51 protein-coding genes, 9 pseudogenes and 1 riboswitch (1 of these 61 running past the window's edge) are annotated in these 57,671 nt (G+C 48.3%); of the genes and pseudogenes, 12 read left to right on the top strand and 48 right to left on the bottom strand.

Going from position 1 to position 57,671, the window contains the following annotated elements; all coding sequences use genetic code 11:
• From JCM10914_RS20690 to JCM10914_RS20675, 4 genes and pseudogenes are all read right to left on the bottom strand, one after another.
• Nucleotides 1-530 carry the 5' portion of a siderophore ABC transporter substrate-binding protein gene (locus tag JCM10914_RS20690; protein ID WP_023964273.1) on the bottom strand. 448 nt of this gene lie to the left of the window's left edge, so 530 of the gene's 978 nt are visible here — the first part of the coding sequence; it begins with the start codon at nt 528-530; its stop codon lies off the left edge, out of view.
• A 192-nt stretch (nt 531-722) separates the two neighbouring features.
• Nucleotides 723-1,481: an ABC transporter ATP-binding protein gene (locus tag JCM10914_RS20685; protein WP_023964271.1), complete on the bottom strand. Its 759-nt coding sequence runs from the start codon at nt 1,479-1,481 to the stop codon at nt 723-725.
• Nucleotides 1,478-2,424, bottom strand: a pseudogene (locus tag JCM10914_RS20680) (iron chelate uptake ABC transporter family permease subunit). Before JCM10914_RS20680 ends, JCM10914_RS20685 begins: the two are co-directional and overlap by 4 nt.
• On the bottom strand, nt 2,414-3,367 hold the full coding sequence (locus JCM10914_RS20675; protein ID WP_023964265.1) for an ABC transporter permease: 954 nt from the start codon (nt 3,365-3,367) through the stop codon (nt 2,414-2,416). Before JCM10914_RS20675 ends, JCM10914_RS20680 begins: the two are co-directional and overlap by 11 nt.
• A gap of 534 nt (nt 3,368-3,901) precedes the next feature.
• Between JCM10914_RS20675 and JCM10914_RS20670 the strand changes: the two genes are divergently transcribed.
• Complete coding sequence (locus JCM10914_RS20670) at nt 3,902-4,504, top strand: nitroreductase family protein (protein WP_023964263.1); 603 nt, start codon at nt 3,902-3,904, stop codon at nt 4,502-4,504.
• 151 nt (nt 4,505-4,655) lie between these two features.
• Nucleotides 4,656-4,758, top strand: a riboswitch (TPP riboswitch).
• Between the two features lie 83 nt (nt 4,759-4,841).
• Nucleotides 4,842-5,441 (top strand): YkoF family thiamine/hydroxymethylpyrimidine-binding protein, encoded by a 600-nt coding sequence (locus JCM10914_RS20665; protein ID WP_023964261.1) that lies wholly within the window; start codon nt 4,842-4,844, stop codon nt 5,439-5,441.
• Nucleotides 5,442-5,518: 77 nt separating this feature from the next.
• Here the strand turns inward: JCM10914_RS20665 and JCM10914_RS28570 are convergent, their stop codons facing one another.
• A complete protein-coding gene (locus tag JCM10914_RS28570) occupies nt 5,519-5,614 on the bottom strand; it encodes a YjcZ family sporulation protein (RefSeq protein WP_081739861.1) in 96 nt (31 codons plus the stop codon).
• A 113-nt stretch (nt 5,615-5,727) separates the two neighbouring features.
• Nucleotides 5,728-6,426 (bottom strand): nucleotidyltransferase domain-containing protein, encoded by a 699-nt coding sequence (locus tag JCM10914_RS20660; RefSeq protein WP_023964259.1) that lies wholly within the window; start codon nt 6,424-6,426, stop codon nt 5,728-5,730.
• A gap of 141 nt (nt 6,427-6,567) precedes the next feature.
• Between JCM10914_RS20660 and JCM10914_RS20655 the strand changes: the two are divergent.
• Both JCM10914_RS20655 and JCM10914_RS20650 read left to right on the top strand, forming a co-directional pair.
• Nucleotides 6,568-7,289: pseudogene (locus tag JCM10914_RS20655) on the top strand (class I SAM-dependent methyltransferase).
• A 198-nt stretch (nt 7,290-7,487) separates the two neighbouring features.
• Complete coding sequence (locus tag JCM10914_RS20650) at nt 7,488-8,738, top strand: methyl-accepting chemotaxis protein (RefSeq protein WP_023964253.1); 1,251 nt, start codon at nt 7,488-7,490, stop codon at nt 8,736-8,738.
• Nucleotides 8,739-8,820: 82 nt separating this feature from the next.
• Here the strand turns inward: JCM10914_RS20650 and JCM10914_RS20645 are convergent, their stop codons facing one another.
• From JCM10914_RS20645 to JCM10914_RS20555, 22 genes and pseudogenes are all read right to left on the bottom strand, one after another.
• Entirely contained in the window at nt 8,821-9,198 is a 378-nt protein-coding gene (locus JCM10914_RS20645) for a histidine phosphatase family protein (protein ID WP_023964251.1), read from the bottom strand.
• The gene (locus JCM10914_RS31985) at nt 9,177-9,380 is read right to left on the bottom strand and encodes a hypothetical protein (RefSeq protein WP_023964249.1); all 204 of its coding nucleotides are present in this window, start codon (nt 9,378-9,380) and stop codon (nt 9,177-9,179) included. Before JCM10914_RS31985 ends, JCM10914_RS20645 begins: the two co-directional genes overlap by 22 nt.
• Nucleotides 9,377-9,829, bottom strand: coding sequence for an NUDIX hydrolase (locus tag JCM10914_RS20640; RefSeq protein ID WP_036719371.1), 453 nt, complete (start codon nt 9,827-9,829; stop codon nt 9,377-9,379). The genes JCM10914_RS31985 and JCM10914_RS20640 overlap by 4 nt, the downstream gene beginning before the upstream one ends.
• A gap of 25 nt (nt 9,830-9,854) precedes the next feature.
• Nucleotides 9,855-10,283, bottom strand: coding sequence for a GNAT family N-acetyltransferase (locus JCM10914_RS20635; RefSeq protein ID WP_023964246.1), 429 nt, complete (start codon nt 10,281-10,283; stop codon nt 9,855-9,857).
• A gap of 36 nt (nt 10,284-10,319) precedes the next feature.
• Nucleotides 10,320-10,970: a nucleotidyltransferase family protein gene (locus JCM10914_RS20630; protein WP_023964244.1), complete on the bottom strand. Its 651-nt coding sequence runs from the start codon at nt 10,968-10,970 to the stop codon at nt 10,320-10,322.
• A gap of 465 nt (nt 10,971-11,435) precedes the next feature.
• Nucleotides 11,436-12,350 carry a ribokinase gene (gene rbsK / locus JCM10914_RS20625; RefSeq protein WP_023964242.1) on the bottom strand — a complete coding sequence of 305 codons (915 nt, stop codon included), beginning with the start codon at nt 12,348-12,350 and terminating at the stop codon, nt 11,436-11,438.
• A 29-nt stretch (nt 12,351-12,379) separates the two neighbouring features.
• Nucleotides 12,380-14,359, bottom strand: a complete 1,980-nt coding sequence (locus JCM10914_RS20620; protein WP_370570270.1) for an ADP-ribosylglycohydrolase family protein — start codon at nt 14,357-14,359, stop codon at nt 12,380-12,382.
• Nucleotides 14,251-14,487, bottom strand: coding sequence for a hypothetical protein (locus JCM10914_RS31980; RefSeq protein ID WP_023964238.1), 237 nt, complete (start codon nt 14,485-14,487; stop codon nt 14,251-14,253). Before JCM10914_RS31980 ends, JCM10914_RS20620 begins: the two co-directional genes overlap by 109 nt.
• A gap of 86 nt (nt 14,488-14,573) precedes the next feature.
• Nucleotides 14,574-15,725: an ADP-ribosylglycohydrolase family protein gene (locus JCM10914_RS20615; RefSeq protein WP_036719369.1), complete on the bottom strand. Its 1,152-nt coding sequence runs from the start codon at nt 15,723-15,725 to the stop codon at nt 14,574-14,576.
• A 14-nt stretch (nt 15,726-15,739) separates the two neighbouring features.
• Nucleotides 15,740-17,227 (bottom strand): extracellular solute-binding protein, encoded by a 1,488-nt coding sequence (locus tag JCM10914_RS20610; RefSeq protein WP_023964234.1) that lies wholly within the window; start codon nt 17,225-17,227, stop codon nt 15,740-15,742.
• Nucleotides 17,228-17,355: 128 nt separating this feature from the next.
• Nucleotides 17,356-18,228 carry a carbohydrate ABC transporter permease gene (locus tag JCM10914_RS20605; protein ID WP_023964232.1) on the bottom strand — a complete coding sequence of 291 codons (873 nt, stop codon included), beginning with the start codon at nt 18,226-18,228 and terminating at the stop codon, nt 17,356-17,358.
• 16 nt (nt 18,229-18,244) lie between these two features.
• Nucleotides 18,245-19,138: a sugar ABC transporter permease gene (locus JCM10914_RS20600; RefSeq protein WP_023964230.1), complete on the bottom strand. Its 894-nt coding sequence runs from the start codon at nt 19,136-19,138 to the stop codon at nt 18,245-18,247.
• Between the two features lie 3 nt (nt 19,139-19,141).
• On the bottom strand, nt 19,142-19,468 hold the full coding sequence (locus JCM10914_RS20595; protein WP_023964228.1) for a DUF4387 domain-containing protein: 327 nt from the start codon (nt 19,466-19,468) through the stop codon (nt 19,142-19,144).
• A gap of 12 nt (nt 19,469-19,480) precedes the next feature.
• Complete coding sequence (locus JCM10914_RS20590; protein WP_036719367.1) at nt 19,481-20,830, bottom strand: acyclic terpene utilization AtuA family protein; 1,350 nt, start codon at nt 20,828-20,830, stop codon at nt 19,481-19,483.
• A gap of 85 nt (nt 20,831-20,915) precedes the next feature.
• Nucleotides 20,916-21,610 (bottom strand): annotated as a pseudogene (locus JCM10914_RS20585) (FadR/GntR family transcriptional regulator).
• 273 nt (nt 21,611-21,883) lie between these two features.
• Nucleotides 21,884-22,189, bottom strand: a complete 306-nt coding sequence (locus JCM10914_RS20580) for a hypothetical protein (RefSeq protein WP_036719365.1) — start codon at nt 22,187-22,189, stop codon at nt 21,884-21,886.
• Nucleotides 22,190-22,253: 64 nt separating this feature from the next.
• The gene (locus JCM10914_RS20575) at nt 22,254-23,045 is read right to left on the bottom strand and encodes a lipid II flippase Amj family protein (RefSeq protein ID WP_036719383.1); all 792 of its coding nucleotides are present in this window, start codon (nt 23,043-23,045) and stop codon (nt 22,254-22,256) included.
• A gap of 127 nt (nt 23,046-23,172) precedes the next feature.
• A complete protein-coding gene (locus tag JCM10914_RS20570; RefSeq protein WP_023964216.1) occupies nt 23,173-23,754 on the bottom strand; it encodes a hypothetical protein in 582 nt (193 codons plus the stop codon).
• Between the two features lie 55 nt (nt 23,755-23,809).
• On the bottom strand, nt 23,810-24,484 hold the full coding sequence (locus JCM10914_RS20565) for a sugar phosphate isomerase/epimerase (protein WP_231638723.1): 675 nt from the start codon (nt 24,482-24,484) through the stop codon (nt 23,810-23,812).
• The gene (locus JCM10914_RS30780; protein ID WP_023964212.1) at nt 24,457-24,711 is read right to left on the bottom strand and encodes a hypothetical protein; all 255 of its coding nucleotides are present in this window, start codon (nt 24,709-24,711) and stop codon (nt 24,457-24,459) included. Before JCM10914_RS30780 ends, JCM10914_RS20565 begins: the two co-directional genes overlap by 28 nt.
• 164 nt (nt 24,712-24,875) lie before the next feature.
• On the bottom strand, nt 24,876-25,451 hold the full coding sequence (locus JCM10914_RS20560) for a histidine phosphatase family protein (RefSeq protein WP_036719363.1): 576 nt from the start codon (nt 25,449-25,451) through the stop codon (nt 24,876-24,878).
• A 215-nt stretch (nt 25,452-25,666) separates the two neighbouring features.
• On the bottom strand, nt 25,667-26,041 hold the full coding sequence (locus tag JCM10914_RS20555; RefSeq protein WP_023964208.1) for a sensory rhodopsin transducer: 375 nt from the start codon (nt 26,039-26,041) through the stop codon (nt 25,667-25,669).
• Nucleotides 26,042-26,209: 168 nt separating this feature from the next.
• Between JCM10914_RS20555 and JCM10914_RS20550 the strand changes: the two genes are divergently transcribed.
• From JCM10914_RS20550 to JCM10914_RS20525, 6 genes and pseudogenes are all read left to right on the top strand, one after another.
• Nucleotides 26,210-27,943, top strand: coding sequence for a sensor histidine kinase (locus JCM10914_RS20550; RefSeq protein ID WP_023964206.1), 1,734 nt, complete (start codon nt 26,210-26,212; stop codon nt 27,941-27,943).
• A 14-nt stretch (nt 27,944-27,957) separates the two neighbouring features.
• Nucleotides 27,958-29,499 carry a response regulator gene (locus tag JCM10914_RS20545; RefSeq protein WP_023964204.1) on the top strand — a complete coding sequence of 514 codons (1,542 nt, stop codon included), beginning with the start codon at nt 27,958-27,960 and terminating at the stop codon, nt 29,497-29,499.
• Nucleotides 29,500-29,641: 142 nt separating this feature from the next.
• Nucleotides 29,642-30,984 (top strand): annotated as a pseudogene (locus JCM10914_RS20540) (ABC transporter substrate-binding protein).
• 118 nt (nt 30,985-31,102) lie between these two features.
• Nucleotides 31,103-32,002 (top strand): carbohydrate ABC transporter permease, encoded by a 900-nt coding sequence (locus JCM10914_RS20535; RefSeq protein ID WP_023964198.1) that lies wholly within the window; start codon nt 31,103-31,105, stop codon nt 32,000-32,002.
• Nucleotides 32,003-32,007: 5 nt separating this feature from the next.
• The gene (locus tag JCM10914_RS20530; RefSeq protein ID WP_023964196.1) at nt 32,008-32,841 is read left to right on the top strand and encodes a carbohydrate ABC transporter permease; all 834 of its coding nucleotides are present in this window, start codon (nt 32,008-32,010) and stop codon (nt 32,839-32,841) included.
• A gap of 24 nt (nt 32,842-32,865) precedes the next feature.
• Nucleotides 32,866-33,897, top strand: a complete 1,032-nt coding sequence (locus JCM10914_RS20525) for a glycoside hydrolase family 88 protein (protein ID WP_023964194.1) — start codon at nt 32,866-32,868, stop codon at nt 33,895-33,897.
• Nucleotides 33,898-34,070: 173 nt separating this feature from the next.
• On the opposite strand, the pseudogene JCM10914_RS20520 reads toward JCM10914_RS20525, so the two are convergent.
• From JCM10914_RS20520 to JCM10914_RS20510, 3 genes and pseudogenes are all read right to left on the bottom strand, one after another.
• Nucleotides 34,071-34,247, bottom strand: a pseudogene (locus tag JCM10914_RS20520) (hydrolase); the annotation flags it as partial.
• 66 nt (nt 34,248-34,313) lie between these two features.
• Nucleotides 34,314-36,365: a penicillin-binding protein 2 gene (locus tag JCM10914_RS20515; RefSeq protein WP_023964190.1), complete on the bottom strand. Its 2,052-nt coding sequence runs from the start codon at nt 36,363-36,365 to the stop codon at nt 34,314-34,316.
• 17 nt (nt 36,366-36,382) lie between these two features.
• On the bottom strand, nt 36,383-37,006 hold the full coding sequence (locus JCM10914_RS20510) for an NUDIX hydrolase (protein ID WP_023964189.1): 624 nt from the start codon (nt 37,004-37,006) through the stop codon (nt 36,383-36,385).
• A 110-nt stretch (nt 37,007-37,116) separates the two neighbouring features.
• Between JCM10914_RS20510 and JCM10914_RS20505 the strand changes: the two genes are divergently transcribed.
• Together JCM10914_RS20505 and JCM10914_RS20500 are read left to right on the top strand one after the other, a co-directional pair.
• Entirely contained in the window at nt 37,117-37,602 is a 486-nt protein-coding gene (locus tag JCM10914_RS20505; protein ID WP_023964186.1) for a hypothetical protein, read from the top strand.
• A 265-nt stretch (nt 37,603-37,867) separates the two neighbouring features.
• On the top strand, nt 37,868-41,527 hold the full coding sequence (locus JCM10914_RS20500; protein ID WP_023964184.1) for a pectate lyase-like adhesive domain-containing protein: 3,660 nt from the start codon (nt 37,868-37,870) through the stop codon (nt 41,525-41,527).
• A gap of 272 nt (nt 41,528-41,799) precedes the next feature.
• On the opposite strand, the pseudogene JCM10914_RS20495 reads toward JCM10914_RS20500, so the two are convergent.
• The 17 genes and pseudogenes from JCM10914_RS20495 to JCM10914_RS20420 all read right to left on the bottom strand — a co-directional run.
• Nucleotides 41,800-42,152, bottom strand: a pseudogene (locus tag JCM10914_RS20495) (potassium channel family protein).
• 231 nt (nt 42,153-42,383) lie between these two features.
• Nucleotides 42,384-45,476: pseudogene (locus JCM10914_RS31975) on the bottom strand (SNF2 helicase associated domain-containing protein); the annotation flags it as partial.
• A gap of 281 nt (nt 45,477-45,757) precedes the next feature.
• On the bottom strand, nt 45,758-46,063 hold the full coding sequence (locus JCM10914_RS20485) for a hypothetical protein (RefSeq protein WP_023964174.1): 306 nt from the start codon (nt 46,061-46,063) through the stop codon (nt 45,758-45,760).
• A gap of 39 nt (nt 46,064-46,102) precedes the next feature.
• The gene (locus JCM10914_RS20480) at nt 46,103-46,549 is read right to left on the bottom strand and encodes a hypothetical protein (protein WP_148300240.1); all 447 of its coding nucleotides are present in this window, start codon (nt 46,547-46,549) and stop codon (nt 46,103-46,105) included.
• 26 nt (nt 46,550-46,575) lie between these two features.
• Nucleotides 46,576-47,471 (bottom strand): annotated as a pseudogene (locus tag JCM10914_RS20475) (TIGR01777 family oxidoreductase).
• A 180-nt stretch (nt 47,472-47,651) separates the two neighbouring features.
• Nucleotides 47,652-48,107, bottom strand: a complete 456-nt coding sequence (locus JCM10914_RS20470; protein WP_023964168.1) for a glycosyl transferase — start codon at nt 48,105-48,107, stop codon at nt 47,652-47,654.
• A 13-nt stretch (nt 48,108-48,120) separates the two neighbouring features.
• A complete protein-coding gene (locus tag JCM10914_RS30765; RefSeq protein WP_023964166.1) occupies nt 48,121-48,411 on the bottom strand; it encodes a hypothetical protein in 291 nt (96 codons plus the stop codon).
• Between the two features lie 38 nt (nt 48,412-48,449).
• Entirely contained in the window at nt 48,450-49,658 is a 1,209-nt protein-coding gene (locus JCM10914_RS20465; protein ID WP_036719354.1) for a glycosyltransferase family 4 protein, read from the bottom strand.
• A 7-nt stretch (nt 49,659-49,665) separates the two neighbouring features.
• Nucleotides 49,666-50,376, bottom strand: a complete 711-nt coding sequence (locus JCM10914_RS20460) for a hypothetical protein (RefSeq protein WP_036719352.1) — start codon at nt 50,374-50,376, stop codon at nt 49,666-49,668.
• A 53-nt stretch (nt 50,377-50,429) separates the two neighbouring features.
• On the bottom strand, nt 50,430-51,362 hold the full coding sequence (locus JCM10914_RS20455; protein WP_023964160.1) for an aminoglycoside phosphotransferase family protein: 933 nt from the start codon (nt 51,360-51,362) through the stop codon (nt 50,430-50,432).
• Nucleotides 51,359-51,910 (bottom strand): STM3941 family protein, encoded by a 552-nt coding sequence (locus JCM10914_RS20450; protein ID WP_023964158.1) that lies wholly within the window; start codon nt 51,908-51,910, stop codon nt 51,359-51,361. Before JCM10914_RS20450 ends, JCM10914_RS20455 begins: the two co-directional genes overlap by 4 nt.
• 34 nt (nt 51,911-51,944) lie before the next feature.
• The gene (locus JCM10914_RS20445; protein WP_023964156.1) at nt 51,945-52,832 is read right to left on the bottom strand and encodes a PhzF family phenazine biosynthesis protein; all 888 of its coding nucleotides are present in this window, start codon (nt 52,830-52,832) and stop codon (nt 51,945-51,947) included.
• A gap of 156 nt (nt 52,833-52,988) precedes the next feature.
• Nucleotides 52,989-53,909: a glycine betaine ABC transporter substrate-binding protein gene (locus JCM10914_RS20440; RefSeq protein WP_023964154.1), complete on the bottom strand. Its 921-nt coding sequence runs from the start codon at nt 53,907-53,909 to the stop codon at nt 52,989-52,991.
• 39 nt (nt 53,910-53,948) lie between these two features.
• Nucleotides 53,949-54,605, bottom strand: a complete 657-nt coding sequence (locus JCM10914_RS20435) for an ABC transporter permease (protein WP_023964152.1) — start codon at nt 54,603-54,605, stop codon at nt 53,949-53,951.
• The gene (locus JCM10914_RS20430; RefSeq protein WP_023964150.1) at nt 54,602-55,735 is read right to left on the bottom strand and encodes an ABC transporter ATP-binding protein; all 1,134 of its coding nucleotides are present in this window, start codon (nt 55,733-55,735) and stop codon (nt 54,602-54,604) included. The genes JCM10914_RS20435 and JCM10914_RS20430 overlap by 4 nt, the downstream gene beginning before the upstream one ends.
• Before the next feature lie 332 nt (nt 55,736-56,067).
• On the bottom strand, nt 56,068-56,730 hold the full coding sequence (locus JCM10914_RS20425; RefSeq protein WP_023964148.1) for a TrkA C-terminal domain-containing protein: 663 nt from the start codon (nt 56,728-56,730) through the stop codon (nt 56,068-56,070).
• A gap of 155 nt (nt 56,731-56,885) precedes the next feature.
• Nucleotides 56,886-57,671, bottom strand: a pseudogene (locus JCM10914_RS20420) (collagen-like protein); the annotation flags it as partial.

Below are 57,671 nucleotides of genomic sequence, written 5' to 3'. Positions count from 1 at the left end.
TGCTCAACTTCAGCATCTTTATCGAAGATTTGACCCAAGGTGTGCATGTTCTCTTCGAAAGATTCCATGTACCTGTTAGTGTCGACACCCAAGAAGATCGTCGGAGCAATCTTGGTCAATTCATCATAGGCATCTTGCTGTCTACCGGAAATGATGATCAGATCTGGTTTAATGCTGTTGATCTTCTCGAAATCAGGCTCCTTCAAGCTGCCTACGTTCTCATACTTCGCATCTTCAAACTTGGACAGGTACGCAGGGATATTCGCTTGCGGAACTCCTGTGACTTCAATGCCCAGCTTATCAACAGAATCAAGAATACCAAAATCAAAAACAACCACACTAGCAGGATTCTTAGGCACTACGGTTTCACCAAGCTGATGCTTGATCGTAAGCTCTTCTGTTGCTGCCGGTGGAGTGTCCCCAGCTCCTGTTGTATCTCCATCGGCACCTGCCGAATTATCGTCCTGACCACATGCTGCCAATACGATGGTGAACATTGCCACCATGAATAACGTTAACCACTTCTTCATTACCTACACCCCATCTTGTATATTTAGTTTAAACCTTCAATCATATATTTGAATTTATGGTTGAATTAGTAAGTTGTTGGAGACAGATAAAGCCGCGCCGTCCTTCATCGAGGCAGCCTGAGCCGTTTGCTGAGATAAGGTCTTATACCAGATAAGATATCCTTATCTCACCTTTCAAACGTTCTGTATGTGTTAAGCGTAATAGACACACACCCGGTTATCATTTATCTCTTCAATCTCAATGTTCATATCATAAATATCTCGCAGCACATTGCTCTGGATGATTTGCTCCGTCTTGCCTTCGCTCTCAATGGCGCCATCTTTCAACGCAACGATGTAATCCGAGTAGAAGGAGGCAAAGTTTATATCATGAATAACGATCACAATCGTTTTGTTCATATCTGCTACCAGCTTGCGAAGGATCTTCATAATCTGTACCGAATGTTTCATATCCAGATTATTAAGCGGTTCGTCAAGCAGAATATATTCCGTATTCTGGGCAATAACCATTGCGATATAGGCACGCTGCGTTTGACCGCCACTAAGCTGATGAAGGAATTTATGCTGCATATCCTCAAGCTCCATGTATGAAATTGCCTCATCGACGAACTTCTCGTCCTCTGCATTTAACCTGCCTTGTGAATAGGGAAAGCGTCCAAATGATACTAGCTCGCGTACCGTCAGCCTAAGACTGATATGGTTAGACTGCTTCAGGATCGACACCTTCTTGGCCAGATCGCCGCTCTTCCATTGGCTGACCTCTTTACCGTCTACCGTAATTTGACCGCTGTCCTTACCCGTTAAACGGCTGATCATGGACAGCAAGGTACTTTTCCCTGCACCGTTCGGCCCGATAAACGAAGTGATTTGCCCTTTCGGAATCGTAACCGATACGTTATCAACGACTTTTTTGCCGCCATATACTTTCGATACGTTCGTCACCTGAATCATGATTTACTCTCCTTTAGCAGCAGGTATATGAAATACACTCCGCCGATGAAGTTTATGATGACACTCAGTGTTGTGGAGAAGGTAAAGACCCGTTCCACAACCAATTGACCGCCAACCAAAGCGATAATGCTAATAAGTATGGAAGCTGTTATTAAGTAGGAGTGCCGGAACGTCTTCATAAATTCGTAAGCCACGTTCACCACCAGCAGACCAAGGAATGTAATCGGTCCTACCAAGCTGTAGCCACTGAGATTAACACGGCTACCACGATCAGCAGCCTTTTTACGACATGATCGTAATTAACGCCTAGATTGATCGCTTGTTCACGTCCGAGAGCCAGTACATTCAGATACTTGGCATACCTTGCAAAATACAACAGGGACAGTGCGATAAGGACAATCGATGTTACCAATAACTCGGTCTTCACATTATTGAAGCTGGCGAACATCTTATCCGCCACATATTGGAATTCATTGGGATCAATCAGTACCTCCATGAACGAAGACATACTGGAGAACAAGGTTCCGAAGATCATTCCGATCAGCAGGAGGAAATAGATATTGTTGCCTTCTCGCTTGAACAATATTTTGTACAGGACCCCGGCAAACAGGATCATGGCACCGACATTAATTAGAAAATTAAGGTTGCTCCCTAATTGATACAGCGTGAATGATCCGAAAACAAAGATGACCGTTGTCTGAATCAAAATATACAGGGAGTCCAAACCCATAACACTTGGCGTCAGAATCCGGTTATTCGTGACCGTTTGAAACACCGTGGTTGACAGAGCGATCGCCCCGCCGGTCAGAATAATAGCAAGCACTTTCTTGATTCGCCTTGGAAAGGCATAATCCCAACTGCCTCCGAGATCAATGAATAGAAAGACTGCTACCAGGATGATTGCCGCTGCGGCCAGTAGGCCGATCTTGGCTTTATAAGTCATAAGCCTTTCTCCTCATCAGTAAGAAAATGAATATACCGCTTCCGAGTACGCCCACGGTTAAGCTAATCGGAATCTCATAGGGATAAATAATAATCCGGCCAAGGATGTCACAGAATAATACGAACCCGGCCCCCAGCAATGCGGTATGCGAAAGGCTTTTTTTCAAGTGGTCTCCTAAGTACAAACTTACTATGTTAGGTATGATCAGACCCAGGAAAGGAATTACGCCAACAGTAAGTACGACCGATGCTGTCACCAGTGCTACGATGACCAATCCCAAATTCACAACACTTCGATATTTAAGCCCCAGATTCGTTGCGAATTCCTCACCCATACCGGCTACCGTAAACTTGTTAGCGAACAGATAAGCCAAAATGACAAGCGGTACGCTGATATACAGCATTTCGTATTGGCCCTTAATGATCATGGAGAAATCACCTTGGAGCCAAGCTGACATGTTCTGGATCAGATCATGCTTGTAAGCAAAAAAGGTTGCGATCGAACTGACGATGTTACCGAACATGAGCCCGACAAGCGGAATAAAGATCGCATCCTTGAACTTGATTCGATCGAGGATCTTCATGAAGATAAAAGTTCCTAGTAGAGCGAAAACAAAAGCGACCAACATCTTAACGAGCGGTCCGCTCGTCGTGAATACGAGCATAGCGACTAGAATACCAAGTCTTGCGGAATCCATGGTCCCCGCCGTCGTAGGTGATACGAACTTGTTCCGGCTTAGCTGCTGCATTATCAATCCGCAGATACTCATGCTGACACCTGCCAAGACGAGACTGACTAATCTTGGGATTCGACTAGCAAGCATAATATGCTGTTGTTCTTCTGTCATGGAGAACAGATCAAGTGGTGATATACCCTTTACCCCGATAAACAATGAGATTATGGAGAGCACCACTACGGCTGCAAATAAGTATCTTAATTTCATGGCTCTTCCTTCTATGCTTGTGTCTCAAACGATCCGTTCAGTCGCATGCTTAATCTCATTCTCAATGAGATTGATTATCATTTGCGTTCTGATATGCATTATATCATCCTCATTCTCAGTCGACAAGTATAATTGAGAATGAAAATCAATAAATGTTCATGAATATGTATGAGTTGTTCATCAGTTGTTCATAAGTATGAAGTTTACTTTATAAACCATAGTATAATGTTTTCATATGTTGTAAGCATGAGCGTTCGTTCTTTAGCAAATTAGTATGGGATCAATGAGAATCAGTATCTGTCCCGCTATCCGCGGGCGTTTGAATTCTCAATAAGAGGGTAAAGAAATGAAACACGTTCTCACAGTTGACATGAACTGAATAATGATTTAGTATACTAACATAATTATTATAAATAACTAAAAGTAAGTTAGTGATAAATAATAATTATAATCCATATGCATACTTTCGAGGGTATAGTGGAAATCTTGTATCCGAATTATGCACAACATGATAACCTAGGAGGCTTTACAACTATGTCCAAAGATTTCTCAACAGCTCTTAAGAATCGCCGTTCCTACTACGCCATCAGCAAGGAACCTGTCATATCGGACGAACGCATACAGGAACTTGTGAGTGAAGCTGTCAAGTACACACCTTCGTCCTTTAACTCTCAAAGTGCTCGCGTTGTCATCCTGCTCGGAGAACAACATGATAAACTGTGGAATATCACCGAGGGTATTCTGAAAGAAGTCGTAGGTGATGCAGATGCGTTCCAATCGACAGCGGACAAGATGTCCTCTTTCCGCGCTGGGTACGGTACGGTCTTGTTCTTCGAGGACAACGATATCGTAACCGGGTTACAGCAAAACTTCGCGCTCTATGCAGATAAATTCCCGGTGTGGTCTAATCAATCCAACGGCATGCTGCAGTTTGTTATATGGACTTCCCTAGAAGCTGAAGGCTTGGGAGCCTCCCTGCAGCATTACAACCCGTTGATCGACGAGAAAGTGAAATCCGAGTGGAACATCCCTGAGAGTTGGAACCTGATCGCTCAAATGCCTTTCGGTAAACCTGTAGCAGATCCTGGCGAGAAGGAATTTGCACCGCTTGAAGACCGCGTGAAAGTATATAACTAAGCCAAAAACAACTAAGACCGTTGACCAGGGTACGCTCCTGAGTCAACGGTCTTTCTTCATTATAATTGATAACAAGCCAGCTTCACGGTACAATGACTACAAGATAGAGATGTACACTAGTCTGTAATCTCTATAATGAAGCGAATCGAAATAGCTGTGCTAGGGGTGCCCTGTGCTGAGAGACGGCAAGCTGCTGTTAACCCTTATTACCCGATCTAGGTCATACTAGCGTGGGGAAGTGTAGCATTTATGCTGTATTTCTTGGCGTAGCATAACTGCACCTTCTTCGCGGGTGCAGTTTATTTTGTATGCGCTAAGAATAGGAGGATCATTATTAATGAAAGAACTAGTATGTGGAACGAGTCGAATCGTAGGCTGTCGGTTCTCCATATTGCCGATGTCGGACCGCTTTGTAGAGATCATTATGGGAGCCCTAGACTCTGTCCATAAAGACAAAGTATGGATGAGTACCGACGATGTAAGTACATGCATCCGTGGTCGTGCCGAGCATGTCTTTGATGTCACGCGAGCGATGTATGCCTTTGCCGCCTCCAGCGGCGTTCATACCGTGTTCAATGGCACGTATTCCATCGGTTGCCCGGGAGACACGGAGGCGGATGTTTACATGTCCGAGGATGCCAACCGCCTAAACAGCAGTATCGGAGAGCAAGCCCACATCCAAACCGCATGTCAATTCTCGCTCTACCCCCTCGGAACGGAGAACTATATGGACGTCATTTACCGGGAAGTTGATCGAGCCAAAGAGAGCGGCACATTCGCTGGCAGTGTCCATTATGCGAGCCGATTAGACGGTTCCCTCGTAGACGTCTTTGCTTCACTCGAAGCTGCATTTCTACACGCCATCCAGTCTGATCACAGTCATCTGGTCATGACCGCAACGGTGTCCGCACACAGCCCTTCGGTCAAACAGCGTTAAGTCTCGCGTATATATAGAACAAAAACCCGACATCTGCCGGGTTTTTGTTGCTTTTGATCAAGATCTGACCTCACCGTTTATACCCAAGCACTCGAGATGATTACGAGCAGGATAAAGAGAACCAAAATCATTCCTACTGAACTACCCCATTCGCCACCGTATACTCCGCTCATGAAGATCCCTCCTGGATAAAAGAATGACGTGATATCATCACACTATTAATGTATTGCTCCTCCGAGCCTGGGGTCACGGCTATTGTACCTTTCCAAAATGACGATAGCCTCGGTTATTCCTCGTAGCCGATCAGCAATCGTCCTCCGAATGGAGCAAGAGAACGTTCGACAAGCTCAAACAGCAGTGAAGCATCGTCAAGGCGATATAGCTTTGATAATGCTCGCTCCAACTGCGCCCCGCTCTCAGGGTTGAAACGGCTGAACAAACGGAATAACATCTTACCTTCGGCCACCCACATCGAATTGACCCTCAGTACGAATTCGCACAACAGCGTCATAATCTTCTGGACGGTAAACCACTTCTCACCTTCGTTTAGAACCGCTGTTAAATCCATCATATATTCCGTCAGCATATAACGGTATTCATCTATATCGGTTAACGTGAGCGGCATTGGGCCATAATCCAGATCATGCTTAGCTTCGAGCAGGATCTCTTCGCCCTCCGGCTGGGACAATAATACTTTACCTTCTGCCGTCATTCGCTGTAATGTCGGATTGGCCGCCATAACTCCCGAATCGAAATAGGCTCGATAGGAGGACAGTGATAACACGAATAGCTCAGTCGTCCATCCGTTCACTTCCACCGTATATCGACGCATGTCATCTCCATCGCGTTCATAAATGACGATGTCCAAGTCAGAATGATCATTATGTTCACCGCGACTTGCACTGCCGCCAAGAACAGCGAGCAGACACGCTGGATATTCGCTATGAATTAATTGTTGTGCAGTTTGAATTGGATCTGCTTTCATCCCGGTCTCCCCCAGCTACTCTTCTCATCCCCAAAAAAAGGGCTCTAAATATTTAATTCAGCGAAAACCCCAAACGTACCTTAATCATATGGTAAATAAACGATTATCCTGATGATCTGAAGGAAAGAAGGGATATATTCAATGAATTACATTAATATGCTCTCCAAACTTGGCATGGGAAGTGCGCATCCAGGTGGTTTTGAAGCAACGTTAAGAATGTTGAAGAATTACCCGATCCAATCAAACAGCCGCATCCTTGAGGTAGGCTGCGGTACGGGCAGAACATCATGTCACCTTGCCGGGCTGGGCTATGAGGTAACGGCTGTCGACCTGAATGAGAACATGATTAAGAAGGCACGCAAGCGGCTGAAGCTATGGGGATGAACGTAACTTTTGAACAGGCCGACGTATGCAGCCTGCCGTTTGATGATGGGCAATTTGATCTGATCCTTGCAGAATCGGTTACCGTATTTACGGACACCGCCAAGTCGCTCCCAGAATATTACCGTGTTCTGGATGATGGAGGCACACTGCTGGACAGAGAGCTTCTGCTCGACAAACCTATGCCGGAGCCACAGCTTCAAGAATTGCTTGCCTTCTTCGGCATACCGAATCTGATGCTGCGTGAGCAATGGAGCCATTCTCTGCTCTCATCCGGGTTCCAATCGGTCGATGCGCTGGAATACAATCACTTCACGGAACAATTGAAGGAAGAACAGACTCGTCACTTGGATACCTTCGAACAGCGGGACAAAGGCATTCTGTTCGACCAATCGCTCTGGGAAACGTTGTTTAAGCACGACCGGATGATACTCGATAACACGGATTACTTGGCATCCGCTCTATTCAAAGCTGTAAAATAAACGGGAAACTTCCGTACCGCAACTTTCAGGAGTTAGAGGGGCTATGCCGATCTTGTTGCTGCCCTGCCGGTCCCTCTCCCTCCTCCAGTTCTAACGACCTATTTCAGCAAAATTCATCAAAAGATCCTATCTACTTTTGTCGCCCAATGTTATAATCATGGTAAATATATCCTATAAAATTGAGGAGGACTCATTCTTATGGCATGGTTCAACAGACTCCCGCTCTCACGAAAAATCACAGCAGCCTGTTATCTTATCGCTGCCCTGTTCGCGGTTCCGATGTTGCTAGCTTTTATCCTCATGGGCAAATCGATTATAGGTATCATCCTGGTCCTGATCTTATCCGGGCTCACTTTCCCACTCTCCAAAGTCATTGAGAACACCTTGACCCACTCCTTTACCGAAATCTCCAGCGTCTCTGCCAAAATCGCCAAGGGCGACTTCACCTTCCAGGTCCAGGAGATCGGCGGCATGAACGATCTAAGCCGTACATTTAATAGTATGGTGGACAAGCTCCGACGTATATTGCAGGAAACTTCGGATATTTCTCGCAAAGTCATGAATTCAAGCCGCAACATCTCGAACAAGAATCAGGAACTCATACAAGTCATGAATCAAGTCTCCCTCTCTTCGAATGAGCTTGCCGTCGGAGCGAATGAAATTTCCGAGGATGTGTCCGAGATGACGCATTCCATCCGTGAGATTGAAGAGAAGGTAAGTAATTACACCCATTCAACCCAAGAGATGAACTCCCGTTCCGTGGAAACACTCGATCTCGTTGAACAAGGTCGCGAATCTGTAACGAGGCAATCCGCAGGCATGCAGCGCAATATTGAGGCAACTGCCAAAGTATCCGAATCCATAGATGCTTTAGCCAAGAGCGCCAAGGGCATCACCAAGATTACCGAAACGATATCTGAGCTCGCGGATCAGACGAACTTGCTCTCACTGAATGCATCGATTGAAGCAGCCAGAGCCGGAGAGCACGGTGCCGGATTTGCCGTCGTTGCGCAAGAAGTGCGTAAGCTGGCAGAAGAATCAACCTTATCTACACGCGAAGTTTTTAATCTCGTCCGCAGCATTGAATCTGATGTCAAACATGCTACGCAGAACATTAAGATTAACGAAGATGTAGTACAGCAGCAGACCGAAATGATTCGCGAAGCTGAGCAGATCTTTATGGAGATCGTGAACAGTGTACGATACATATCAGAGCAGATTGCAGCCTTTACGGAAGAAAGCCAGTCCATGCTCGACAGCGCACAAAACATATCTTCGGCCATTCAGAACATATCGGCGATCACGCAGCAGTCCGCGGCTGGAACTGAACAAGTATCTGCCTCGATGAATGAAGGGATATCCTCCATTCAGAAGATGGCAGACGAAGCAGAAGCGATGAACAATGCCGTATTCCAGCTCCAGAAGACGATAAACATATTCAAATTCTAGTAAGCTATATATACATAAAACCAAGTGCCATGAATCCAAAAATCGATTCATGCACTTGGTTTCTGCTGAGTTTCTTCATACTTTACTCTTCATTCCATAATCGCGCGATGTTAACCAGAGTTCCTTGTTCAAAGTCTGCTCGATAAATATCCGGCATACTGGTTCCCTGCCAAAACTCATAAGCAAAGCGGGCGTCGAAATGATTTAACATTAACGTCATAATATCACCATGTGTTCCAATGACCACCCGTTTGCCCGCATATTGATCCAATATATTGTTGATGACCTTGATTGCCCGACTCTGAGCATCCCTGCTGGACTCCCCGCCGGGCAAGGAGAAATTCCGGTCTGCGTACAACTTCCGCTTGGCATCGGCAAAAGATATTTCATGTAAATCACCGAGCTTGCGTTCCCTTAAGTCTTCCTCTTCCATGATCTCTAACCCGATCGCATCGGCCAAAGACTGGATGGTGTCCTTTGCGCGTTGATAAGGCTGGAGATCATCATATCTATTCCTTCACCTGCCAGCCAAACCCTTACTTTTTCCGTAGCAACGATTCCCCGTTCTGACAAGCCACGTTCCCGCTCCAACCCTTCAACATAAGGAGAATCGGCATGCCTTACAAAATATAACGTTGTCATTCTTCTTGCTTCACCTCACTGTTCATCACCGGTTCCATCATCATCTCTACAAAAGGAGTGAGCGGCAACGACATCAACTCCTCTAACTTGATCCACTTCGCTCCCATGGAATCATGGCCATCGCCTTCCTCCCGAATCGACTGGCGTTCTCCTATACCCTCAACATCATAAATAATCCCGATGTGATGCAGTTCCTCCATCTTGTGCTCGTTATATTGATAGACAAGCGTATAAGAGATCGCCGTGCGGATGTTGCCTTTGATGGAGGCAAGCCCCGTCTCCTCCACAAATTCACGCTGCAAGGTATGCTCCGGCTCTTCACCGAATTCCACTGAACCTCCAGGCAAGTCCCATTTGCCTTTATGAGGACCTCTGGCTTTTTGAATCAACAGGATATGGTCGTGTTGAATCAGCACACCGTACACGCCTAAATGCGTGTATTTTTCCACCACTAACCCACTCCCTTTAGTTATATTACAGTTTCTTCACGTAGCGGAGTCCGGATCGCACAAATCCGAGCCGTTCATAGAACTCGGAAATATGCTGCCATTCGGTCTTATCGCCACTCGTCAACACCAAGGCATTCGCTCCTCGCTCGATAGCCCACTTCTCCGTAAATTCGACAAGCGTCCGGCCAATCCCTTGGCCTTGCAATTCTTTCTTTGTTATCAATGCATGGATCTGCGTTGTATACCCATCCCGTTCATAACTCAGAATATCGCGGCACCCCACCATTCCGACTACACTTCCTTCCCGCTCTGCAACAAAAGTATGATAGAAGGGCGCAGCCTCCATATTATCCATCCGTATGTTCATCTGATCTTTCATTACCGGATAACCCAGGTCGCTGATCAACGCCGTCAGGGCCTCCAGATCTTCCCGCTGATATGGGCGAATTTGCATCGTATCTCCTCCTTCTTACGCTTTAAACCCCTTCAACTAATCTTCATAAATCGTAAGCTGTGGCCATTGGTTCTGCCAATTCTTCTTTCGGATCCGCTCCAGATAGTAATCTCGATCGTGAAATTTGGGAGATCTTCGGACGCGTAGTGCGAATAAATCCTCCAGTCCATGGGGACAACACAATTCAATCTGATCATCCAGCGTTAATCTGGCACCGATAGCTGTCGTAACCTCCGGCCAGTAAGATAAAGCGTCCCACGTTGAGTGATACGGCCCGTTTCCGTTATGAGTGTGCATTCTGGCTTGATTCTTCACCGACCATTTATCATTCCCGGTAGATGACCTCAGTTCGCTGTCTAAACGACGGTCTCGCGCCTCGGTCACGTCTTCCAGATCATAGTACACGACATCGATATCCGTGTGTCGATCGGTTCGCGTGTAACCGTGCAGCAGATCCCATACGTAATTCCGTATGTAACCCGCAGCGATATAACACTCCGGCAGATTCAATGCCCTGACGGTTATTAAATCTCGCATTAACCCCTCGTGCTGCCTTATGACATTCATTAACCGTTCTGCGAGTAAACCATTCAGCTTGTCCTCATTGCTATTTTTGCCATTGTAGTTGGTTCGCATAATTCCCAGTCCCTCCACTTCCATCAGATGAACATCGATTCCCCCGTGCAAAAAGCATAGACCGTCTCCTTCCGGATACGGTCTATGCTCGGTTCTTGTAGTCTATTATATTCAAGTCTTAAACAGCTCGCAAGAAAACATGTTACCTATACTGCTGCATCCACTCGCTCCTGGGAAGCGCCATCACAGCGTTTGCATACCTTTAGCTGTTTGCCGTCTGATCTCGTACGAGGGTACAGCAACTTAATTCGGGTGCTTTGACACACTGGACAGGTCCCACGAGCGCGCGTAGGTAAATGCCACAAAGATTTACCTCTTTTCTGTTTTGCCATTCATCCAAACCCCATTCCATAGATTCATTAGGATCATAATCATTGTATGAACGGGTCTGGCATTACATGTCGGGGAGATTAAAGATCCTCTTGGGGGACTTGCGCGCTCTTGCGCTGACCACGACCCAAAATATAAAAAAACGCGAATGAACCCCCCTCAGTCTCATTCGCGCTCATTCTGCTATCACTGCTGATCCATATAAGCCTCGATCTCATCCCGGGATGGAATCGAGGACTGCGCACCCGGACGTGTCACGGTTAGCGCCGCTGCGGCTGTAGCGAACTTCAAAGCCGCTTCCGTCTCCATCCCGTTCGTGCACGCTGCGGCATAAGCACCGATAAACGTGTCGCCTGCCGCTGTGGTATCGACCGGTTTTACACGGAATGCCGGGACGATAATCCGCTCCCCAGTGGCACTCGCATAGAAGCAGCCCTGCTCGCCTAGCGTGACGATCACACTCGCGGTTCCTGAAGCGATGATCAATTCCGCCGCCTCGGCGGCCGAGACGGCGTCATTCACCTTGATCCCGCTGACCACGGCTGCTTCGGTCTCATTCACAATGAGTGTATCCAACAGCGGCAAAATGTTGCTTGGCACCGAGCGGGCAGGCGCAGGATTTAACCAGACCCGTACGCCAGCAGCATTTGCTGATGAAATAACATGCTCCGTCGTTGACCACGGAATCTCGTTCTGCAGCAGAACCGCGTATACGCCATCCCAGTTCACCTCAGAGTCAACATCTGCTTCGGTCAACCTACCGTTGGCACCTTCCGAGAGAACAATATAATTCTCTCCTTCAACGTTAACGGTGATCAGCGCGATTCCTGACGTCCCCTCCTTGGTGAGCACTGACTTCACGTCAACCCCGCGATCCTCCAGCGAGGCAACCAGCGTATCACCGAAAGGATCTACTCCCACCGCACCAACCATAGCACAGTCCGCACCAGCCGAAGCCGCCGCCACCGCTTGATTAGCCCCTTTTCCACCAGGAAAGAAGGAGGTAGACTTGCTGTGAATCGTTGCCCCCGGCTCCGGAAATTGTTCGACTGAACTTACCACATCCATATTGATGCTTCCTATGACTAACAGCTTCTGCAATGATACCGCTCCTTTTTCAAGAAAGTCCCTTATACCGTGGTTCGAACGTGAATATCCTTAATTCGGTTCTCGCCGTCTTCCAGACTTCCAAAACCGAACATTCCGTAAGCAAACGTACTGTCTTTGCACTCCAGTACATCCTCTCCATTAATATACAACGTGAATCGATCCTGCTCGGCTACCAGTTTGAACTGATACGTCTTGCCAAGCTCCCAATCGTAACGGGCGGTAATCAGGCGCTTCACTCCGAATTCTTGCTTGATGAAAGAGACGGAGTTCGGTCCATCGAATCCAGCTAGGTAATAGCGCATTACGCCTTGCCCCCTAGTGATCATACCGTGGCTGTTGCCTGTGACTGGTGTAATCGTCGCCTCCACCACAGCATCGGTTGCGTAATAATTACCAGAGAAGGAAGCCGTATCGCCTTCCGTTGTGCAGTGCAAGCTGTCACCATCTAGCTCCCACTTGCCGCGGTGGTGCGCAAACGGCGTCACGGATGCAAATTCCTTGGCTTGCTTGGCAAAGTCAATCGTATAATCCGCCGTTCCATGAATATGGAAGCGCCCAATGAACAAACGGCCAATCGCGCGGTTCAGCAGCGGTGACGGGCTCTCCAGAATCCACCCGATCTCATCGATCATGGCGCCTTGCGTATCCGGGATGACGAATTGGATCTCATTCCATTGACCCGCAACAGGCGTAACCGGACTCAGAAGCACATCCTCACCAGTGTACGTGTTGCGCACATACGGAGTCAGGGTGATTGGTTCCCCTTCCCACTGGTCCACTTGGATTTGAGCGGTTACCGTCTGACCGCTGTATGCTAGCGGAGCAAAGGTCGGCTTATACTTCTCGTCATCAAACTCGGCTCTCCGGTAAAACGGTTTGTAGTAGATCTTGCTGCTGTCCCCTTGCACCAAGCGGTCAAACACAATCTCCAGCGAGCCGTTGCCCTCGTATGCTACCTTGGTTGAATGGCGTACAACAGGCGTCTTGAACGTATTACTAGTCCGAAATCCATGGGTAGAACCAGACAGTTCGAAGTCAAGTAACACCTCGCCCTGTCTTACGGATTCAACAAGCGCCTGGGGTGCTTCTTGGCCGTTCAATCGATATCCCAGCAATGACAGCTCCTTGGAGAAGGTCGGAAAATCAACCAGGTTCAAGTAGCCAGACACACTGGAGGCCACGATGAAATCGTTGATCGGCTGCCGGTAATGATCCGGAATGCCCGCCAAGCCACCGAATACGCCAAGAATACTGCCTACATTGCCTGCGTTGCAATCGGTGTCCCAGCCGCACATCGAAGCGATCTCCACCGTCCGGGCAAAATCCCCTTCGCCATACAGCAGCGCCAGTACGCATACGCCCGCGTTCGGGATAATATGGCACACCCCGGTATATTTATCGTATCCCCAATGATCCTCTAAATATTGACGGCACGCCTGCCAATCCGACGGATGCTCACGCTGGAAATCCATGACGGCATGCACGACTCGCGCATACGTAGAATCCTCGGGAATCATGCGCAGGCCTTCGGCGATGATCTCGTCTATCGAGGATGCATCAAAAGCCTTGGCGATACATGCCGCCATAAAGCGGGCGCCGTACAAGCCGTTGCCATCATGGGATACGCTGGCTGCTTTTTCCGCATAATCGGCTGCCTGCTCTACTTCTCCCGGGAACAGCAACCCCCATGAATCGATGAAGATCTGGCCACCGATCTGTTCAGCCATCTCGGTGCCGTTCACTTCGATCGAGCCGGAGCGCGGTGCGGAAATACCCTTGCGCAGATTGACGTATGCCCGATGCTCGGTACTGATATCCTCACCGCCCCACCAGAACATGCCAATGCCTTCACGGGCGTAATTCAGCCACGCTCTACCGACATCCTCCGGCGTCAGGTCCCGATCCACGGCATCGTCATAGAGCGCGCGGATGAAAAAAACGGGTCCATTGGCATCATCGTCTGCCGCAAACGTCCGGTATGGCTTAACATAGTCTCTGATATCTCCGTACACATCACGATTCGCTCATACGTCCAGGCGACCGGCTCGATTGGCGCACCGAGTCGAATCCCGATATTCATTCCGATAAACCCTGCGTATACAGTCTCTACATAGTTGTTAGGTATCATAGCTCTCCCTCCTAGCCAGTTACGCTAGTTAAATGAATTAGATCATCCCCGGATCGCTATGAAATCGTAGTTATCCGGGGATGTGGTTAGTTAAGGACGCTCTGTCTGGCAGCGTGCGACTGAAGGTCTTCCTTGATGATGCTGGCGGCAACCTCGCTGAACCGATCTGCGATATCAAGCAAGTCCAGACGATTGACCTTGTTCAACTGCTCGATGTCTTCTTGATGAACGATCTCCGCACCATACATGGCGCCCAAGATGACGCCGGCCATGACGCCGATGGAATCGGTATCCCGTCCGGAATTAACGCCGTCTTGAATGGTGCGGTAATACTCCCCATCATTTAGCACCATGAACGCCAGTGCCATAGGCAATTCCTCGATCGACCAGAGTCGGCTAGGCGTATAGTGGTTGCTCGGTACCCCGACTTTGTCGATATGGCGGCTTACGTCGTCGCCCATCGGCGAATACTTGAGCATGATCCGCTGGAATACCGCGATGACTTGATCCATATCGTCGCGCCGATCGCGCAGTTCGCGTGCGGCTTCAGTCATTTCCTCAATGGCCGCTTTTGTACCGTCCTTGGCAAGATGAATGGCTGTCTTGATGATATCATCAACTGTCACGCCCGGCTCGAACGCCTTGGCGACACAGGCGGCGAGTACTCCTGCCGCTTCGAGACCATAACTGTTTTGATGGCCCATCGCGAACAGAATCGCTTCATCGTAGGCCGCTTTCGGATGCCCTGCATTCACAATCCCGATCGGGGCGATATACATCGCCGCTCCGCAGTTCACCATATTACCGATCCCGCCTTCCCTTGGATCGCAGTTGGCGAGCACATGGCGCATGAAGATGTATTTTTCCGGATAGAACAACCGATCGATAATGTGCGTCTCTTGATCCAATTCAGGCACGAATGTCTTACGAAAAGCGATTTCCTTCACGAATTCATTGCCCAAATCATAAGCGTCCAGGTGTCGGCCTTCGATGTGATACACATTCATGAGCGCAATCGTCATCAGCGTATCGTCTGTAACAATCCCATCACCTCTTACCCGGCCAAGCCGGACATCATGAGGCAGGTCCATCTTATGCCATCTGGTCATAATGGATTCTACGCGTCCGTATTTCGATTTAATCTGATCGTAGGTCAGTTTCTCGATTGGAGCTCCCATGGCGTCTCCGAGCGCGGTAGAGATTACCACGCCCCTCACTCGGTCACGAAACGAAGTCATAATTTATAAGCTCCTTACTTGATGTTGTCGTTAGCGTATTGCGTAATCTCAGCTCCACCTGCGTTGTTCCAGGCTTCCACGAACTGATCGAACTGTGCCAGATCCTTCTTACCAGTGATGAAATCGGTTGAATATTCTTTATACAGGTTGTTCATCGCATCCCAGTTCGCGATAAACTGCTCTGGAATGATGAAATTATTATCCTCGGTGTAGTACTCGGAAGCCATCTGCAATGCTTCTGTTCCTGGTTCGCCAAGCAAAGGCGTCTTCAACGGCGTCTCCGACTCAATCTCCACGGGCTCCCAGAAACGTGCATACCATTCGGAATAATACTTCTCGTTCAGTTCAATTTCTCCATCGGCGACTTCATAGTGTTCACCTTCAAAGCCGAGACGATCCAGCATTTGGCCCTTCGGACTTGCAAGATAATCGAACACCTTGAATGCGACGTCTTTATGAGCGGACTGCGAGGAAATTGCAAGGCCTCTGGATTCTTTCGTTACGTCGGTTGCCCCAAATCCTTGGCCGCCTTCGCCCTTAGCCGGTGGCAGCACGACCAAGTTCGCCTCTTCTCCACCAAGTTCCTGCATTCTGCCATCATACAAATCGATGATTTTGCCCGCAGTACCCGTAATTACAGCTGCATCGCCTTTATAGAATGCATCTTCCTTGGTATCCCATTGCTTGGTGATGAACTGCGGATCTAGCAGACCTTCTTGATACAGCTGGTTGTAGAATGTCAGTTTCTCCTTCTCATTCTGAGATACTTTGGAGTATTCATACGTGCCGTCGTCTTTCTTCAACCAGGTTGCATCCAGACCGAAAGCGGTATCAAATATGAAATCGATCTCTGCAATATCGCCTGCAGCCGTAAGCGCGTAGCTCGGCTTGCCATCACCTGGCTTCTTCTCTACCAATTCTTTAAAGAACGCATGATAGTTATCAATCGTAGGATCTTCCATAAGTGCAGTCGAGCTGTCCATCGCATTAAACCAATCGGCACGTACAACCGGAGTCTTCGGTGCGAGCGGCTTCACCCATAACAAGTACGGATAGCTATTCATCCGGGTCTGGTTATGCGGTTCCATGATATTCTTCAGATGCGTTGAATTCTCGATATATGGAGTCAAGTCCTCCAAAAGGCCTTGATCCGAAATTTGCTGGTCTCCGCCCTGGAAATAGATGATATCCGGAATCGTACCGCCGAGCAGCAGCAGATTCAAGTTTTCTGCGTAGCTGCCTTGAGCCAGATCAACAAGCTCGAATTTTACATTAATCCCTTCATCTTCTGCTAGTGACTGCTCCAAGGTCTCGAAAAATTTCACGGACACCGGATTTGAGGTTCCCTCGTCCTTGTACACAATCTTCAAAGTAGCCGGATCCCCGCTTCCATCAGGCGTCGTCCCAGGATCAGGGTCGGCTCCGCCCGGCGAGTTCGATGTGCAAGCGGCCATGACCATAGCCATCATTGCGACGATTAACAACATGCTTAACTTTTTCATGTTCATTGTCTCCCCTTTTATAAATTTGAACATCTACATAGCTTGAACTAAAGAGATTTACCGGAAATGCTCGACAATGAGAACTTTAGTTCATTCTATCTAGCCGTTAATAAGCTGCCCTTCCCGGCCTAATCTTTGACTCCCCCTTCGAGCTCACCTTTGGCGTAATATTTCAGGATGAAAGGATATAGGAACAGCAGTGGCACAATCGCAATGATGATCGTACCTGCCTGTAGAGAAGCAAAGTCAAAATTAATCGAGCTGTCAAACATGTTCTGATTGCCGACCAGCGACGTGTTGTCCTTGCGGACAACGAACTGTCTCAGCACGACCTGTAGCGGCCATTTGCTTGGCTCGGAAATATACAGCGTTGCCCGGAAGTATTCATTCCAGTGATAAACCCCGTAGAACAGACCGAGCGTAGCCAACCCTGGCTTGGAGAGCGGCAGGATGATACGGCTATACAGCCTGAAGTGTCCAGCCCCGTCCATTCGGGAAGCCTCCAGAATTTCCTCCGGAATGTCCTGAATGAACCGCATCAGAATAAATAAGTAGTAAACATTAATCGCCTTGTACAAAATAAGCGAGGTAAGTGTGTTCATCAGACCGAGATCTTTGATCAGCAGGTACTCAGGAATCATGCCCGGTTCGAATACCATGATCACAATTAGGAAGAACAGCACGAACTTTTTCCCGATAAACTCGGTTCGGGCCAGTACGTAAGCCGCCATCGACGTTAACAGCAGATTGAGAAACGTACCAGCGATCGTAATCCACACCGAATTCAGAATACTGCCCGTTATGAGCGGATTTGATAATAGCAATTGGTAATTGATTGTCGAGAATCCCTTGGGGAAAATGTCCAGTCCGCCCATCAGATGGGCATTGCCCGGGTCCGTCAAGGACAGCGCCAGCAGATTCAGGAGAGGAACCAATACCATGAGCGTCAACAGAAACAACACTGCGTAAATGACGATTTTCGAAAACTCCAGCCGTCTCATCGTAAATCCCTCCTTTTTACCAAACGCCCTTGCCCGAGATACGTTTCGAAATAAAATGTGTACCCAGAATCAGCACGATTCCGATAACTCCCTTGAACAAGCTTGCCGCCGTAGCGTAAGCGAATTGGCCGTTCCCGATACCGATACGGTATACATAAGTATCCAGAATATCGACAACACTGATAACGGAGTCGTTCATGAAGTTAAATACCTGGTCGAAACCGGCGTTCATGAAAAATCCAAGGTTCAGGATGAAGACGGTTACAACTGTGCTGTATAAGTGGGGCAGCGTAATAAACCGCATCTGCTGCAGACGGGTTGCACCGTCGATCTTGGCAGCTTCATATAATCCCGGACTGATCTTCATAATAGCCGCCAGATAGATAATGGAGTCCCAGCCGGCACTTCTCCAGATTTCGGAGAATACCAATACCCAGCGAATGTGTTCCTTGCTCGTCATGTAATCAACCGATGGAATCTGAAAGAAATTAGCAATTAGGTTTACCCCGCCATCGGCCGGATTCAGCAAGCTAATCCAAATCCCTGCAATAACGACCCACGACAGGAAGTGAGGCAGATATACGACCGATTGCACATACTTCCGGTACTTGGAGCTGCGCACCTCATTAATGAGCAGCGAGAGCATGATCGGTATCGGGAATACAAAGATGATCTTCATCACGCTGATGATAATCGTATTTTGAAGCACGCTGGCAAAGGCTGGCGAACTAAAGAGGGTGTTAAAGTGCTTCATGCCCACCCAGATATGATCGCCTAAGATGCGGTAATCCTGAAACGCCAGCTTCATCCCGTACAACGGTATAATGTGAAAAATGAAAAAGTAGAGCAGAGGCAGTGACAGCATCGCGTACAATACCCAATCCTGTCGTAGACGCCGCAGAACTTTCATCGCTTACCCCTCCTCCGGTTGTTCAATGGAAAGCTTCATGAGGGGAGCATGCTGCTGGGCTCCGTACACATCCCGATCTCCGACATTGCCGGACGATATATCGCGTGAGATGGTAATCTTGAAGCCGAGCCCCTGGTCGAAAAAGACCAGGTGGTGAATCTGCTCCTCCTGTACTTGATACAAATCGCATATGGTCTGCTTGGTTATAATACCGGACCGTTTCACTCGGTCGTACTGCTCTTTGGAATCAAACAACACATCGAGTGTGATCTCGAAAGGCCCGGAGTTCTTGCTTCGCAGCACTTTCGCCAAGTCGCCCAGTTGAGTCATGTCGAATCCTCCTTATCGTTGCTCTATCCGAAAAGCATTATGCTTAATTTCCATGAGGTGGTACACAGAGAATTCGTAGACAGGGCCGAACTCGATATCGCTTGGGGCGAACGGAAAGGCCAGGTTGCCTGCCGTCGATTTGCGGCCATCGTAGCCGTAATGTAGAAATGTGGAACGAACCGTAGCACAGATGCTGTTCGCCAGTTCCTGTGTCTTGGCCACAACCTCAAACATTACGCCAATCTCATGTCCCTGGAACGTTTCGGGCTCCTTGCTGCCAAGCACGCCGTTCTTGCCGTAATTGTAGAATTGAATCTGATAATCCTCTTGCGGAATCTCGCGATAATACTCTCGCGCTTGATTCTGTACGTAGTCTTCTACTTCCTCCAGCTTGCTGATCAGGATCGGATCGCGGATGCCTGCAATGACAAATGTACGGTAGGCAACGCGTCTGGCACCTTCCAGCTTGATGAAATACTGTTCTGCCGGTATAAACTTGCTGCCGAATACACGTACGACGCCGGGCTCGGTCTCATGGAAGCGGCAATCCTCCAGATCAAGCGTGAACCCTGGTCCATGGAGAATATACGGATGCTCTTTCTCGTAAAACGTGTGGGCAGCAACGCTGGTCGGACTGCATCTGCGCACCGGATTCAGCGACTGTACGGTGAAGTAGTCCTCACCGATCGTGCCAAGAATGCTGTCTTTCGTCGTCCCCGGCTCTGCACAGAGCGCGCCGCACTCCAGGATCTTGCCCAGATGATAGGAAAGCCCAGGGTCCTTGCCGTGATAGATACCGATCGCAGCGAACGGCGATGGATCGTAGGCTCGTCCACAGACGATAATGTCGCCGCCTTGCTTAAGCGCTTCCACAATTGGCTCATGGCCCATCTGTGCCACGATGCTCTTCGTTTCATGAATCGCTTCCGCGGTTAATGCCGGAATATTCGGGCTTAGCGCCTGAATCCGTCCTTCTTCCCTAGCACGATGAATTTCTTCCTGGTTAAAATCCGCCCAGATGACGGTGATCTTCGCCTGCAAGTCATGATCTCGTAAAATTTCATCGATAATGTCCAGTGTCCAGTTCACGTGCGTGTCAGCGCCGGAGCCGCCAGCCGATCCGATAATGATTGGAACCTTGCGGGCGAGTCCGTTCGTGATCATGATCTCCAGGTCCTTCTTCACCGCCCGTTTGCTGACAATCGATACGCCGGCGCCCAGCTTGTGAGGTCCTCCGTCCGTCGATCCGGCATCGACCACGATGCCGTGCAACTCCTGCTCCATTCCATTCATGAAGGATTGCTCCGGGAATCCATAGCCCAACATTCCGCAGGGTGATAAAATTCGAATGTCTGTATTCATCTGCAGTCCCTCTTTACCAAAATATTCACTCATGCCCATTGGGTAATTGGATTATCCAATTTGTGCTAAAAAGGGTCACCCCTTTTTAGACATGAATGTAGTTTCTCTGTATATTCTCCCGAACCTTGCTCAAGTGGTTCAGCAGTGCCAGCTTCGCTTTAACCGGATCGCGCTCTTTAATCGCTTGGACGATCAGCAAATGCTCCTCGTAAACCTCGCTCTTGCGTCCGGGAATTTGAGCTGTCTTGCTTAACGTGCGCTGCAGCAAATCCATGTGCAGCTCAATCATGTTCACGAGCACCACATTATGCGTTGCCTTCGCGATCGAAAGATGGAACGCCTGATCCGGCTTCGAGCGATCTCCATCGAGATCAATCTCTCCCCATTTCTCGAAGGCAGCTTCGATCTCTGCGATATCCTCTTCGGTCGCTCGCTTCGCGGCCAGCTCCACAATGCCTGTCTCGAACAACTCACGTGCCTCGAGCAGTTCGATGATTGTGGCGCGTTCGATATTGTCCATAATCCGGGTGCGATCCTCCGCGACATCCAGCACCTTGCTCAAAAATCGGCCTCCGCCGGGTCTGGCCTCGATCAAGCCTTCTCTTTCCAGTATCCGGAACGCTTCACGCAGCGTGCCCCGCTGATGCCGAAGGACTGTGCGAGCTCGCGCTCTGTAGGCAATACATCGCCTGGTGCCAGGTTTCCTTCCAGTATGAGATTCTTGATCTGTTCAATGACATCTTCGTATACCCTATGATATTTAATCTTCTTAATGGTCATATGACTTTCCTTTCTATCCATCTTGCGCAAACGGTAATTGGATCATCCAATCGACCGCATGTTTAGAATAAACGCTTATGTAAGTGCTGTCAAGTGTAGAAATAGCGCTTTCAATCCGTATTTTGAGGTAATTATTGCCTTAATGCATTTAATTATCGGGTAATTGGGTGATCCAATTATTTGGCTATAAGATCATGAACGATGACCTTATAGCGGACGTGACATTGTACAAAGTCCTGCGTTTCCCACAATCAGCCGGCCTCTCTGCACAAATTATGTACGATTCATCCATTTTATAAGAAGCATTCTCGTGCCCGTATATAAAAAACACAATACAAAAAATCCTACAATAAATTTAATGTTGCTCCAATCACTGTTCCATTCAACATGAGCAATATGAGAGGATGAAGACTGGAGAGGAATCTCGATCACTTCACCAACATTTGAATTGGTATCTGATTCTTCGATATAGGCTTCTGGAAATCTATACCCGTGCCATATCATAAAGAGATAATATCCCCCATAAATCACCACAGCAAACAAAACTGATTCTAAAACAATGCGTCGTCGAGACAACATGATATTTATCCCTTCTTTATTCATGACATCCAGAGAAGCTATACACGCTTTAAGCATCTTACCATCAGATCCATCCTACGATCACACTGATCGCATAAGCAGCCGGGACAAGCAATACCTGAGCCAGCATCGTGCCGAAGAAACGTGACACCATGAGCATCGTATATATTTTGCCTAGTTGCTCTTTGGCTTCTTCATCTCGCGTTGCCTTATCCATAATCAAACCTAGCTGCGGGTCAATGAAAATCGTCAAGATAATCGTGGCAATTCCATTGATCAGGCCCGTAGCCTGAGATGCCATCGTGCTGTACTGGGGTACGAGATGGGCAGCGTACAATGCCGCCAAGACACCTACGGTATAAATAGCCGTGACCACCACGTTAAGCAGAATAAATCGTTTGGGTACGCCCAGGTAACGAAACTGGCTCCATCTCAGATTTGGCTTGCTAAGATAATGCCTCGTATTCTTGAGCTGGCCAACGGTTACGCTCGTGACAAGCTTCGGGATTGATCCAGCTACCTCCAGCTTGCGAATTAAGCGGCCGGCGAGGTTAACGAAGGTGGGGAACAACGCGATCGCCACAATCGTACCAACCGATGCGGCTAACAGAATAACGCGAAAATGCGAGAGTACATCAAAGGTAGCATCCTCTTTGGCATAGTCGACGAACTTGCCGGTAAGCGGTGCTTGTATTAAATTGGAGGTTCGCGATACCAGCACCACAATCCCTGTTAAGGATAAAGCCACAGCCAGCTTATTCAGTTTCACACCGGCATAGCGGATCGAATAAGACAAGGTCTCCGACGTATGAATGATCATCGTCATGACAAACACAACGATCAGGTTCTGGATCATCATCAACCTGTCACCACCGTCATATTGAAATCAACACCATACTGGCGAAGTCCTAATTTGGCAGCAACACGCTGCGAGTTTACATTATTCCAAGCTGTGCTATAGAGCGGGCGTTTCCCTCCTTGCTTCACCGCATAAGCCAGCTCCTTACCGTCTTGGCAGCTAAATCCCTGCCGCGATAATCACTTGTTGTAGCCAAGCTCGCTTCCACTGCTTTAGCAGAAGTGCGGGCCGAGCAGCAGACCGAGACGACAGCTCCATCCGATACGTAACCCACCACCGGCATCCGCAGCTGCAACTGCTCAATCAAGTCGGGAAAGTAACGTTCCAATAGCGTGTCTTGAGCCTTATCGATCAGGATAACGTCAGGTTCAGGCGGCGGAAGATGCTCAAGCTGTTCCGACGAAAAGGCATAAGCCGGTCCGGCCCAAATATCCTTCACAGCATAGTAGCGACCCAACAGGGTATATAAGTGAGAAATTTGGATACCTTCTCGTAAATGCAGATGCAGCTCCCGTTCGAACGATTCCGGCATCCACTCTGCCACGTAGACCTGCATTCCTTGGGTCGTTGAACCAATAAAAAATGCCGTGTCTGCTGCTGCATTGGCTTCATTAATACGAATAATCTGCAACTGTTCATTCAACACATATAGCGTCTCCGCTTGAATCTGCATTAACTGCTCATCGTTATAATCTACTGGGATCATACGATATCACTCCATTCGTTGGATGACCGTCTTCTTCATCATTGTATCGCTACAATCAACGGTTTAGCACAGGCCCTCCCCGCTCCTCAAGCAATGTGGCAGTCTGTTGGTACACTTGATACAATTCCTGCCTTGAGATTCGGTCGGCTTGATGTTCGAAGGTGAGATGAAACGCTTGGTTGCTAGTCGCGAGATAGCGTAAATAGGCTAGGGAATCTCCGAAGTTGTCGTCGTGTTCATGCAACGCAAGCACCGGAAGGTGATGAGTGAACGCATGCTCTTCATAGAACACATTACTGTAATGAACCAGATATACATGAGGCGCTATTTGATCCAGGAACGCATAGGGGTCAAACCCTGGGAACGCTCTTCGTGTTATATCTAATCTGGCAGTATCCAAGACAAACTGGATATCGGGAAATGCGTGGAACTGATCGATCAGAATATCCTCATATTCACCAAAGAAATCGTGCTCCAGCACGATTCGCTGACCGTAATGAAGCTGCAGCGTGCTTAGATGCTCAAATAGCTCTTGCGACCTCTCCTTGAAAAGCCCCCTGCTCAATTGGCTATTACTATAGCGCCGCTCGACATCAGGTAGGCGAGGATAGGGGCGAAATGGTGCTTGAAACGTCGGATAGAACGGATAGTGAAACAAAATATAATCTGCACCGTACAGCGACGCAAGCTGAACCTCACTGGTTATTTGCTGAAGCGCCTCGTGGAACACCTCGGCTCAGGCGCATTCAGCAATGGTAAGCTATAACCTGAATTGCCCAGCACAGGCCCATGAATCCCGTATTCAACCTGATGAAGTCGACAGAAGTCGCTTACCCGCTGCACGGCGGCCCTATTCGCGTAACAAGAAATCTCCATTCCGCTAATATGATCATCTGCAAGCTGCTCCCATCTCGCCTCCGAGAATTCATGCCACATGCCAATCTGTAAACGCCGCATCGTATTTCACGCTCCCTATCATGTAAAATCGACTTGTTTCCACTTTCTACTGACAGAAGATTGCTGAATCGCATCTAATTCAGCTTGGGCCCGATGACCATCCCGGAAGCTCGGCACGTGCGAGTCGATCTAGCAACAAGTAAGTAAAATATTACTGCGATTGCCTAGCTTTGAATTTGCATTAAATAAGTGCCCGTCTCTCCCAAGAAATCTTGACGTGTCACGTTGCGCTCGCCTAGATATTGACGATATGCGGTAATCGTCCCATCATGGGTCAGAATGTAGATGCGCGGTCTATCAAGCCCCTTACACCACGATAAGAACTCGGACGCCGTCTGTTCGAATAGTGATTCAGATATTGCATTTATGCCTTCTTCCCATGCACTATAACGGCTTGTTATAACGTCTAACCGATGCGCTTCTTTCACCACGTTCAACGAGAGCGGCGAGTCGCATCCATAGGACATAGAGGCGGCCAGCAGCGGGAACATCCGCGGTCCTACGGCCTGATGCACGATTTGCTTACAGGCAGCGCCCTCAGACCACAACTGTGCCGTCTCTATCGTTCTTCTTGTTGGACTTATGACGATTAGATCGTCTGAGGATAATGGCAACTTGTCCTGCAACTTCTTACTCTGCCGCTGGCCGAGCGGCGTCAGGCCGGGGTCTCTTAACTGCAAGCTACGCGGGGGATTCATCGTATGTTCTCCCTGTGCGTGGCGGACAAATAGAAGTTCCATTGGGATCATCTCCCCCTTGCGCAACATTCATTATCTATTCATCTCGTACAAATTCAAGTATATCTCTCCTATGACCCTAATTCCAGAAGCTTCCTCCGTTCTTGTAATAAGCTTTCAATTATAATGGGTGACGTTACGTTCTGCGCAAGTTTGCATGATTCATCAATATAAAAAGGAACCTCGCTGAGGCTCCTTATACCGTCGGCATCTCTTTACTAAACCTTCCCCGATACCGGATAAGCCATCACACTCATAAGTGCGTTCTCGGCTTGCGTGGAATCGAGCCGGCTATACTGCACAAAGACAGGTGCGCTGCTGATGACCTCCATCGCATAGGGAATGCCCGCAGGAATACCTTCGCCATTAACCTGGAGCGAGCTGGTCCGAATATGCTTCGTTCTCTGAGCAGGGACGATCGTCTCCATGCCTAACAACGGTTCACGGTCCTCAAAATAAGCATGGACGGTAACCACAGCTTCCTGATCGCTTACATTCAAGACGCAGACCGATTCATGGCTGGTCAGCTCACCACGGCTGGTGAGCGGAATATATCCATCCGGAATGATCCATTGCATTTCACCTTTTGACATGTTGCTGTATCTCCCCTTCCAATTATCCGTGGATCTTGTTCAATTAACCGACTCCTTCTCCCGAATGCACGCCTGAAGGCTCTCTTATAAGATACCATATTCTTATTGACAGCGTTTACAACCCAGTCCATAATGTGAGCACCATATGATCAGCAAGGAGCTGTTGCCGTGCAAAGATGGATTACCGTCTATCGAAATATGAAGATTCGGAACAAACTATCACTGCTTATCGCCTTAATCGTTGCCATGACCTTTACTTTCGCCGTCATCGTTCAGCAGTACGCCTTCTCCATCTACGATGAGCAGCTCTACCTCAAATCGTCTCAAGTGCTTCATCTGTCGTCTTCAGCCATTGAGTCAGAACTCGAACGGATCGAACAACTATCCTTTAATATCATAACCGATACGCAGATTCAAAATATACTCCGTTCCATCTCCAGCAGCGATTCCGATTATGATCGGCTTATCCTGCGCCAGCAGCTGGTGGACCGTCTCTTAAATTATGTCGGATCTGAGCCCATGCTCCATTCCATGCACTTGATAGATGCCTACGATAAGCAGCACGATGTCGGCAGCGTCATTCCGATTCAATCGGCGAGACGGGAACATATTCTTCAGCTTGCAGGAGAAGCCGATGGGGAAGCACGCTGGTTGTATCCGGACCAACAGGATTCTGCCCTCGTGCTGACCCGGGAAATTCGCTCCTATACCGGAACATTATTTGACCTGCAATATTTAGGGACAATCATCATTCGCATCAACATGGACAAAATCGTGCGCAAATCGGCGGCCGTGGAGGGAGATCTCATCGTAACCGCGGGATCTGACGTCATCTATCCAGAAACGCCGCATTTTGAGCCTGCTCTCATCCAGTCCTCCCTGTCATCAGGCAACGGCTATCTGACAAGAGAATTGAACGGCCAGACCTATTTCATAGCGCATAACCGCTCCATCGACACCGGCTGGACCTACATGAACGTCACTCCCTTCAATCAAACGTTCAAGCAGATCATTTTTATCAAGGAACTCGTCATTATCGTATTTACGGTCATTTTTGCCGTTGCGATTCTGCTCGGCATCCGTTTCAGTCGCGGACTTACGCGTCCGATCGACAGCCTGATTGCCAGGATGAAGCTGGCTGAGAAAGGAAACTTCGCCGAGGCCAACGTTCTGACCCAGGATACGGCAACCGTAGCCATGGATGAGCTGGGCCTGCTGCACCGTACGTTCCGCTTAATGGTAGAGCGGATAAACGCACTGATCACGGAGAATTATGCGAACCGGCTATTGGTGAAAGAGACGGAATTCAAAGCGCTGCAAGCGCAGATCAACCCTCATTTTCTGTACAACACCCTGGAATCCGTCAACTGGCTGGCCAAGATGAACAAGCAGAGGCAAATATCTGACATGGTGCAAGCACTAGCCTATCTGCTCCGTCATTCCGTCAGCCTGAAAGAGCCGATTCTGACTTTAGCGGAGGAGCTGGAACTGGTGAAACATTACGTCATTATTCAGAAGTTCCGCTTTGATGACCGGCTGCAGTTCCGCTTGGATGTACCGGAGGAGCATCTGCAGCGCAAGATTCCTAAACTAACGCTCCAGCCCTTACTGGAAAATGCCATCCATTATGCGCTGGAACCCTCGCTTGAACCATGCCATATCTGTCTGTACAGCCTTGAAACCGAGAACGAATTCCGTGTCATCATGGAAGATGACGGCCCCGGCATGGCTCCCGATACGATCGACTTGTTACGTAAGGGCAGCATCTCCACAGGCGGTAACGGCATTGGCCTCGTTAATATTGACGAACGAATCAAGCTGGCCTTCGGCGACCGTTACGGATTGATGATTGACAGCCAGCCGGGAGCTGGTACGCGCATTATCTTGTCACTACCCAAATAACGGAGGGATCATCCATGTACAAAGTTCTTCTCGTTGATGATGAACGGATCATTCTGGACGGAATCTCGCAATTAGTGGATTGGTCCGCGTATCAGACGGAACTGGTCGGAACCGCCCAGAACGGGGTGGCTGCATATGAGATCATTGCAGAATCTGCACCGGATATTGTAATATCCGATATTCGCATGCCCGGACTTGACGGACTGGAGCTTGTTGCCAAAACGAACGCTTCCCATCCGCATATTAAATTCGTGCTGTTGTCCGGCTTTGGTGAATTTGAATATGCCAACCGCGCGATGCAATATGGCGTCAAACATTATCTGTTAAAACCCACGGATGAGAGCAAGATCGGCGAAGCCTTGCAGGAGATCGTCGACGAATTGGAGCTGCATGAACACCAAGAGACGTTCATTCAGGAGATGAAACGACGTTTTCAGAGAGTACTTCCTCACGTGAAAGAACAAGTGCTTAAAGAGTTCGTGACCAACAAAACCTATGGGCAGCATGACCTCGAAGAATACCGACTTTGGTTTCACTATGACTTGGAACAACCGGTTCGACTGTTACTGTTCCAGTTGGAAGGCGATATGGACTTCGAGCTTCAATTCGCCGTGAAGAATATTGCGGAAGATCTGCTTGAACGAACGCTGCTCAGTACGACGATGGGTCAGCACGTCCTCGTCTTGATCGAGAACTGCTCGGAGGAGATGCTTCACAAGCAAATCCAGCAGATCCGTCACGCCTTCAAACAGTTCTACAAGATGGATGTCACGATTGCGTTAAGCGATCCGGGACATATGTCTACGGCCAGGAAGCTATACCGAGATACGCTGCAAGTCTTAAACTATCGTTTTTATTTGGATGAAGGTGGCATGATTACCATGAATGATACCCTGCACGGGCATAATCTCGGTGAAATATTCGTCTTCGACGAGGAACGGCTCTGCATGCCTGTCAGGTCGGGTCATCGCAAGGAAGCCGACCAGGCCTTGGCCGAATTCATCCATGAGCTCAAACGAGCGCAGCTCAGCATCGACTTAACCAAGTCGTACGCCATTCAGCAGTATGTTGCATTAATCCGCCTAACGGAACCGGCTCGGATGCACGAGAGATATCAGCGCATTTCGGAGATGGCGGAGATGAGTACCCTGCAAGCCATTCAGACATTTTTGGATGAGACGGTCAAGGAAATTTCGCAGTGCAACTACGAGCAGACGACGGTGAAATATAACGCGATTGTCCGCAAGGTGATTGAGATCATCGAAGAACAGCTTGGCAATTCGGAGCTCTCCCTGAATCTGGTCGCGCACGACATGCTCTATATGAATGCGGATTATCTAGGCAAGCTGTTCAAGAAAGAGACGGGTGAGAAGTTCTCCAATTACGTCATGAAACTGCGGATGAAGCGCGCAACGGAGTTGATGTGCAAGGACCCTGATGTCAAAATCTTTGAAATGGCGCAGCAGCTGGGATTCGGTGATAATCCGCAATATTTCAGCCAAGTATTCAAGAAACAGATCGGTTGTACGCCGTCGGAATATCTGCGTAAAGAATGATATCAGTTGTACGTACATATCTACTTTTTGAACAAATTACACGGTTTTCTTCCTTACCCTTTCCATCGTAAATCTACATAATTGGAAATGTAAGCATTCACATTTTGATATCTTGATTCATGAATACGGGGGAGGAAATCAAATGAAAAAAGTGATGACCACACTGCTCACGTTCACGTTAATCGGAAGTCTGATCGGATGTGCAGGCAATGGCGGTACCGCTGAGCCGCCGACCAGCAGCAATACCGGCACGGATGCGCCGCCCGTGGTGGCAAGCGAAACGAACGACCCGGTGAAATTACGAATCGCTTGGTGGGGAGGACAATCCAGACATGATTACACGCTCAAAGTCATCGAGATGTACGAAGAACAGAACCCGCATGTGACCATTGAACCTGAATATGCTCCGTTCGACGATTATTGGAAGAAACTCGCCCCGCAAGCGGTAGCCGGCGGACTGCCGGATATTATTCAGATGGATATTTCCTATCTCAATCAATATGCGGGCCGCAACCAACTGGCAGATCTCCAGCCTTTCGCAGATAGCGGTGCTTTGAATGTGGCAGATGTCAGTGATAATGCCCTCAGCGGCGGTGTCGTAAACGGCAAGCTGGTGGCGATGAACCTGGGAGTCAATGCACTGCAAACTACCTTTGACGTGGAGACGATGAAGAAGAACGGCATCCATATTCCGCCACAGGATTGGACTTGGGATGACATGGATCAGATGGGCGCCGAGGCGAAGGAAAAAGGATTGCAGATCGGCGGTTTCGCCTACCGACATGACGTCTTCTTCCCTTATTACCTGAGAACCATCGGACAGAAGATGTACAGTGCGGATGGAACAACGATCGGATACGCCGATGACCTGCCTTTTATCGATTACTTCACGCGCTACCAGAAGTGGTATGACAACGATTATATTCTCTCGCTGGATAAAGAGGCTCAGAAGAAGGGCGTTGCGGAGGAAGATGAGATGGTCCTTGGCAATGCCATCTCCGGCACTGGCTGGTCGAATCAGTTCCTGGCCGTGGCCAACCTGATCACAGACCGTTCGCTTGAACTCAATCCGATGCCGGGTCCTGGCACGAAGGAAGGCTTGTTCTTGAAGCCATCCATGTACTTCTCGGTAACCGAGTCCTCCAAGCATAAAGAAGAGGCGGCGAAGTTCATCAGCTTCTTCATTAATGACATCGAAGCCAACAAGCTGATCAAAGGCGAACGCGGCGTACCGGTCTCTTCCAAGGTCAAGGAAGAATTGAAAGCGCTGCTGTCCGAGAACGAAGCAAGATCTTCGATTATGTGACGTGGGCGGAATCCAACAGCACCCCGGGCGATCCGCCGAACCCCATTGGTGCGGTCGAGATCGAGAAGCTGTTGCGTGATCTCAGCGAACGCATCTTATTCAAGAAGATTTCGATTCAGGATGCCGCGGTAGAGTTCCGGAAGGAAGCCAATGCCATTCTGGCCCGCTCCCAGCAATAACAAGCTGCAGCCATTTTCGCATCGGTATGCTCATGCGTCAATGGCTGTTTTCATGAAACTCATCAGTGCTTCCGCACCATGGGACACTGCAAAATTGAAATGGTAGGGGTTGAACACTATGAAGAAGCTCCGTGAGAACGAGCACATCACCGGTTACGTCTTCTCTGCTCCGTTCGTGCTTGGCTTTCTCATTTTCACGCTGTATCCCATCCTGTCCTCCTTATATTATTCCTTCACGAACTACAATCTGATGGAAGCGCCGAGATGGCTCGGACTCGGCAATTACGAGCGGCTCTTTATGGAGGATGACAAGATTGCCAAATCGTTTCAGGTTACGTTCACCTACGTACTGGCGAGCGTCCCGCTTCGGCTCATCTTCGCCCTATTCGTCGCCATGATTCTGAACACCGCTACCAAAGCGGTCGGACTGTATCGTTCAGCCTTTTATCTGCCGTCTCTGATCGGCGGCAGCGTGGCTGTCGCAATCATGTGGCAGCAAATCTTCGGTGACCAAGGGCTTGTTAACTCGGCCTTATCGCTCATTGGCATCGAGTCGTCCACCTCCTGGATCGGGAATCCGAGCACGGCGCTCTGGACGCTGATTGCACTGTCGGTGTGGCAGTTCGGATCTTCCATGATTATTTTTCTCGCCGGTCTCAAAAACATCCCGAAAGATTATTATGAAGCGGCCAGCGTGGATGGGGCGAATGCGGTTCATCGCTTCATTAAGATTACGCTGCCCATGCTCAGTCCCATCATTCTGTTTAACCTGACGCTGCAGACGATATCGGCGTTCCTCACATTTACGCCTGCCTATATCATCTCACGGGGAGAAGGCGGACCTCTAGACCAGACGCTGCTCTATTCGTTGTATCTGTACCGCAAGGCATTCTCGCACTTTGAGATGGGATACGCCTCCGCGCTTGCTTGGATCATGCTGCTGATCGTGGGTGTCCTGACCATTGCCATCTTCAAATCCTCCACCCGCTGGGTGCACTATGAATCGAAGGGAGACTAAGCTTCATGACCAGAGGTAAACGCGTACTCTATCACACCTTGGTTGGCTTGTTTGCTCTCGGGATGACCTATCCGATTCTGTGGCTGGTAGCCAGCTCACTCAAACCCAACCATGAGATCTTTACCACCGCTTACAGCCTGATCCCCAGTCGGCTTGAGTTCGCCAACTATGCTTCAGGCTGGCGCGGCTTTGCCGGGACGACCTTCGGCACGTTCTTTAAGAACTCGTTCATCATCGTCATCATCTCTACCATTGGCGCGGTCGCGTCCTCTGCACTCGTTGCGTTCGGCCTGGCCCGTACCCGATTCTTCGGCCAGCAGTTCTGGTTCGCCTGCATGATGATCACCATGATGCTGCCGCACGACGTTGTCATCGTTCCGCAATACGTGATGTTTGCCAAGTTCGGATGGATCTCGACGTTCAAGCCCTTAATCGTTCCTCAATTCTTCGGCATCCCGTTCTTTATCTTCCTGATCATGCAATTCATACGCACGATTCCGAAGGAGCTTGATGAGGCGGCGAAGATCGACGGGTGCAGCAAGTACGGCATCTTCGTCCGAATCGTTGTCCCCTTAATCGTCCCAGCGCTAATTACGTGCTCCATCTTCTCCTTCTACTGGAGATGGGATGACTTTATCAACCCGCTAATTTACCTAAACAGACCTGATTCTTATCCGGTCTCCCTTGCCTTGAAGCTGTTCCTCGACGGCGAATCTCTCAACAACTGGGGCGGCATGTTTGCCATGGCGACCTTGTCCTTGCTGCCGGTTGTGATCGTGTTCTTCATATTCCAGAAGTACATCGTCGAGGGCATCAGTACGACCGGATTAAAAGGATAATGGAGGATGAAAGGAGATTTGATTATGCCAACACTTAAATATGATGAACAAGTTGTAGCGCAAGCGATAGACCGGGTGGTAGAGCGCACCTTCCGCATGGATTTCAGTTGGGATTGGCCAGGCGGCGTTGCTTTCTATGGCGTATGCGAAGCCTATGCCGCTACGGGGAAGCGCGAGTATCTGGAACCGCTGAAAGCCTGGGTCGATGAAAACATGGAGGACGGACTGCCGAAGTTGTCCGTGAACGGCGTATCCATCGGCCACTCCTTATTGACCTTGTACGAGGTCTATGAAGATGAACGCTATCTGGATACGGCGAAAGCGATGGCGGAATATCTAACGCTTGACGCCGCTCGGTTCGGCAGCGGGATTTTTCAGCATACGGTGAATTCCGAAGCCTATGTATTTCCTGAACAGGCTTGGGTCGATACGATGTTCATGGCCGGATATTTCCTGCTGCGCATCGGTGTGCTCCTGGAGCGAGAAGAATATTTCGAAGATGGATTAAGACAATATCACGGACACGAGGACTGCTTGCAGGATCCCGTCAGCCATCTGTATTATCACGGCTGGGATAACCTGGCCAAGAACCATATGTCCGGCGTATTCTGGTGCCGGGGCAACGCGTGGGCCGCGATCACGATGGCTCGTGCTCTGGAGCTTACCCCCGTCACGCATCCGTCCTTCATGACCATCGAAGGCTCGCTGCGTGACCAACTGAGCGCACTCGTCCGATTGCAGGACGACTCCGGCTTGTGGCATACGATCACAATCGACCCGGAATCTCCGCTGGAGACCTCAGGTTCAGCGGGTATCGCCGCAGCACTGTTAACAAAGGGACGTCTTTACAATAAATACAGCCAGAAGTCGCTGGATGGCATCCTGGCCCGGATAACGGAAGACGGTACGGTCACCGGCGTGTCTGCCGGAACGGCGGTCATGAAGGACACACATGGCTACTGCCATGTCCCGGATAAACGCATTCAAGGCTGGGGACAAGGGCTGGCCCTGACCTTCCTCGCCGAAGTGCTCAAGGTGAAACAGAATCCATATTGAAGCTGTCCGTGCATACAAGAAGCCTGGCTTAAGAGAGCATCTCTACATTAAGCCAGGCTTCTTAACGCTCGATTATGCTGTAAGTACGCTCTGTAATTTCAGCACCCCTACTTCGACGGATGTCTCCAAATAACCGATCATTTGGTTCATCGTGAACACGTTCAGTTGTGCGTTCGGTAATCAATGTGCGTCGAGAAATCTTGAACTTCACCTGCAAAGCAATGCGACAGCTCTTTCGGAGACACCGCATCGGGTGCGATACTCCCCAGCAGGAAGGCCGTTCGATCTTCCATCGACAGTTCTTCCGCTATCCGATTGGCAATGATCAGATGCATGATTCTTGAGCCCATCGTTTCCCTCACCCTTCAATTAACATAATCGAATGTAATACCTGGAATCAGCATAACTCACACATTCTATTCCTCTGCTTTGACCTCTTCTTCCTGATCATCGGTCTGCTCCTCAGGCAATTTCGGGTGCGGCGTTCCGTCCAGCCCGTATACTTCGTCATAAGCATCGAAGATCTTTCGGGCGATCGGCGCGGCGCTCTGCGAACCGAAACCGCCCTCCGGCACAACCACCGCAACCGCAAGCTTCGGATTGTCGCGCGGGGCGAAAGCAATAAAGACGCCGTTATCCTTGCGGCCGGCCGCGGAGTCCTGCTCGGACGTACCGGTCTTGCGTGCAAAATCGTAACGGAAATCCTCAAACCCTGCAATGCCTTGCGTGTTCATGCCCCGTCTCACCACGTTCCAGTATTCCTGCGGAAATTCCACTTCGCTAAGGACCTCCCGTTCGAACGTCTTCACAACATTGCCGTTCTGGTCGGTCAGTTTACTGACAAGCTGCGGTTTGATCCGCTTGCCTTCATTTGCCAGCATGACGGTGTACTGGGCAAGCTGGAGTGGCGTGTACCTCCCCATCTGTCCGAAAGATGCAAAAGCCAAGGCTGCTAAATTACTGCCAGCGGCATCTGTGTCGAGATAACTTTTTTGTCCTGACATCTCCCCAGGAAGACCGCTGCCGGTTGAGATACCAAGACCAAAGGATTCCATATATTGATCCCACACCTCAACCCCCTTCTCACCGCCATACTTGCTGACTAGCCCCTTGCCTATCATATCAATCATAAAAGCATTGGATGAGGACTGAATCGCTTGCTGTGGCTTGATTGGACCCATACTTTTGTTTCCCGAATTACCGATTCTCTGCTCGCTTCCAACTCTCCCGATCGTAGCAAATCCTTTGTCAATATACGTCTGATTCGGCCCGAACAAGCCCTCCTCCAGTCCGATCAATACGGTTAAAGGCTTGATGACCGAGCCGAGAAATACCAAAGAATCAAAATTGTTACCCGATCGGCCTGAACCATAGATACTTATCGTTCCGTTGCCCGCTGAATTCGTTCCGCCTCCGCTCTCCCAGATGTTAGCATCATAGTCGGGCATGCTCGCCATCGCAACCACGTTCCCCGTATCCACTTCCATAGCTACCGCATAGCCTGTCAGCGCGTCTTTGTGCAATTTTTTGGATATGACATTCGTTTGAAGGTATTGCAGGCGATCCATAATGGCTTGTTCCGTCGCAAGCTGTATATCCTTATGGATTGTCGTATGCACGTTTAGTCCTTTCTCCGGTGCTACTAATGTTGGTACTCCCTCCACCATGTTCTGTGGACTGATCGGAATGCTGATATAGCCGCTCTTGCCGCGCAGCTCCTGCTGAAACATTCGCTCCAGTCCACCATAACCGACCGATTCCTCTTCGATATAGATCAGGCCCGGATCATCCTGCGTCTTGTTGTTCAGATCGATCTCTTTATACTCACTAAAGTCTTTGGAGCCCTTGAATTTCCTCAAATAACCAATGGTTTGGACAGCCACCGTATCCGGATCATATTGTCTAACACTCTCCTCGACAATCTGGACGCCAGGGAACTTCTGACGATGTTCCAGGAAAAAGGCGATCTCTTGTTTCGACAATTGATCCTTAATCCTCCTTGGTTCATATCCATGCTGCCTCGTATATTGCAGATCCAGTGCTTTAATCACTTCTTCCTTACTCATCGGCTCCAGATCCGGATCGCCGTATTGGCGGAAGGCCTCGGCAATGCTCGCAGCTATCGCTTCGATTTCCGGGCGATTCGCTTTGCCGGAATCGGTATTTAAACTGTAATCCTTCGTTAATGTAATGTACAAAGCATTGGAAGCGGTAGAATAGGCCAGCTTGTTGCCGGACGCGTCAATGATGCTGCCGCGAATCGGCTTTAGCGTGAAGTTCTTCTGACTCCCTCCCTCTTTCTGATCCGCAAGCTCTGGTCCCTCTACGAACTGCAATACGGCCAATCGTACAATGATGATGCAAAATATCAAAAACGCGATAAAAAAGAATAGGTTTAACCGCCTATTAAAATTTCGCTTGAGCTGCACTTCATCCGGTACTTCCTGATACGGTCTGAAGGCTTTCACACTATCCCACTCCTCTCTTAAAAAAGATCCATCCAGGTCGGCAATTCAGGTTGGTGCTCATATTCAAATAGACGAACAAGCTGCTCTCTTGTATTTCGTTCCTCTGATAACGGCGGTAATGCATCCTTATGGAAGAAACCCACGTCCGACGTCTCAACTCCGACGCCAGCCGCACCGCCGATAATCTCGCACTGAATAAACATTTTATATACATGGAATGCCGAAGGCGGGTGCGCATGGAACTTCTTATCCAATACGGCCAGTAGCTTCGTCCCACGCACCTCGTAGCCCGCTTCTTCCTTCACTTCCTTCACGGTCACCTCAACCGGCGACAATCCAACGTCGGCCCATCCGCCGGGTAATGCCCAGGCTCCGTCAGCCTTCTCCTTCACCAACAATAGCTTGCCTTCCTGAAAGATCACGCCGCGCACATCCACCTTGGGAGTCTGATAGCCGCTCTCGCTTGCAAACAGCTCTCTAATCTTCTCACTGCCGGCATCCGTGTACTCCTGCATGATCGTAACGCTCAGCGCCCGCAACTGTTCAAACCGTTCTTCGTCATATATATCTTTCGTATAGGCAAGTCCCGCCTGGCTAATCGCCTGGATTTCTTTTGCCCACTCCAGCCATTTATGCAACATACTCTTCACCCTTCTTCCATTTGGTATATACTGGGGATGTAGTTTCAAGATTATAACATATTTTCTATCTTTGTTCGGAACAAAAGAATGACAAAATGGAGAGGTGTGACATGTTCGCAAAACGTATGCGACCGTTTCTATTTGGCGCTCTGTTCCTGATGGTGTTTGGTGCGGGATACTACTTGGGGTCCAGATCGGATCATATCATTCCAACATCGGAAGTTAGCGCAAGGCAAGCTGTGCAAACGTTATGGGTGCAAACCGCCGAACCGCCCGTGCCGGAGGTGTGGATCGAGGGAAATCAAATCGATGTAAGGCGCAGCGGGTACTCATGGTGTAACGGATATCAATGTGTTATGACGGACGCTGCCATCCCCACGCTGGATACGATCACCCACGTCATCGTAAGCGGTGGAGCTGATATCGAGACCAAACCGCCTATCGGAATTAAATCATTCCAAGTACGAAATTTGACACTGTCAGGCCATGAATATACCGTTCCTGCTGAACCCGGATCATATCTATATGAAATTTCATGTACCTGGTTCCTGGATCAAGGCAACGCGAACTTTTATTTTGCAGTGAAGGTGGAATAATCAAGAAAATATAAGGGCCAGTCCAAAGGGACTGGCTTTTTATTATGCTCAGACCAGTAACTCAAGGATGTGATAATAGCATAAGCAACCTAATAATCCCCATTTTTTTACTAGATTCACCATGTTTAATTATGGTAGAATCGTCACAGTAAAAAAGAACCATGACTTAAGTCCTTTTATTCGGAAGATAAACCGGGATATTTTTGTCATATGAAGTCTTTTTTACTTAACATCATTCGTAAATACGAATATATAGGAGGAGAAAATGACTAAGAAGACACGAAGCACGGTCGCAGGTCTGCTCGGATTTAGTTTGGTTTTCAGTTCATTCGCCGGTGTACAAGCGCAATCTGCCAGCGATATTGCTGGCCATTGGGCACAACCGCGTATTCAGCAATGGGTGGATAATGGATTACTGCACGGTTATCAAGATGGCTCGTTCAGACCGAACCAGACGATCACCCGAGCAGAATTCGTTACGATGATTAACCGACTGTTTGATTTGGAGAAAACCCCAAGCCCCGCTTCTTCATTTAAGGATGTATCTCCGGACAATTGGGCTTATGCCGAGATTACAACTGCCGTCCAACAAGGATATCTCCAAGGATATCAAGACCAAACTTTCCGCCCTAACGTGACGGTAACACGTCAAGAAGCGGCAGCGATGATCACGAGCTTGCTGGACCTTCAAAGCGAGAGTGCTCAATCATTGGATCACTACGCCGATGCTAACCAGATTGCTGGTTGGGCGAAATCCAGTATGGCTGCCGTCATTCACAACGGAATTCTGCAAGGCTATCCGAACCAAACCCTGGCTCCCAATAAATCGTTGTCACGAGCTGAAGCCATCGTCTTGATCGACTCGGCTCTTGCCAAACATGCAGAGTTAACGACCACGGTCTACGATCAGGCAGGAACCTATGGTCCGGCTACCGGCAAAGAGATCATTACCGGGAACGTGATCATTCAAAGTGCTGATGTTAAGCTGCAGAATATCGAGATTACAGGGAATCTTACTTTTGCCGAAGGAATCGGTGAAGGTGACGTTGTCGTTGATCATGTTACGGTGAAAGGTACCACTCACGTCAAAGGTGGTGGCAAGAATTCCATTCATCTTGTTGACACGACGACAGGCATCATCATCGTCAATAAAGCGAATGGCACGGTTCGGATCGTGGCCGAGGGTTCTACCGTGGCCGGTCAAGTATTCATTCTATCCTCTGCCCTGCTCGAGGAATCCGGATTAACCGGTGCAGGTTTTACGGATGTGGAGTTGTCCGAATCCTTACCTGCGAATGCTAAAGTTCAATTGATGGGCGTCTTCGACGACGTGAACGTGCTGGCATCAGCAATCACGTTAGAATTGCAGAAGGGCGCCATTGGTACGCTTAATATCCTCGAAGGTGCTAACCATGCGAAGATTGAATTAGGTAGTGGTGCGGAAGTACAATCCTTAATTCTGGATGCGATCATTCAGGTTCTCGGACTGGGTACGGTGAAGAAAGCCACGATTAATGAAGGTGCGCAAGGTTCCTCGTTCAACAAGCGACCGCAATCCATCGATGGTGTACATAAAGATCAAGTGCAGGCCCCTCCTCCAAGCACGGGCGGTGGCATCCCTGGTGGTGGAAACGGGGGAGGTAATAACGGAGGAAATGAGGGCAACCCTGGCGGAGGGCAACCGATCGAGACCGATGCACAGAAAGTGGCTCGTATTAAGGCTGCGATTCTCGCATTGGAATTGGTGTGGGTATATGACGGAGCGGAAGCGACGGTTAAATATATTGAAGACAAGCTTGGTAGCATCAACCTAAGTAATGTACGTGTTTTAGTCAGTGCTAATGAAACTCAAGGTGCTATTATCACGATCCAGAGTGGATCTGTGACGAATACAATCGAGATTGAGGCAGAAGCTGACATTGCGAATGTCATTGCGATAGAAGCTTTGAGGGGTGCCCTGATTGACGATAATATTGAGAATATCAACTTGCTTGAGAATATTTCAGGGGTAGATCGGCGAATTGATATCGCTAGAACAGTAAGCTTGAATGGTAATAATAAAACGATTAGCTTTGCAAATACCATCAAGCATGGCGTATTAGTTACCCATAATGATGTAACCGTGAACAATTTGAGTCTGAGTTTAAATAGTACTCATGGACAATGGGATGGCGTTTATGGTCTCCAGGTTTACAATGCAAAGAATGTGACACTTAGTAATTATAAAGCCGCTGGTGGAGACGCTGCACTACTTGTAAACAGTTCGACTGTTACTTTGGAAGGCAATATTGATGTTAGCCATAATGAATATGGCGGCATCGAAGTCTCCAAAAGCCAAGGTAACTCGAACTTGCCTGAGTCCACACTGTTCATTGAGGGGATGTTGTTGAATTCAACCGAGTCTCTGAACTCTCCTACTGTATGGGTTATTGATGGACAAGGTTCTATTAACTTAGATCGTGCAGGAACGCCGCTTACCTCAAAACAAATAGCTTCCAGATCTCAAACGTACTATTACTTGAACGCTGATCTGGCTGTGACTGCAGAAGTGTCCACTCATGCCCAATTACTCGCTGCAATCGAGAATGACGCAATTGAGATTATCAAGGTTACTGCGGATATTCCAAATGTAACTGACACGATTACCATCTCAAGAAAGGTCTCATTGAATGGCAACGGACATACGATCAATTTTACAGAAGGAATTAAAGATGGCCTGCTGGTAAATGCAAACGATGTGAACATTGAGGACTTAAAGCTAGCATTACGTTCACCGGATGGCTGGCAAGGATCTTATGGCATCCATGTTTACAATGCAACCGATGTAACCATCAAAGATTATACCGCTAACGGCGGTGACGCCGCGCTGCTCATAAATGGTTCGAATGTGGCTCTAGAAGGAACGATTGATGTGAGCGGTAATGAATATGGCGGGATTGAAGTATCCAAGGGTAAGACTCTATCGAAATCATCCGTTTTACATGTAGATAGAGCCTCATTCATTAACTCAACTGAACATATGGGTAATCCGACAATATGGCTTGAACAAGATGAGGGCAGTATTAGTTCTGATTCTAATTTCACTGTAGCACAGGTCGTGCATCCATCTGATCGACTCCAAACCCATTATTTCCTGCGGGAAAGTTCCAAGACAGCAGTACACGTATCTACTGCTCACAAATTAAAAGAAGGCATAGCTAATCCTAACGTAGAAACGATTAGACTGGCAGGAGATATCGATAATGTCTCTGAAACCTTAATCATCTCAAGACAAGTTAAATTAGATGGCAACGGCCATACGATCCATTTTACAGGCGGGATTAAAGATGGCCTGCTGGTGAATGCAAACGATGTTAAAGTTGAGAACTTAAAGCTAGCATTACGTTCACCGAATGGCTGGCAAGGATCTTATGGCATTCAGGTTTACAAGGCAACCGGTGTAACCATCCGTGATTTCAAAGCATCCGGCGCCGATGCTGCTCTGCTGGTGAATGGATCTTCCGTGACGCTGGATGGTCGGATTGACGTGACTGGCAACGAGTTCGGTGGCATCGAAGTTTCAATGGGTAAGGGACTAACTGACAAATCCGAATTAATCTTACAAGCGGGTATAGAACTTGTAAATGACTCTGAGAACAACGATAACCCCACCATCTGGGTTGAAGAAGTCCAAGGCATTGTCATTTTCAGCGGAGACATTCTATCACGTAAAGAAGTGACGACTCCTAAAACACAAACACACTATTTCATCAATCCCGTTTACGTAGTACCAGATAACCTCACTGTCGCAGAACCGGATCCATCAGTTAGTCCTGATCTCGATCTTTTTCCTGAGCCAGAACTTGAATTAATCCCGGAACCCGAATCCGAATCGATTCCAGACCCAGGCCAAGCTACCGAGCCTGAGCCACAACTTGCTCCCTAGCACTATAAAAAAGAGTACAGCGCATGCTGTACTCTTTTTAATGTTATTGTACCTGCTTAGTGGACTCAGATGACCTTATTTCCTCGATAATAGGTGCTTTTTCCAAGGTTAGCGGACACAGGATACGTTATCCATCTCGAAATCGGTGTCGGATACGCTTCATTCACCAAATAAGCGCAGCTGAGTCCGCTAGTCTTCACTAATCTCCTCATTTGAGGTAAATAAGGTATCTACGGTCCGTTCGTCATCTGAGCAACATGATGCCCACTCCCCTATGACTCTGCCTGCTTACGCTTCTCTTCTCGAATGGTGCCTTTGATCAAGGCATACGCCAGGTGGCCGACCATCCCCAGGAACAATCCTGTTCCGACGATGATGTATACCATGGTGAAGATTTTGCCCAGATCAGTTTGAGGGACGAAGTCCGGGTGCCCCACCGTACTTAGGGTCGCCACGCAGAAGTAGAGCGCATCAATGACCGACATGCCTCCTGCTTGGTGTAGAACATCGTACCGGAGAATAACATGATGATAATGAGTACAAACAAAGCCACGAAATTCCGCTGCTTGAATGCACGAAACAGACCGCTGACTAGACGCTTTAGCGTAAGTATAAAGGATACCATGCTCTTAACCTTCCATTCTAATGTCTGATAGTGTATGTAAAAAACTTCACATGAAGTCATTATATCAGCAATTGGATAGGTTGCCTACTTTTTCTGATTTAACGAAGAACGGAGAGTATATTCCCCTTCGCATAATACGTATCCACCAGAATGCTCTTGCCGCGGCTTCTTATAATGGCGTGCATAGCCAGTAACCACATCAATCTCCAGTCCTGTAACCGCAATCCGCTAACTGTGCAGACTTAATAATTCGCGGATGTCCTCTTCCGTCCAGCTTGACAGTCCATCTTCTCCAGGCTGAATGACTTCCTCGATCAAATTCTGCTTCTTCCGCTGCAAGGCATACATCTTATCCTCAACCGTATCTTGGGCGACGAGCCGGATGACCTGAACGACCTTCTTCTGCCCGATTCGATGTGCACGATCCATCGCTTGCTGCTCAACGGCGGGATTCCACCATAGATCATACAGAATGACCGTATCGGCTCCAGTCAGATTCAATCCGGTTCCTCCCGCCTTAAGTGAGATCAGGAACACTTCGCCTTCTCCGTTATTGAATCGTTCGCACAATTCCACTCGTTTAGCGCCCGGAGTTTGTCCATCCAGATAGAAGTAAGGGATACCGCGTTCCGCCAGTTCCTTGGCAATCAGATGAAGCATGCCGGTGAACTGGGAGAACACAAGCATGCGTCTTCCGGCATCCAGGCATTCCTGCACCGTTTCCAGCAGCTGCTCGAACTTGGCCGAACTCCCCTTATACCCTTCAACAAATAGCGCCGGGTGACAGCATATTTGGCGAAGACGCGTGAGTCCAGCCAATATCCGAATGCGGCTCTTATGAAATCCATCTTGGTCCAGATGCTTCAGCGATTCTTGACGCAGCTTCGCAAGATAGGCGGCATACAGCTTCTTCTGTTCATTGAACAGATTAGACGACATAATCGTCTCAATCTTCTCCGGCAATTCCTGAAGCACGTCCGATTTCAGACGACGCAGCAAGAACGGACGCACCCGCTTCGCTACCGTCTCTCTTGGCAGTTCCAGAAACGCCTTGCGATCTCCGAACAAGGAAGGAAATACCGCATCATATATCGACCACAGTTCCTCCATTCGGTTCTCGATAGGCGTTCCCGTGAGGGCAAAGCGATAGCGGGCATGCAAGGTTTTTACAGCCTGCGCCGTCTGCGTCGTATAGTTCTTGAAGAACTGAGCCTCATCCAGGATCAACGTGTGAAAAGAAGTCTTTGCATAGCCTTCAACGTCTCGCCGCAGCAGCGGGTATGAGGTAATCAAGACGTCGGCTTGATCCGTCGGCTTGATCAACTTCCTCCGATCTTGCTGCGAACCGTCTACAATGACAGCTCGGATATCCGGTGCAAACCGTTTCAACTCGTTATGCCAATTATATAATAGTGAGGCAGGAGCAATGATGAGCGCAGGCTCGCGAAGCTCCCGAATCTCAGGCAAGACGGATTGAATGAAGGCGATGCTTTGAATGGTTTTCCCCAGCCCCATATCGTCTGCCAGAATACCGCCAAAACGGTAATGGGCTAGCGTCTTCATCCATTGATAGCCATACTGCTGGTAATCTCGCAGAATGGATCCCAGACCATCCGGTATTGGAAATTCCAGATTATCCGGGTTCTTCACGTTCTGCAGCATTCGCCGGAGAGATCTGCCGAACTGAACCGCTGAACCGGATTGTTCCCAATCAAGCAGTTGAAGCCCTTGAACCGCAGGCAATCGGAACCTCGCTCCCATAGACTCTTCCTTCCAAGCACCTACCCGGTTCATCAGCTCAACCATCGATTGAAAAGCTTCCGTTTCCAGCGGCATCAGCGCCCCGTTCGGAAGACGGTGAAATTTGCGTTTCTCTTCCAGCGACTTGATGATCTCCCGAATCTCAGTCTCCACGAATCCTTCCATCTGGAACTTCAGCTCCAGCCAATCGGTTCGCTCGTCCACATCGACCTTCACCTTCGGATTCATCTCGCCGACATACAATCGCTCCTTCACCGCTGTTGTTGCATAAACCTCGAGCAACTTCTCAAGCTGCGGAATCGTATGGTGTAAAAAATCAAACTCATCATCTCGTTGGTCATGAAAAAACCACCTTCGGTCCTGGCGAACGAAGCCTGTTCCATTAACTCTAATATGCGCCGCTCTTCTTCACCCTTGCGTACCAATATGGATTCCCCGCTCCGACGGTCGCGATGATCATCGAGCGGGTTAATCGTGATATTGCCATACTGGAAGTCCAGCCCGGCCAGCAGCCTTCCGCGAATGCGATCGAGATACAGCTTGGCTTTCAGTGGAGTCTGTACGATACGGTCTGATATCGATTGCGACACTTGCACCTGCCCAAGCTTCATCAGTCCGGGAACCACCTTCTCCATGATGGACTCGATCACCTCAGGTTGAATGTGAATCACATCATGCGGGGATTGCTCAAGCAGTTGCTTCATCTCGGTAAGCCTGGCACATTCATTCGGCTCGACATTCATTAGCGCGCCGTCCACCATAACCAATCCGTATTCATCTAATACGGTCATTCGATTTAATCCTTGGATGTGCATAACATAATGATGATCGCCGGCAGACGCATCAAATTCGAATTCCAATGGGAGCGGGCCGTCCACGAAGCGAAGCGGCTCTGTCAGGATACCGTCAATAGATAAATGCGCATGCTCATTCACTGCAAGTTGTGCTCGTATCCGTGGCCAGAAGGCTGGAGGAATGATTAACATTCGGTCAGAAACCGCATTTTTGCCAGTGCCCGCATACATTCGGCTATGGTTAAACGTTCGCTCATGTTCATCAATAGCCATTAACTCTTGCAGCAGATCATGATCCGCCTGGCTAAAGCTATGCAGCTCCGGATTGTAGGTGAAATGCTTCGTGAAGGAGCATGAGGTGAATTTTCGCAAGGATGCCAGTAGCTCTCGAATGCGATGCACAATATATAATCGCTTCAGCCCGACACGCAGTTCCACACCGAGCATATAGCGTTCATAATCATAAGGGTATAACTTGAAGATGAACTGCACATCCATAGGTTCGCGCTGATCGAAGCGTGTGGCCGCCACCGACTTTCTTTTATAAGAACCCGCAAATAACCCCAGCAATTGATCCCCAAGGAAGCTCTCTTCTGTCAACGATCTTGGTGTAAGTTGACCCGTAGCGAGATTCTTTCCAGCCGGACTATGCAGAAGAGACGGGTATTCAAGCTCAGGCGCCGCCGCGAAGGATTCAAGTTCCTGAATCTTTAATAATAGAGCTGCGATATGTCCACAGCGTTTATGGGTAGCTTGGTAGTTGCTGCAAGTGCAGGTCGTCCGTGCATCTCCGTTATCATCGATATGAACAAGCACATGCAACTGCAGCTTCTCATCCTGCACTTCGGCTTCGTAAGTCCTATTGTCAATATCCTGACCGAGCAGGGATGTGAATCCTTTCGTATATAGCTGAAATCCGTGATCGAATGCCGGTTTGCCGCACAATTGCTTGATCATCCGCTCACTCAAATAATAACTCATGCTTATCATCACTTCCTTATTACTGCTAGTGAATAGTATACCATCTACCACAAAACAAAAAGAACCTGCCTAATCAGGCAAGCTCTTCCCCTGCTTCTCATAATCGTACTTCAAATTGTTGTAGCGATACATTTGGCCCTTCCAGGCGCCATATGAAGAGAATAAACCGTAAGCCAAGTATAAGATAAAGTAGTAATAATAACGTGCCACGAAATGATCCGCCCCAAACTTATCTCTGTCAAAAAACCAGGTGACAAGCGCCCATACACCGTAAATTAGCAAACATAGAATGGTTCCTCGAATCAAGATATATCTTGCTTTGCCTCTTGCCTGGATGCGCGTCCAGCGACGATAAAACTTCTCGTCTCGGTCCATTTGCGAACTCACCTCTTTCTTCTACCATAAGTTATGATTTCAGAACCAAGTCCAGAAATATCGGTGTACCACTGGAACATCATGTTCTTTCGCCCATTGCTTCAGATCTCGAATAGCGTGATCCTCCCGCTCCCTGCCGATGAATCGAAAGTATAAGCCCACGGGAACCATACGCCGGTTAGCCAGTTGGATTCCAATCATCGGATTGAAGTATCCGCGAATCAGCACAGCTCTTATCTTCGTACTGTCTACTTCTCTGTTCTTGACATAGATCTTGCCTGGATGAAGTCGTAAATCATAGGGTTTGGCAGCAAACCTGGCAATCGTAACGATGATCATAAAGAGTGCAACAATAGATAAAATCAAATAAATATAGTCTAGGGGAGGTGCGATTCTAAGACGCCACATATTAATAAAAGCTAATAACAATACACTATTGGCGATTAGCGTAATAATCAGCTTTGGTTTTTTAATCTTATACTCCAACGTAATGAACCCCTCATCCTTATCATTCATAACCTAGTCTTTACGATCTGTTCAAGCGCCTTGTCTAAGGTGTCGTAACGAAACATGAACCGGCCCGTTGCAGTCTATCCGGTATGACCCAGCGACTCTTCAGCACAAGTTCCGTCTCCGTTCTGATCATGACCGCCCCCAACTCCAGTAACCACTTCGGAGCAGGCAAGCCCCACTTCCGATTCAGCGCCTTGCGCAACTGCTCCATAAGATCACGGTTCGTAACCGGGTTCGGGGAGGAACAGTTCAACACCCCATCGAGTTCCGGATGCTCCTGCAGAAATTGAACGATGCGGTACAAATCCTCAATATGAATCCAGCTGAATCTTTGCGTCCCAGGGCCTTGGACACCGCCAAGGCCATATTGGACTAAGTTGAGATATGGCGTCATCACGCCTCCGTCCGGTCCAAGTACGATCGCAATTCGCAAGGCAATCTGTCGGGTCCTTGGAAGCTGCAACGCGAAAAAGGTTCGCTCCCATTCCTCTGCCACATGAACCGAAAAGCCCGCTCCTATCTCACCCTGCTCTTCGGTCATGGGCCGATCTTCGGCATGTCTATAAATCGTAGCCGTGCTGGAATTCATCCATGTCAGCGGCGGCTGTTCGCAAGCCAAGACGGCTTTGCCTAATATGTTCGTCGTCTCCACCCTTGAACTCAGAATTTGCTCTTTATTACGGTCATGATAGCGGCAATTCACCGATTTGCCAGCCAAATTAATGAGTAAATCAGCGCCCTCCAGTGCTTCAATCATGCCCGCTTCGTCCTCCCAGGCGATGTGGCCCGGCTGTCTGGAGATCATTTTCACCTGTATGTCGTCATTCGTGAATTTTTTCTCAAAATAGGTTCCGACAAAACCCGTTCCACCTGCCAACACCAGTTTCTTCAATATATCAGCTCATTTCATCATTTTTCCGTTTCTAACAATATAACATGATTCTATGACGTTTTTAAGCAAAAAAAGAACATTTTCCCTAAACGGAAATGTTCTTATCCTCACGGAATCAAACGCAATCCACATACACGCTGGGTAACAAGTCCTTGAATCATGAATGAAAAAGCGATATAGCGGTCACTTCGAAAACAGATACGTGGAAAAATCGCGTCCGATATAATCTTTAAAGTGCCGCTTCTCTTTCACAGGAAATTGATCCAATTCTTTCGTTGTCCACACGCTTAAGTGCGTCTCGAACACATTGCCATAGACTACTCCCTGCGGCCACTGATCTCCAATCGGAACGTTCAGCAGCACATGACCTGCCTTGAGAATACACGTATTCAACAGCGCGGTCGCCTGTTCTTTCCCAAAGTGCTCCAGCACATCTCCCAGAATGATCAAATCGAATTCGTCCGGCTGGACATAGGTATGAATGTGATGATAAGCATCCGCAAAGTGAATCTTATTATAGAAACTCGAATGATAAGTATCTATATTCGTCGGAAATATCTCAATTCCCTCAATCCGTGTCGTCCAATTCGGTCGAAACACCCGGCCTGCCCAGACATCCAGATACTCACGGCATAACATCCCCCACTTGCCATCACCCCACCCCGACATCCAGCACGGACTTAGGGGATACTTCCCGCAGCAGTTCTACGCAGTACGATAGATTTTGCCAATTCGATGTTCCCATGATCTCCACCTCATTCCCTGTCGCTAGCATATTCGAAATCATATTGATAATTCGGTAATCCGGAATGAAATATCCCTCAGGAAGTTTGCGTATCACAGCCTCCCACACGCTCCGATCAACCATAATAAATGGATGCCTCTCTTGGCATAGAAAAAGATCGATGTAATCATCCCCAGGCACTTCGGCTTCGGTATTCATCTTCCCTCACCTCGCTTCCGTCGTTTCGATCCGCCGGGTCATTTCGTTAATTCATCATGATATACACTCGTAACCTGTTGGACCATGTTATCTAACCCACGATGCTCCAGAGCCCATGTTCTAGCATGGCCTCCCAGTTCTTGCCGATACCGCTCATCCTCAAGCAGGATGTTTAGATGCGACAGCATCATGTCATCATTCCCAACTGTAAAAAGAAGACCGTTTACGCCATGCTGCACAGCTTCCTTCAGACCACCCGCATCTGACGAGACGACAGGCAACGCTGCAAGCTGCGCTTCCATAACGGAGTACGATAACGTCTCCATCAAGCTCGGCATAACAAATATGTCGGCAAGCCCGAGCAGTTGCGGAACATCATCCCTTGCTCCCCAGAACAAGACAACCTCTTCCATCCCAAGTTCATGTACACGTTGCTCATATAACGAACGCTGATCTCCATCTCCTACCAGCCAACACACCCAATCTTGACGAATCCGATGCAACTTGCCCAATCCCTCGATTAGCACGTGGATTCCCTTCTCATAACTTAGCCTCGACGTACAGATTATGACTTTTTTCCCCGAGGGAGGTGTTATGGAATGACCTAACTGCATGCGATATTCGAAGGCGGCAATATCCATGGCATATGGGATCAGCGATATATTCGATTCGGGGAGCGTGAACTGGGATATCATGACCTCCTTCAGCCACTGCGAAGCCAGCAATATCCTGTCACTGGATGTCCCGCCTACATACTCTATCGTCTTGTAATAATTCCACACGAGTGGAGCATGGGAGGGCTGAATTCCTTGGCCGGCATGCAACATATCCAGAATGGTAAGAGCCAACGAAGCGTGAATGCTGGTGATTAACGGCGTTCGCTGCGGTTTGATCCGACTTACAGCAGAAGCCGCAAGCACATCCTGCGCATGGATGATATCATACTGTTCCAATCCCATCGAAGCCAAAGACAGCTCCAGGCATAATCGTTCAGATTCGGCATACCGCACCCATTGATCAGTAAATATAACAGAGGATGCTGGCAGCTTATGCTCCAGCATGGGCTTGAAATGATGCTTATGCACCTCACGATTCGGTTCGCCATACATATAAAAACGATCAAGTCCATCGCCGATCATATCCACCTGGTGTCCGTGCGCTTCCAAACCTTGCTTGACTTGCAACATGTACTTCCACAGGCCGCCAACGTGTGGAATCATGAATATGGTCACGAGAAGAACTTTCAATGACGTCTCACCCTCTCGGAAGTAGATGTTCTGTAATAGGGTCGCCTAATGAACAGATACTGAACTCCATATTCGTTAAATGAATGATTTCATTAGACTTCCAGTGATAATAATAGAATATGGACGGGCTCAGAATACGGTGCAATCGATGCTGCTGACTATAATAAATCCGGCCATCAGGGGCACTGTACACTCTCCAATTGATCGGACCGTACGCTAGAATGGCTGTATTATAAATCGGTTCGCCCATGGGGAGCGAATTAAATACAACGTCATTCACAATGACCGTCTGTGCAAGATGAAACTGAAGTCTTTGGTACGTCTCCGCTGAGACGATAGGATGCAGCTTACCTCCCGACCATAAATATCGTTCCGAGTTATTCCGCTGCAACACAATCGTCGAAGGGCTGCTTCTCATGAAATCTCCATGAACACAAATAGACTCCCCCGTATCCAAGTTGTCCAATAAATCCTGATCTAACTTAACGATTCTCTCCGGATTAAATCGATAGAATTGAAAGGTCTCCAGATCAACGATGGGTCGCTTCATCGCATCTTCTACAAGATATAACGCGGGATGCTGCCCACAAACCATGACCCCATCCGGAATCGAGGTCTTCTGCCTTGAATGAAGTTTCATGTTGATCCCACCTTCAACTCCGCCTGCTTCATTGTATTCCAAGCTATCCGTACCCGACTCGTCAGTTAACCATGCCATTTGACACATTTACCCGAAGCCCAATCCGCAAAAAAATAGATCCCCGCAGGGATCTATGGACTTTGAAGCCATGTTGCCATCCGATTCTTCATGAATTGATAACTCGGCTCGTGTTCTTGTTTAGCATAAAATCGAAGTCCGTCCAAACCTTTAAACAGCTGATAACAGCGCAGTCTTTTATCAAAATCAGTGGTCTGTATCCCACTCTGATTCAGTGTCACTTGAATTTGCTTCGGGAGCTGCAGCATCGGATACCATATATCCATTACAGCTATATCGAACAAATAATCACCATACATCGCCATCTCCCAATCTACGATCCCGGTTACATTCTCATTATGCGCCAGCATATTCCCTAAATGATAGTCACCATGAACAAGATAACGCTCTTGCGGGATGAAGGGGAGAAGTTCCAGCATCCTTTGATACATGTCCTGAAAGAAGGCTTTCTCTAGAATCCCTTCATTGTATAGATCCGTCCATCCATAATAGAATCCTTCCTGCTCTTCATCGAAAGTCGTCAATAAGTAATCTTCCCACGTATGATGCGTTGCTTCACCCTTCTGGGAAATCCAGCCATAACCAGCAGGGGAATCCTCAAGAGGAATATGAATCATGCGAATGACTTGATCCAGAATCCTCGGAACGAGTCTCTTAATCTCCTGGGGTTCTAGCGTTGCAATGGGACTGCCAGACACCTTATCTTTGATGGCATAACACAGATTCTCATAACGCCCAACTTGATGTACCTGAGGGATTGGCAGCCCATACGGAGCGAAGCGATTATGCACGAATTGCTCCTTCTCTAAGCTGGACAGATCATTCTTAAAGTGAATAACATACGATTCGCCTTGAACATCATAATGAAAAACTTTGCTAAGTTCCCCCATCTCAATCGGAGTAATATTAACCGCCTGTCCCTGCTCGACATGGTTCAGAACATTCACGGCTTGTTCCATCGTCATCTCAGGTCTAAAGGACTTCATGTTTGATGTTCCTCCTCACGTTCTTCAAGTTCATCAGACTTATTCAGTTTCCACCTCCGGTACATAACCAGAAACAGTTCATTAAAATTTCCCGATAACCCCGTTTCCTGAATATGTATCGCCGAGTCCGTCATGCCTTTATTAAGCCTCATCAGTCTCTGTTTCCAGTGCGGGTGCCTTGACCAGATTTGTTCCGGATGATGAACTTCGATCCCGATAAACCGCTGATTCTGCACTTGATACATATCAATGCCCTTAATTTCGTCCCATGTAACAAATCCACTGCTTACCAATGAAGAGTGATCCTCGATGCCTGTCTGATTAATCAAGAGTGCCGGTTTTCTCTGCAGGAGCTTGCTAATCGCATAAACGAAGCCAAACCCAAAGAACAAAGTGCAAATAGCGCCAACCACAACAATAAAGACATTATTCTCTTCGTCGGAGCCTCCCGCATACATCATGACGATGCCAATCACCACAAATACGAGTGAACCGATGAATAGCTTGCCAACCTTAGGATATACTCTAATCTCGTCTTGTCCCAACAAACGCTCCCACTCCTCGTAGATATGAATGAACGAGCTAGTATTGAACTTCAAGTTCGTTAACATATACAGCTGTGCCCGTAACATATACATGCATGTCGTCTGATTGACGATTGACTTTGACGCGCACCCTTCCGTCTCTTCCCATCTCCTGGCCTTGTTCAACTGAGAACTCGGTTGACGGTGCATCCGTATCCATGTAGGTCAAATAATAAGCCCCCATCACACCGGAAGCCGTCCCCGTAACCGGGTCCTCAATCGTACCCGAATAGGGAGAAGAGAAGTGACGTGCGTGCATTAGACAAGCATCATCACTGGTTTCCATGCAGAAAGGATGAAGCGAGGCCCGGGGATTCTGTGTCAGTATTCCGGGGAATCGCTCATTGTAAGGCTGCATACGGGCGAAACTGCTCAACCGCTTCAGCGGTATTAGCAATGTCCAGATACCTGTACTGCCGTATACGATCGGCTTAGTCATATCAACATCCTCAAGCTGCAAACCGATGGATTCGGCTAAAGCGCCGACATCTCCCCTAAAAGGGATGAACTGAGGAAAATCCTGCTTCATTGTCATCATCAGCTGTTCTCCGTCGTTATCAAACTGAATAGGTAGAACCCCTACCCTCGTCTCAATCATGACCGTATGCTTATCGTCTAACATTCCGTGTGTCTTCAAGGCATACATGGAGGCCATGGTCGCGTGGCCGCACAAATTCATCTCGTGACCCGGTGTAAAATACCGCAGCCGGAGATCCGCTTCCTGCGAGTGCTGCACAAACGTCGTCTCATTGAATCCGACCTGTGTGGCAATACGCTGCATTTCCTCGTCGGTCAGCTTATCCGCTTCTAATACTACACCAGCCGGGTTCCCCTGGTGCGGCTGCAAAGTGAACGCATCATAATGCAATACCTTGATCGTCTTCATCAGCAATCTCTCCTTACTTCTCAATACTCTGATTGAAATATAAAGAAATCTTACCACCGTCAATATATAATAACTAGTATCAAATTCGGCTTGATATTAAGCAAAAACCGGCCAGAAATAGGCCGGTTTTTGACTTGCATTTAGAGGATACTTAGACTACTCTTCGATCAAACCTTTCTGCACAAGGAAATCACGAGCAACCGAATCTTCTCTTAATCCCTCCACATCAACCTGAGCGTTAAGCTCCTGCATATCGGCCTCGGTAAGTTGACCACCGAGGAGATTCAGCACTTCTTCCAGCTCGGGATATTGATCCAATGTGTCTTGACGAATAACTGGACCTCCATCATAAGGTGGGAAGAATTGCTTGTCATCCTCCAGTATGACCAGATTATGAACAGCGATTTGCGCATCTGTGGCATAAGCGTTAGTTACGTCGGTCTCGCCGTTATCAATGGCTTGGTACATGATGCCGTGGTCCATGCCTTTGCTATCCTTAAAGTTCATGCCATACAATTCTCTGATTCCCGGATAACCGTCATCGCGATCCAGGAATTCGAATTCAACCCCTAGTACCATATCGTCGGATACCTCAGCCAGGTCGCTGAACGTCTTCAAATTGTGCTTCTCCGCTGTTTCTTGTGTAACGGCTAAGGTATACGTATTATTGATACCGAACGGCTCAAGAAATGCAAGTCCGTCTTCCTTCATTAGCTCACGCGACCTTGTAAGAGACTCTTCGGAAGTACCGGTCTCCTCTTGATAGTAATTAGCTACAATTGTACCTGTATAGTCAGGGAATAATTGCACCTCGTTATTCTTCAACGCATTCCATACGACGTTGGATCCACCGAGGTTAACGGTTCTTGTCACTTTAATATCGGTTTTGGCTTCGATTAGATCAGCCATCATATGAGCGAGAATAATGTTCTCCGTAAAGTTCTTAGAACTTACCGTAATCTCCTTGCTTCCCTCCGCGCTGTTCCCTCCATCGCCAGAACCTCCACCGCAAGCGGAAAGCACCATGCCGATTGAAGCTACTAATCCAAAGACCACCATTAATTTTTTAATATTCATTTGTACCTCCTATATTCCTCAGTATTTCAGCTTTCAGGATTAAACCTTTAAGCCTTTTGGTGTGGTTGCCTTCTCAAGCAAACCGAGTAAATAATCAATAACAAGTGCGAGAATGGCTGCCGGAATGGCCCCCATTAAGATCAGTGCATCGATATTGCGCTGAATGCCAAGGAAAATAAACTCTCCGAGGCCGCCTGCGCCGATAAAAGCAGCAAGTGTCGCTGTACCCACGTTGATAACGGCCGCTGTCCGAATACCGGCCATGATGACGTTCATCGCCAACGGCAACTGAACCTTGAACAAAATTTGTCGGCTCTTCATTCCCATACCCCTAGCCGCTTCTACGACGGATTTGTCTACCTCGGTTATACCCGCATACGTATTGCGAATAATGGGTAACAAAGAATATAAGAACAAGGCAGCGATCGCTGTCTTCATTCCAATCCCGAATAAAGGAATCATGAACCCAAGCATCGCCAAGCTCGGAATGGTTTGCAGAATTCCCGCTGTGCCCAGCGTCACGCCTTTTAGCGACTTAACACGCGCAATCAATATACCAAAAGCAATGCCAATAATAACGGCCAACAGCATGGATATGAACACTAACTGAATATGGACGCCGAGTGACTTGATCAGGTCATCGCCGCGGCTATTTAATTGTTGTAACAACTGTTCCCAGAGTGAACGATCTCTCATTGTGCTTCCTCCTCTTCTCCCACCCATTTAGCGGCAAAAGCGGTCAGAAGACTGCTTCTTGTAACGATCCCGGCAATCTTGCCGTCTTCCGTAATAACGGGGATAACACCGTGAGGTGCTTGTGTTATCAGCGATAATGCATCCCGTGCGGTAGCAGTATCTTCCAGCAGCACTGTTGGCCAAGTCATAATCTCTTCGATCTTGCGGATTCCCTCCATTTTGGCGGCGACATCATATGCAGATACGATACCAAGCAGTTTACTCGACTCATCGCCAACGAGCAGGGTATCCGTTTTTCGTTGTCTCATAAAGGCAAGTGCTTTGCTTGGAGACCGATCTGGATACGTTGTAGAAGGATTATCCCTCATCACGTCAGTGACAGGAATATATTCTGGATTCTGATAAATGCGGTTCTTTCCAATGAAGCCTTCCACGAACTCGTTCGCCGGTTGGCTAAGGATTTGTTCGGGTGAATCGAATTGAATAAGTTCGCCATCCTTGAGAATCGCAATCTTATCCCCGAGCTTCAGCGCTTCTTCCATGTCGTGGGTAACGAATACAATCGTCTTCTTCACTTCTTTTTGCAAACGTAACAGCTCATCTTGCAACTGCTCTCTCGTAATCGGATCCAATGCGCCAAACGGTTCATCCATCAGCACGATTTCCGGATCCCCTGCAAGCGCTCTGGCCACACCAACCCGTTGCTGTTGGCCACCGGACAGTTGTTTAGGATAACGTTTCGCGAAGTCTGCAGGATCAAGCCCTACCAAACGCAACATTTCGAGCACACGTTCTTTTTTCTTAGCAGTCTCCCATCCCTTTAGTTCCGGAATAAGTCCCACATTATCTTCAATCGTATAATGCGGAAATAGACCGATCTGTTGGATGACATATCCGATATTCTTGCGCAAGGCATCGGGATTTTCTTGGGATATGTCCTTTCCATCGATATAAATTTTGCCTGATGTGTTCGGAATCAAGCGATTGATCATTTTCATGGTGGTTGTTTTGCCGCATCCGCTTGGACCGATCAACACCAGTATTTCGCCAGCGGCCACTTCAAAGTTGATGTCTTTCACAGCTTCAAAGCCGTTGGCGTACTTCTTACTGACATGCTCAAATTTCAGCATAAATACCCCCCTTTAATTTCGTAATAGTGACTTCTGTCGCATGAAGAGACCGCTATATACTCCTCTAGCCCCCTGAATATATTCACCCAACTTAGCTAGCAGTTAAACGCAATTAATACTATAACAGACAGTATACACACTGACAACCTAAATGACCATTATAAGTTGTTTGTATATATTTGTAAATCATAAAGTAGATATCACGCTTGTACTGTATTTTTCTAACCGCAGATACCGATGTATCCATGTTATTCGTGCGCGGATTCGCAACAAAAAAACCACTTCGACAAAAGTCAAAGTGGTTTTGGTTTCTTGCATTTTAATATTAGCGATCAAGCTTCTGTAAGGTTGTTAGCCTCGACTTGATCATGCGGGCGATTCAGAAATTCCTCAGTACGTTCATACATGCGTTCGTCCCCTACCGCAACAATGATGTCACCTTCCCTAAGAACTACGTGTGGACCAGGTGAAATCGATACCTCCGTCCCCCGACGCAGAGCAATAATGGTAGCTCCCGTGTTTTGCCAGAACTGTAGATTTCCGATGGTCCGACCTACAACATGAGCATGTTCATTTATTTTTATTTCTACCGGGTGATATGGCTTCAGGTTTTGAAGGCGGTCAGATGCTACAATAATCTGCGTGAGCAGCTCTTCAAATTTTCGGTCCATGTTCTTCTTTTCAAGTAAGAGTTGCTGTAATTCCTGCTTAAGTGAATAGGCTGATTTTAAGTAATTGTGGCGGGTAGTATACGCCAATGCATTCTGATCGGAAACGATGATGATCTCCTTACCTTGAGATACGGACACAATATTCTCTTCCTTCAACAGTCCGATTGCCTTACGAATGGTCTCCGGCGATACTTGATATTGACCAGCCAACAGAGAACGCCCGGATATTTTGCTCGCAACTGGCATTTCCCCGCTTACGATTCTTTGTGCAATATCAAGCGCTATCGATTTGTATCCGGCTTTGTCGTGTTTGTTGTCCTGCAAGGTAAATTCTCTCCTTCATGTTCGTTGGCCTATGTTAAGGTTTGGGAAATCACCCATACAGTATACATCAACGCTTAGTCAAAATAAATCAGATTCTCACTACGAGTGGATCGTTGTTGCCTCTTGTTACCCGTATTCATTGTGAAATGTAAACTTTACGCTATTCGGAATATGGACCAGACGATGCCAGACGACGTAGCCCCTCCCAAGTTAAGCGAGATGGTAAGACCGTTTGCATCATAAAATAAACCTACCACATCACCTGCATTAAGTTGAACATCACCCGCCAATGTTACTGCACCATTACCTAGTACTGCCCTTAATGTGAGGACTAGAGCCACGTTAACGTTAAGCAGCGGGAACAAACCGCTGACTAAATCAGTTGCCGTCGGCGTAGTTCTGCGCACCGTAAAGGCTGGGTTAATACCCGCCCCAAGCGAAATGGATACCGCGGCTGAAGTGGAATAGTTGACTGTTGCTTTTATACTATACCTGCCTGTCGCCGGTACCGTGAAGTTCCCAGTAGTCGCGTTAAAACTTGCGTCTGGGTAGTACGGAGCCGTTACGGTCCAATTCGTCAGTTGTGCCGAGGTACTCACCGAAAGTGCTGTCTGAAACGCTGAGAAGCCAGTCGTTGCAAAGTTTGGACCGGTGGCTCCGGTGGCTCCCGTTGGGCCTGTTACTCCGGTTGGACCCGTTAATCCAGTTGGACCCGTTACCCCTGTCACACCAGTGGCACCTGTTACTCCCGTTGCTCCGGTCACTCCTGTTGGGCCCGTTAATCCAGTCGGGCCGGTTACCCCCGTCACACCAGTAGCACCTGTTGCTCCCGTAGCTCCCGTGGCTCCAGTCAATCCGGTAACTCCTGTTGGACCCGTTACCCCTGTCGTTCCTGTTGCTCCAGTAACTCCTGTTGGGCCCGTTATTCCAGTTGGACCCGT

This window comes from Paenibacillus sp. JCM 10914 (genome assembly GCF_001315105.1).
In the GTDB taxonomy this organism is placed as follows: domain Bacteria; phylum Bacillota; class Bacilli; order Paenibacillales; family Paenibacillaceae; genus Paenibacillus_AQ.
The sequence above is the reverse complement of the archived record's forward strand: the minus strand, read 5'-3'. Positions and strand labels throughout refer to the sequence as shown.

What these genes read in the sequence shown, in the direction of transcription:
- JCM10914_RS20510 (WP_023964189.1), bottom strand. Translation starts at nt 37,006, where the DNA reads ATGTTGCATAAATGGCTGGAGTGGGCAAAAGAAATCCAGGCGATTAGC.
- JCM10914_RS20560 (WP_036719363.1), bottom strand. Translation starts at nt 25,451, where the DNA reads ATGGAACTTCTATTTGTCCGCCACGCACAGGGAGAACATACGATGAAT.
- JCM10914_RS20555 (WP_023964208.1), bottom strand. Translation starts at nt 26,041, where the DNA reads ATGTCAAAAGGTGAAATGCAATGGATCATTCCGGATGGATATATTCCG.
- JCM10914_RS31985 (WP_023964249.1), bottom strand. Translation starts at nt 9,380, where the DNA reads ATGACAACGTTATATTTTGTAAGGCATGCCGATTCTCCTTATGTTGAA.
- JCM10914_RS20575 (WP_036719383.1), bottom strand. Translation starts at nt 23,045, where the DNA reads ATGATCCAGAACCTGATCGTTGTGTTTGTCATGACGATGATCATTCAT.
- JCM10914_RS20675 (WP_023964265.1), bottom strand. Translation starts at nt 3,367, where the DNA reads ATGAAATTAAGATACTTATTTGCAGCCGTAGTGGTGCTCTCCATAATC.
- JCM10914_RS20670 (WP_023964263.1), top strand. Translation starts at nt 3,902, where the DNA reads ATGTCCAAAGATTTCTCAACAGCTCTTAAGAATCGCCGTTCCTACTAC.
- JCM10914_RS20615 (WP_036719369.1), bottom strand. Translation starts at nt 15,725, where the DNA reads ATGACTTCGTTTCGTGACCGAGTGAGGGGCGTGGTAATCTCTACCGCG.
- JCM10914_RS30780 (WP_023964212.1), bottom strand. Translation starts at nt 24,711, where the DNA reads ATGCGGCGTTTACAGATTGGCATGTGGCATGAATTCTCGGAGGCGAGA.
- JCM10914_RS20660 (WP_023964259.1), bottom strand. Translation starts at nt 6,426, where the DNA reads ATGAAAGCAGATCCAATTCAAACTGCACAACAATTAATTCATAGCGAA.
- JCM10914_RS20470 (WP_023964168.1), bottom strand. Translation starts at nt 48,107, where the DNA reads ATGTTATGCCGTGAGTATCTGGATGTCTGGGCAGGCCGGGTGTTTCGA.
- JCM10914_RS20570 (WP_023964216.1), bottom strand. Translation starts at nt 23,754, where the DNA reads ATGATCCCAGTAGATTATAACGATGAGCAGTTAATGCAGATTCAAGCG.
- JCM10914_RS20635 (WP_023964246.1), bottom strand. Translation starts at nt 10,283, where the DNA reads ATGCAAATTCGCCCATATCAGCGGGAAGATCTGGAGGCCCTGACGGCG.
- JCM10914_RS20665 (WP_023964261.1), top strand. Translation starts at nt 4,842, where the DNA reads ATGAAAGAACTAGTATGTGGAACGAGTCGAATCGTAGGCTGTCGGTTC.
- JCM10914_RS20445 (WP_023964156.1), bottom strand. Translation starts at nt 52,832, where the DNA reads ATGAAGACGATCAAGGTATTGCATTATGATGCGTTCACTTTGCAGCCG.
- JCM10914_RS20440 (WP_023964154.1), bottom strand. Translation starts at nt 53,909, where the DNA reads ATGAATATTAAAAAATTAATGGTGGTCTTTGGATTAGTAGCTTCAATC.
- JCM10914_RS20650 (WP_023964253.1), top strand. Translation starts at nt 7,488, where the DNA reads ATGGCATGGTTCAACAGACTCCCGCTCTCACGAAAAATCACAGCAGCC.
- JCM10914_RS20485 (WP_023964174.1), bottom strand. Translation starts at nt 46,063, where the DNA reads ATGGACCGAGACGAGAAGTTTTATCGTCGCTGGACGCGCATCCAGGCA.
- JCM10914_RS20590 (WP_036719367.1), bottom strand. Translation starts at nt 20,830, where the DNA reads ATGAATACAGACATTCGAATTTTATCACCCTGCGGAATGTTGGGCTAT.
- JCM10914_RS20455 (WP_023964160.1), bottom strand. Translation starts at nt 51,362, where the DNA reads ATGAAGTCCTTTAGACCTGAGATGACGATGGAACAAGCCGTGAATGTT.
- JCM10914_RS20605 (WP_023964232.1), bottom strand. Translation starts at nt 18,228, where the DNA reads ATGAGACGGCTGGAGTTTTCGAAAATCGTCATTTACGCAGTGTTGTTT.
- JCM10914_RS20535 (WP_023964198.1), top strand. Translation starts at nt 31,103, where the DNA reads ATGAAGAAGCTCCGTGAGAACGAGCACATCACCGGTTACGTCTTCTCT.
- JCM10914_RS20500 (WP_023964184.1), top strand. Translation starts at nt 37,868, where the DNA reads ATGACTAAGAAGACACGAAGCACGGTCGCAGGTCTGCTCGGATTTAGT.
- JCM10914_RS30765 (WP_023964166.1), bottom strand. Translation starts at nt 48,411, where the DNA reads ATGAATACCGAAGCCGAAGTGCCTGGGGATGATTACATCGATCTTTTT.
- JCM10914_RS20685 (WP_023964271.1), bottom strand. Translation starts at nt 1,481, where the DNA reads ATGATTCAGGTGACGAACGTATCGAAAGTATATGGCGGCAAAAAAGTC.
- JCM10914_RS20580 (WP_036719365.1), bottom strand. Translation starts at nt 22,189, where the DNA reads ATGTTGTCTCGACGACGCATTGTTTTAGAATCAGTTTTGTTTGCTGTG.
- JCM10914_RS20430 (WP_023964150.1), bottom strand. Translation starts at nt 55,735, where the DNA reads ATGCTGAAATTTGAGCATGTCAGTAAGAAGTACGCCAACGGCTTTGAA.
- JCM10914_RS20595 (WP_023964228.1), bottom strand. Translation starts at nt 19,468, where the DNA reads ATGACTCAACTGGGCGACTTGGCGAAAGTGCTGCGAAGCAAGAACTCC.
- JCM10914_RS20525 (WP_023964194.1), top strand. Translation starts at nt 32,866, where the DNA reads ATGCCAACACTTAAATATGATGAACAAGTTGTAGCGCAAGCGATAGAC.
- JCM10914_RS28570 (WP_081739861.1), bottom strand. Translation starts at nt 5,614, where the DNA reads ATGAGCGGAGTATACGGTGGCGAATGGGGTAGTTCAGTAGGAATGATT.
- JCM10914_RS20545 (WP_023964204.1), top strand. Translation starts at nt 27,958, where the DNA reads ATGTACAAAGTTCTTCTCGTTGATGATGAACGGATCATTCTGGACGGA.
- JCM10914_RS20530 (WP_023964196.1), top strand. Translation starts at nt 32,008, where the DNA reads ATGACCAGAGGTAAACGCGTACTCTATCACACCTTGGTTGGCTTGTTT.
- JCM10914_RS20610 (WP_023964234.1), bottom strand. Translation starts at nt 17,227, where the DNA reads ATGAAAAAGTTAAGCATGTTGTTAATCGTCGCAATGATGGCTATGGTC.
- JCM10914_RS20505 (WP_023964186.1), top strand. Translation starts at nt 37,117, where the DNA reads ATGTTCGCAAAACGTATGCGACCGTTTCTATTTGGCGCTCTGTTCCTG.
- JCM10914_RS20460 (WP_036719352.1), bottom strand. Translation starts at nt 50,376, where the DNA reads ATGGCATGGTTAACTGACGAGTCGGGTACGGATAGCTTGGAATACAAT.
- JCM10914_RS20435 (WP_023964152.1), bottom strand. Translation starts at nt 54,605, where the DNA reads ATGAGAGATCGTTCACTCTGGGAACAGTTGTTACAACAATTAAATAGC.
- JCM10914_RS20600 (WP_023964230.1), bottom strand. Translation starts at nt 19,138, where the DNA reads ATGAAAGTTCTGCGGCGTCTACGACAGGATTGGGTATTGTACGCGATG.
- JCM10914_RS31980 (WP_023964238.1), bottom strand. Translation starts at nt 14,487, where the DNA reads ATGATACCTAACAACTATGTAGAGACTGTATACGCAGGGTTTATCGGA.